The sequence below is a fragment of the Blastococcus tunisiensis genome (assembly GCF_900112815.1).
Classification (GTDB): Bacteria; Actinomycetota; Actinomycetes; order Mycobacteriales; family Geodermatophilaceae; genus Blastococcus_B; species Blastococcus_B tunisiensis.
In genome coordinates this window covers 1-56,630 of the sequence record NZ_FOND01000006.1, presented here as the reverse complement: position 1 = coordinate 56,630, position 56,630 = coordinate 1, and the positions used below count along the sequence as shown (strand labels likewise).

General features: G+C 72.7%; 58 protein-coding genes and 2 pseudogenes (1 of these 60 running past the window's edge). 39 read left to right on the top strand and 21 right to left on the bottom strand.

The genetic code is table 11. The features are described from left to right. The 11 genes from BM142_RS09425 to BM142_RS09380 form a co-directional block, all read left to right on the top strand. On the top strand, positions 1-932 hold the 3' portion of the coding sequence (locus BM142_RS09425) for an LLM class flavin-dependent oxidoreductase (RefSeq protein WP_254790747.1). 172 nt of this gene lie to the left of the window's left edge; only the last 932 of its 1,104 coding nucleotides appear in the window; the start codon falls outside the window, past its left edge; the stop codon is at positions 930-932. Continuing rightward, the gene (locus BM142_RS09420; RefSeq protein ID WP_254790720.1) at positions 925-1,815 is read left to right on the top strand and encodes an alpha/beta hydrolase; all 891 of its coding nucleotides are present in this window, start codon (positions 925-927) and stop codon (positions 1,813-1,815) included. Before BM142_RS09425 ends, BM142_RS09420 begins: the two co-directional genes overlap by 8 nt. 232 nt (positions 1,816-2,047) lie before the next feature. Beyond that, positions 2,048-2,674 carry a cytochrome c oxidase subunit II gene (gene coxB, locus BM142_RS09415; RefSeq protein ID WP_092196620.1) on the top strand — a complete coding sequence of 209 codons (627 nt, stop codon included), beginning with the start codon at positions 2,048-2,050 and terminating at the stop codon, positions 2,672-2,674. Between the two features lie 73 nt (positions 2,675-2,747). Beyond that, positions 2,748-5,303, top strand: coding sequence for a cbb3-type cytochrome c oxidase subunit I (locus BM142_RS09410; protein WP_092196617.1), 2,556 nt, complete (start codon positions 2,748-2,750; stop codon positions 5,301-5,303). Beyond that, the gene (locus BM142_RS24475; protein ID WP_175527188.1) at positions 5,300-5,770 is read left to right on the top strand and encodes a hypothetical protein; all 471 of its coding nucleotides are present in this window, start codon (positions 5,300-5,302) and stop codon (positions 5,768-5,770) included. The genes BM142_RS09410 and BM142_RS24475 overlap by 4 nt, the downstream gene beginning before the upstream one ends. Beyond that, positions 5,761-6,669, top strand: a complete 909-nt coding sequence (locus tag BM142_RS09405) for a cytochrome c oxidase assembly protein (protein ID WP_175527187.1) — start codon at positions 5,761-5,763, stop codon at positions 6,667-6,669. Before BM142_RS24475 ends, BM142_RS09405 begins: the two co-directional genes overlap by 10 nt. 128 nt (positions 6,670-6,797) lie before the next feature. Beyond that, positions 6,798-8,366, top strand: a complete 1,569-nt coding sequence (locus BM142_RS09400; RefSeq protein WP_175527186.1) for a DUF2252 domain-containing protein — start codon at positions 6,798-6,800, stop codon at positions 8,364-8,366. A gap of 66 nt (positions 8,367-8,432) precedes the next feature. After that, positions 8,433-8,765 (top strand): hypothetical protein, encoded by a 333-nt coding sequence (locus BM142_RS09395; protein WP_092196611.1) that lies wholly within the window; start codon positions 8,433-8,435, stop codon positions 8,763-8,765. Between the two features lie 224 nt (positions 8,766-8,989). Continuing rightward, positions 8,990-9,625, top strand: a complete 636-nt coding sequence (locus BM142_RS09390; protein ID WP_175527185.1) for a LysE family translocator — start codon at positions 8,990-8,992, stop codon at positions 9,623-9,625. A gap of 209 nt (positions 9,626-9,834) precedes the next feature. Further along, the gene (locus BM142_RS09385; RefSeq protein WP_092196607.1) at positions 9,835-10,179 is read left to right on the top strand and encodes a YciI family protein; all 345 of its coding nucleotides are present in this window, start codon (positions 9,835-9,837) and stop codon (positions 10,177-10,179) included. A 17-nt stretch (positions 10,180-10,196) separates the two neighbouring features. Then, positions 10,197-11,468, top strand: a complete 1,272-nt coding sequence (locus BM142_RS09380; RefSeq protein WP_092196604.1) for an RNA polymerase sigma factor — start codon at positions 10,197-10,199, stop codon at positions 11,466-11,468. A gap of 78 nt (positions 11,469-11,546) precedes the next feature. On the opposite strand, the gene BM142_RS09375 is transcribed toward BM142_RS09380, so the two are convergent. Then, positions 11,547-12,188 carry an isochorismatase family protein gene (locus tag BM142_RS09375; RefSeq protein WP_092196600.1) on the bottom strand — a complete coding sequence of 214 codons (642 nt, stop codon included), beginning with the start codon at positions 12,186-12,188 and terminating at the stop codon, positions 11,547-11,549. Between the two features lie 107 nt (positions 12,189-12,295). On the opposite strand from BM142_RS09375, the gene BM142_RS09370 reads away from it, so the two are divergent. Next, the gene (locus tag BM142_RS09370) at positions 12,296-13,252 is read left to right on the top strand and encodes a GlxA family transcriptional regulator (protein WP_092196597.1); all 957 of its coding nucleotides are present in this window, start codon (positions 12,296-12,298) and stop codon (positions 13,250-13,252) included. A gap of 256 nt (positions 13,253-13,508) precedes the next feature. Continuing rightward, positions 13,509-13,937 carry a DUF1801 domain-containing protein gene (locus BM142_RS09365; RefSeq protein ID WP_092196594.1) on the top strand — a complete coding sequence of 143 codons (429 nt, stop codon included), beginning with the start codon at positions 13,509-13,511 and terminating at the stop codon, positions 13,935-13,937. Positions 13,938-14,233: 296 nt separating this feature from the next. Here the strand turns inward: BM142_RS09365 and BM142_RS09360 are convergent, their stop codons facing one another. Together BM142_RS09360 and BM142_RS09355 are read right to left on the bottom strand one after the other, a co-directional pair. Further along, positions 14,234-15,268 carry an alpha/beta fold hydrolase gene (locus BM142_RS09360; protein WP_175527184.1) on the bottom strand — a complete coding sequence of 345 codons (1,035 nt, stop codon included), beginning with the start codon at positions 15,266-15,268 and terminating at the stop codon, positions 14,234-14,236. 92 nt (positions 15,269-15,360) lie between these two features. Continuing rightward, positions 15,361-15,789: a MarR family winged helix-turn-helix transcriptional regulator gene (locus BM142_RS09355; protein WP_092196587.1), complete on the bottom strand. Its 429-nt coding sequence runs from the start codon at positions 15,787-15,789 to the stop codon at positions 15,361-15,363. Between the two features lie 143 nt (positions 15,790-15,932). On the opposite strand from BM142_RS09355, the gene BM142_RS09350 reads away from it, so the two are divergent. The 5 genes from BM142_RS09350 (at position 15,933) to BM142_RS09330 (ending at position 20,527) form a co-directional block, all read left to right on the top strand. Next, positions 15,933-16,988: a substrate-binding domain-containing protein gene (locus BM142_RS09350; protein ID WP_217640654.1), complete on the top strand. Its 1,056-nt coding sequence runs from the start codon at positions 15,933-15,935 to the stop codon at positions 16,986-16,988. A gap of 93 nt (positions 16,989-17,081) precedes the next feature. Next, positions 17,082-17,411: an FmdB family zinc ribbon protein gene (locus BM142_RS09345; protein WP_175527183.1), complete on the top strand. Its 330-nt coding sequence runs from the start codon at positions 17,082-17,084 to the stop codon at positions 17,409-17,411. 3 nt (positions 17,412-17,414) lie between these two features. Next, positions 17,415-18,050 (top strand): AmiS/UreI family transporter, encoded by a 636-nt coding sequence (locus BM142_RS09340; RefSeq protein WP_092196580.1) that lies wholly within the window; start codon positions 17,415-17,417, stop codon positions 18,048-18,050. A gap of 12 nt (positions 18,051-18,062) precedes the next feature. Next, entirely contained in the window at positions 18,063-19,310 is a 1,248-nt protein-coding gene (fmdA, locus tag BM142_RS09335; protein WP_092196577.1) for a formamidase, read from the top strand. Positions 19,311-19,363: 53 nt separating this feature from the next. Further along, on the top strand, positions 19,364-20,527 hold the full coding sequence (locus tag BM142_RS09330; protein ID WP_092196573.1) for an MFS transporter: 1,164 nt from the start codon (positions 19,364-19,366) through the stop codon (positions 20,525-20,527). A gap of 4 nt (positions 20,528-20,531) precedes the next feature. On the opposite strand, the gene BM142_RS09325 is transcribed toward BM142_RS09330, so the two are convergent. The 7 genes from BM142_RS09325 to BM142_RS09295 form a co-directional block, all read right to left on the bottom strand. After that, complete coding sequence (locus BM142_RS09325; RefSeq protein ID WP_092196571.1) at positions 20,532-21,356, bottom strand: MOSC domain-containing protein; 825 nt, start codon at positions 21,354-21,356, stop codon at positions 20,532-20,534. Positions 21,357-21,417: 61 nt separating this feature from the next. Further along, on the bottom strand, positions 21,418-22,869 hold the full coding sequence (locus BM142_RS09320; RefSeq protein WP_092196568.1) for an NAD-dependent succinate-semialdehyde dehydrogenase: 1,452 nt from the start codon (positions 22,867-22,869) through the stop codon (positions 21,418-21,420). Between the two features lie 246 nt (positions 22,870-23,115). After that, complete coding sequence (locus tag BM142_RS09315) at positions 23,116-23,823, bottom strand: DUF4383 domain-containing protein (RefSeq protein ID WP_254790718.1); 708 nt, start codon at positions 23,821-23,823, stop codon at positions 23,116-23,118. 755 nt (positions 23,824-24,578) lie between these two features. Beyond that, entirely contained in the window at positions 24,579-25,010 is a 432-nt protein-coding gene (locus BM142_RS09310) for a hypothetical protein (RefSeq protein WP_092196562.1), read from the bottom strand. After that, positions 25,007-25,255 (bottom strand): hypothetical protein, encoded by a 249-nt coding sequence (locus BM142_RS09305; protein WP_217640653.1) that lies wholly within the window; start codon positions 25,253-25,255, stop codon positions 25,007-25,009. The genes BM142_RS09310 and BM142_RS09305 overlap by 4 nt, the downstream gene beginning before the upstream one ends. Positions 25,256-25,555: 300 nt before the next feature. Continuing rightward, complete coding sequence (locus tag BM142_RS09300) at positions 25,556-26,218, bottom strand: response regulator transcription factor (RefSeq protein WP_092196559.1); 663 nt, start codon at positions 26,216-26,218, stop codon at positions 25,556-25,558. Then, entirely contained in the window at positions 26,215-27,354 is a 1,140-nt protein-coding gene (locus tag BM142_RS09295; protein ID WP_092197058.1) for a sensor histidine kinase, read from the bottom strand. Before BM142_RS09295 ends, BM142_RS09300 begins: the two co-directional genes overlap by 4 nt. Positions 27,355-27,528: 174 nt before the next feature. Here BM142_RS09295 and BM142_RS09290 point away from each other — a divergent pair, with 174 nt between their 5' ends. The 3 genes from BM142_RS09290 (at position 27,529) to vapC (ending at position 30,776) form a co-directional block, all read left to right on the top strand. After that, positions 27,529-29,688, top strand: coding sequence for an MMPL family transporter (locus BM142_RS09290; RefSeq protein ID WP_092196557.1), 2,160 nt, complete (start codon positions 27,529-27,531; stop codon positions 29,686-29,688). Positions 29,689-30,159: 471 nt separating this feature from the next. Continuing rightward, positions 30,160-30,372, top strand: a complete 213-nt coding sequence (locus BM142_RS09285; RefSeq protein ID WP_092196554.1) for a type II toxin-antitoxin system VapB family antitoxin — start codon at positions 30,160-30,162, stop codon at positions 30,370-30,372. Further along, entirely contained in the window at positions 30,369-30,776 is a 408-nt protein-coding gene (gene vapC / locus BM142_RS09280) for a type II toxin-antitoxin system VapC family toxin (RefSeq protein WP_092196551.1), read from the top strand. The genes BM142_RS09285 and vapC overlap by 4 nt, the downstream gene beginning before the upstream one ends. A 143-nt stretch (positions 30,777-30,919) precedes the next feature. Here the strand turns inward: vapC and BM142_RS09275 are convergent, their stop codons facing one another. After that, a complete protein-coding gene (locus tag BM142_RS09275; protein WP_092196548.1) occupies positions 30,920-31,195 on the bottom strand; it encodes a type II toxin-antitoxin system RelE family toxin in 276 nt (91 codons plus the stop codon). Next, complete coding sequence (locus BM142_RS09270) at positions 31,192-31,467, bottom strand: type II toxin-antitoxin system Phd/YefM family antitoxin (protein WP_092197054.1); 276 nt, start codon at positions 31,465-31,467, stop codon at positions 31,192-31,194. Before BM142_RS09270 ends, BM142_RS09275 begins: the two co-directional genes overlap by 4 nt. Before the next feature lie 174 nt (positions 31,468-31,641). Between BM142_RS09270 and BM142_RS09265 the strand changes: the two genes are divergently transcribed. Beyond that, positions 31,642-31,902 (top strand): hypothetical protein, encoded by a 261-nt coding sequence (locus BM142_RS09265; RefSeq protein ID WP_092196545.1) that lies wholly within the window; start codon positions 31,642-31,644, stop codon positions 31,900-31,902. A 388-nt stretch (positions 31,903-32,290) separates the two neighbouring features. Here the strand turns inward: BM142_RS09265 and BM142_RS25650 are convergent, their stop codons facing one another. Continuing rightward, positions 32,291-32,527, bottom strand: a complete 237-nt coding sequence (locus BM142_RS25650; protein WP_217640652.1) for a helix-turn-helix domain-containing protein — start codon at positions 32,525-32,527, stop codon at positions 32,291-32,293. Positions 32,528-32,984: 457 nt separating this feature from the next. Between BM142_RS25650 and BM142_RS24470 the strand changes: the two genes are divergently transcribed. Both BM142_RS24470 and BM142_RS09255 read left to right on the top strand, forming a co-directional pair. Beyond that, a complete protein-coding gene (locus tag BM142_RS24470; RefSeq protein WP_175527182.1) occupies positions 32,985-33,158 on the top strand; it encodes a hypothetical protein in 174 nt (57 codons plus the stop codon). 88 nt (positions 33,159-33,246) lie between these two features. Then, positions 33,247-34,164, top strand: coding sequence for a potassium channel family protein (locus tag BM142_RS09255; RefSeq protein WP_139228816.1), 918 nt, complete (start codon positions 33,247-33,249; stop codon positions 34,162-34,164). A 207-nt stretch (positions 34,165-34,371) separates the two neighbouring features. Here the strand turns inward: BM142_RS09255 and BM142_RS09250 are convergent, their stop codons facing one another. The 5 genes and pseudogenes from BM142_RS09250 to BM142_RS25645 form a co-directional block, all read right to left on the bottom strand. Continuing rightward, the gene (locus tag BM142_RS09250; RefSeq protein WP_092196536.1) at positions 34,372-36,036 is read right to left on the bottom strand and encodes a cation:proton antiporter; all 1,665 of its coding nucleotides are present in this window, start codon (positions 36,034-36,036) and stop codon (positions 34,372-34,374) included. A gap of 98 nt (positions 36,037-36,134) precedes the next feature. Then, complete coding sequence (locus BM142_RS09245; RefSeq protein ID WP_092196533.1) at positions 36,135-36,632, bottom strand: cation:proton antiporter regulatory subunit; 498 nt, start codon at positions 36,630-36,632, stop codon at positions 36,135-36,137. Positions 36,633-36,720: 88 nt separating this feature from the next. Then, on the bottom strand, positions 36,721-37,668 hold the full coding sequence (gene secF / locus BM142_RS25390) for a protein translocase subunit SecF (RefSeq protein WP_335340775.1): 948 nt from the start codon (positions 37,666-37,668) through the stop codon (positions 36,721-36,723). Next, positions 37,657-38,328 (bottom strand): annotated as a pseudogene (locus BM142_RS25385) (SecD/SecF family protein translocase subunit); the annotation flags it as partial. The pseudogene BM142_RS25385 and the gene secF, both read right to left, overlap by 12 nt. Positions 38,329-38,371: 43 nt before the next feature. Further along, positions 38,372-39,184, bottom strand: a pseudogene (locus tag BM142_RS25645) (SecDF P1 head subdomain-containing protein); the annotation flags it as partial. A gap of 848 nt (positions 39,185-40,032) precedes the next feature. Between BM142_RS25645 and BM142_RS09230 the strand changes: the two are divergent. Continuing rightward, the gene (locus tag BM142_RS09230) at positions 40,033-41,625 is read left to right on the top strand and encodes a potassium/proton antiporter (protein ID WP_092196527.1); all 1,593 of its coding nucleotides are present in this window, start codon (positions 40,033-40,035) and stop codon (positions 41,623-41,625) included. 37 nt (positions 41,626-41,662) lie between these two features. Here the strand turns inward: BM142_RS09230 and BM142_RS24140 are convergent, their stop codons facing one another. Next, on the bottom strand, positions 41,663-42,259 hold the full coding sequence (locus tag BM142_RS24140) for a PP2C family serine/threonine-protein phosphatase (protein ID WP_139228815.1): 597 nt from the start codon (positions 42,257-42,259) through the stop codon (positions 41,663-41,665). A gap of 547 nt (positions 42,260-42,806) precedes the next feature. Next, entirely contained in the window at positions 42,807-43,760 is a 954-nt protein-coding gene (locus BM142_RS09220; RefSeq protein ID WP_139228814.1) for a hypothetical protein, read from the bottom strand. 490 nt (positions 43,761-44,250) lie between these two features. Here BM142_RS09220 and BM142_RS09215 point away from each other — a divergent pair, with 490 nt between their 5' ends. The 9 genes from BM142_RS09215 (at position 44,251) to BM142_RS09175 (ending at position 49,564) form a co-directional block, all read left to right on the top strand. Continuing rightward, the gene (locus BM142_RS09215; RefSeq protein WP_092196518.1) at positions 44,251-44,703 is read left to right on the top strand and encodes a helix-turn-helix domain-containing protein; all 453 of its coding nucleotides are present in this window, start codon (positions 44,251-44,253) and stop codon (positions 44,701-44,703) included. 345 nt (positions 44,704-45,048) lie between these two features. Continuing rightward, positions 45,049-45,492, top strand: a complete 444-nt coding sequence (locus BM142_RS24465; RefSeq protein WP_175527181.1) for a hypothetical protein — start codon at positions 45,049-45,051, stop codon at positions 45,490-45,492. A gap of 217 nt (positions 45,493-45,709) precedes the next feature. Beyond that, the gene (locus BM142_RS09205) at positions 45,710-46,426 is read left to right on the top strand and encodes an ATP/GTP-binding protein (protein ID WP_139228812.1); all 717 of its coding nucleotides are present in this window, start codon (positions 45,710-45,712) and stop codon (positions 46,424-46,426) included. Then, positions 46,426-47,031: an SAF domain-containing protein gene (locus tag BM142_RS09200; protein WP_254790716.1), complete on the top strand. Its 606-nt coding sequence runs from the start codon at positions 46,426-46,428 to the stop codon at positions 47,029-47,031. The genes BM142_RS09205 and BM142_RS09200 overlap by 1 nt, the downstream gene beginning before the upstream one ends. Positions 47,032-47,066: 35 nt before the next feature. Further along, the gene (locus BM142_RS09195) at positions 47,067-47,537 is read left to right on the top strand and encodes a type II secretion system F family protein (RefSeq protein WP_254790714.1); all 471 of its coding nucleotides are present in this window, start codon (positions 47,067-47,069) and stop codon (positions 47,535-47,537) included. Continuing rightward, positions 47,534-48,448, top strand: coding sequence for a type II secretion system F family protein (locus BM142_RS09190; RefSeq protein WP_092196511.1), 915 nt, complete (start codon positions 47,534-47,536; stop codon positions 48,446-48,448). The genes BM142_RS09195 and BM142_RS09190 overlap by 4 nt, the downstream gene beginning before the upstream one ends. Before the next feature lie 30 nt (positions 48,449-48,478). Further along, positions 48,479-48,673 (top strand): hypothetical protein, encoded by a 195-nt coding sequence (locus tag BM142_RS09185; RefSeq protein ID WP_092196509.1) that lies wholly within the window; start codon positions 48,479-48,481, stop codon positions 48,671-48,673. Between the two features lie 7 nt (positions 48,674-48,680). Next, the gene (locus BM142_RS09180) at positions 48,681-49,142 is read left to right on the top strand and encodes a TadE family protein (RefSeq protein ID WP_254790712.1); all 462 of its coding nucleotides are present in this window, start codon (positions 48,681-48,683) and stop codon (positions 49,140-49,142) included. Between the two features lie 26 nt (positions 49,143-49,168). Next, positions 49,169-49,564, top strand: coding sequence for a TadE/TadG family type IV pilus assembly protein (locus BM142_RS09175; protein ID WP_254790710.1), 396 nt, complete (start codon positions 49,169-49,171; stop codon positions 49,562-49,564). Here BM142_RS09175 and BM142_RS25765 read toward each other — a convergent pair. Next, positions 49,549-49,998, bottom strand: coding sequence for a hypothetical protein (locus BM142_RS25765; RefSeq protein ID WP_175527180.1), 450 nt, complete (start codon positions 49,996-49,998; stop codon positions 49,549-49,551). The two genes, BM142_RS09175 and BM142_RS25765, sit on opposite strands and share 16 nt — an antisense overlap. Here BM142_RS25765 and BM142_RS09165 point away from each other — a divergent pair. The 5 genes from BM142_RS09165 to BM142_RS09145 all read left to right on the top strand — a co-directional run. Further along, positions 49,997-53,224, top strand: coding sequence for a LysM peptidoglycan-binding domain-containing protein (locus BM142_RS09165; RefSeq protein ID WP_092196505.1), 3,228 nt, complete (start codon positions 49,997-49,999; stop codon positions 53,222-53,224). The genes BM142_RS25765 and BM142_RS09165 overlap by 2 nt on opposite strands. Before the next feature lie 133 nt (positions 53,225-53,357). Then, the gene (locus tag BM142_RS09160) at positions 53,358-53,843 is read left to right on the top strand and encodes a hypothetical protein (protein WP_092197045.1); all 486 of its coding nucleotides are present in this window, start codon (positions 53,358-53,360) and stop codon (positions 53,841-53,843) included. Positions 53,844-54,131: 288 nt separating this feature from the next. After that, on the top strand, positions 54,132-54,824 hold the full coding sequence (locus BM142_RS09155) for a hypothetical protein (RefSeq protein ID WP_217640650.1): 693 nt from the start codon (positions 54,132-54,134) through the stop codon (positions 54,822-54,824). A 102-nt stretch (positions 54,825-54,926) separates the two neighbouring features. Continuing rightward, a protein-coding gene (locus tag BM142_RS09150; RefSeq protein ID WP_417852088.1) for an IS5 family transposase occupies positions 54,927-55,809 on the top strand; the annotation gives its coding sequence in 2 pieces (ribosomal slippage) (positions 54,927-55,294 and positions 55,293-55,809; 885 coding nt in all). A 522-nt stretch (positions 55,810-56,331) separates the two neighbouring features. After that, on the top strand, positions 56,332-56,630 hold a 299-nt coding region (locus BM142_RS09145; RefSeq protein WP_417852089.1), incomplete at its 3' end, for a transposase.

The following is a 56,630-nucleotide window of genomic DNA, read 5'->3' as shown; positions in this document are numbered from 1 at the left end:
ACGGCACCCCGCTGGGGCTGGCGCCCTCGCCCGCGGTGTTCCTGGCCGCCGCCGCCCGGGAGACCACGCGGATCCGGCTCGCGCCGACCACGTTCATCGTGCCGCTCTACGACCCGCTGCGGCTGGTGCAGGAGATCGGCATGCTCGACCAGCTCAGCGGCGGGCGGCTGGAGATCGGGGTCGGCAAGGGGTCCTCCCCGCACGAGGCCGCGATGTTCGGCCTCACGCCACCGGGGACGGCGGAGCGCTTCGAGGCGCTGATGCCGGCCATCCTGGAGGCCCTGGAGACGGGGGCCTTCCGGCGCCCGGGTGGGAACGGCGACGCCGGCCCGATCCCGCTGCACGTCCCGGTGCGCCAGCGGCCGCACCCGCCGCTGTGGTACCCGACGTCCAACCCGGCCTCGATCCCGCGGCTGGGGGAGCAGGGCTACAACGTCATCTTCGGCTTCGGCTTCTTCTCCCCACCGACGGACGTCGTCCGGGAGCAGAGCCGGCTGTTCTTCGAGCGCTTCCGGGCCGCGAGCGAGCGCGGGGAGGTCCGCTACGGCCTCCCCGGGGTGACCCCGCGCTTCGGGCTGATGCGGCACGTGGTCGTCGCGCCGACCGACGAGGAGGCGCTGGCCCTGCTCCGGCCGGCCTTCGCCGACCACCACCGCAACTTCACCCACCTCTGGCGGCTGCACGGGGACGAGCAGCGCAGCCGGCCCGTGGACGTCGACCAGCTCCTCGCCGAGGGGAAGCTGTTCGCCGGTTCGCCGGAGACCGTCGCCGGCCAGGTGTCCGACGCCGTGTCGCTCGGCGAGGTCAACTACGTCGCCTGCTCCTTCGCCTGGGGCTCGCTGGCGCCGGAGACGGCGCAGCGCTCGGTGCAGCTGTTCCGCGACGAGGTGATCCCCGCCGTCCGCGGGGTCGCGGTGTCCGCGGGTGGCTGACATCCCCGCGGCGGACGCTCACCCGGGTGTCACGGTGCGGTCGGACCTGGTCTACGCCACCGAACGGGGGGTCGAGCTGCACCTGGACCTCTACCTGCCGGCGACGCGGCCGGCACCGCTGTGCCTCTGGTTGCACGGCGGTGGCTGGGTGCGCGGGTCGCGCACCGCCCGCGCCGCCGAACGGCTGGTGCCCATGGCCCGGAACGGGATGGCGGTCGCTGCCGTCCAGTACCGGTTCAGCGGTGAGGCGCCGTTCCCCGCCCAGCTGGACGACGTGCGGGCGGCGGTCCGGTGGCTGCGCCGCAACGCGGCGGACCTCGCCCTGGACGCCGAGCGGATCGGCGCGTGGGGGGCCTCGGCGGGCGGTCACCTGGCCGCGTTGCTGGCGCTGTGCCCGGACGAGCGCGACCGGGACCTGGGGGACAGCTCGGTGCAGGCCGCCGTGTGCTGGTATCCGATCACGGACCTGACCCGCCGGGAGACCGACGTGCCGGAGGGGCCGCTGCCCTCGTTCGCCACCGGGCCGCCCATGGTCCCGCCCCCCGAGGCACGCCTGCTCGGCGTCGAGTCCCTGCGACAGGCGGCGGCCGCCGCCGCGGCCAGTCCGATCACCCACGTGCACCCCGGGGCGCCGCCCTTCCTGCTCATGCACGGCGACCGGGACGGCTGGGTGCCCTCGGAGCAGAGCCGAGCTCTGCACCGGGCCCTGCAGGTGGACGGCGTCCCGACGTCGCTGCTGCTGCTGGCGGGGGCCAACCACGAGGACCCGGCGTTCGAGACGCCGTCGAGCCTCGCCGCGGTGGCCGCCTTCCTGCGCAGCGCCCTCCTCCCGGAACCCCACCGTCCCGGGGACGCGGCGGAGGCCGGCAGCACCGCGGGCTGACCCGCCACGCCGTCGCGCACGGCGGACGAGCCGCGGGGTGGGGCGCGACGCCCGTCCGGTGGTGGCGGTCCGGGCCCGGCACGGCCCTCGGCCCGGGTCGCTCCCGCGGCCCCGGGCCGATACCGTCGATCCGCCACGATCACGGTGGAGGGGCCATGATCCGCATCCGGTCGGTGAGATCACCGGGTGCCCGCTGCGTGCCCCGCGCCCGCGCCGCGGCAGCAGGCCGCCGATGAACGGCGAGGGGACCGGGAGCCTCGACCCGAAGGGGCCGAACGCGGAGTCCATCGCGGACACGTGGTGGCTCATGCTCGGCCTCGGTGTCGCCGTGTTCGTCCTCTTCGCCGTGCTCCTGGGGGTGGGCCTGTTCCGGCGCGGGCGTACCGGGGAGGCGGCACCGTCGGAGCGGCGATGGATCGTGGGTGGCGGCGTGCTGCTCCCGGTCGTCGTCCTGGTCGTGGTGTTCGGGTCCACGGTGGCCGCGATGAGGACGCTGTCGGAGGACGCTCCACCCGGGGCGCTGGTGGTCGAGGTCACCGGCCACCAGTGGTTCTTCGAGGTCGACTACCCGGCGGAAGGCGTCAGCACCGTCGGTGAGCTGCACCTCCCGGTCGGCCAGCCGGTCGAGTTCCACCTGACCTCCGCGGACGTGATCCACAGCTTCTGGGTGCCGGAACTGGGCGGCAAGATGGACATGCTGCCGGACGGGGTGAACGTGCTCGTGCTCGAGGCGGACGAGCCGGGGGAGTGGGGCACCCAGTGCGCCGAGTTCTGCGGGCTCGAGCACGCGACCATGCGGCTGACCGTCGTCGCGGAGACCCCGGCGGACTTCGCCGCCTGGATCGAGCGACAGCAGTGAAGGCGCCTGCGAGCCCCCCGGGGGAGCCGGCCACGCCCCGGACGCGGCCGACGGCCCCCGACCGGGACGACTCGTGACCGCCGACGCGGGCGCACCCCGCCCCGGCGGCGACACACCCGAGGTCACCGACCCGGGAACGGCCGAGGAACTGGACCGCATCTGGGACGACCCGCCCGGGCTGCGGGGACAGCTGACCGGCGTCCAGAACGACCTCGTCGGCAAGCGCCTGGTGCTGACCGGGTTCTTCTTCCTGCTGCTGGGCGGCAGCTTCGACTCGCTGCTCATGCGGCTGCAGCTCGCCTTCCCCGAGCAGGAGCTGGTCTCACCCCAGTTCTACAACGAGCTGTTCACCAACCACGGCTCGGTGACGATGTTCCTCGTCATCCTGCCGATCTTCGAGGGCTTCGCGATCCTCATCCTGCCCTCCATGCTGGGCAGCCGGGAGATGCCGTTCCCGCGCCTCGGCGCGTTCTCGTACTGGACGTTCCTGTTCGGTGGCCTGCTCTACTACAGCAGCGCCCTCTTCCAGCTGGTGCCCGACGTCGGCTGGTTCGCCTACGTACCGCTCTCCGGACCGGAGTACTCACCCGACCTGGCGGTCGACTTCTGGATCCTCGGCCTCGGCGTCGCGGAGGTCGGGGCCATCGCGGCCGGGGTGGAGATCATCATCGGCATCCTGAAGATGCGGGCCCCCGGGATGACGCTCACCCGGATGCCTCTCTTCGCCTGGGCGTTCCTGGTGATGGCGTTCATGATCGTCTTCGCCTTCACGCCGCTGATCGTCGGCAGCCTGCTGCTCGAGCTGGACCGCGGGTTCGGCACCCAGTTCTTCGACCCCCAGCTCGGCGGCAGCTCGCTCCTCTGGCAGCACCTGTTCTGGATCTTCGGCCACCCCGAGGTCTACATCCAGTTCATCCCCGCGGTGGGGGTCGTGGCCACCATCCTCCCGGTCTTCGTCCGGCACCGGCCCGTCGGCTACATCTGGTTCGTCGCCTCGCTGGTCTCGATCGGCTTCCTCTCCTTCGCGCTGTGGGCGCACCACATGTTCGCGGTCGGCCTGCCCCCGCTGGTGCTCAGCTTCTTCGCCGCGGCCAGCATGGCCATCTCCATCCCGGCGGGCGTCCAGTTCTTCTCCTGGCTGGCCACCATCTGGGTGGGGCGGCCGGTGTGGCGGACGCCCTTCCTGTTCGTCATCGGCTTCCTGATCATCTTCGTGATCGGCGGGATCACCGGCGTGATGGTCGCCTCCGTGCCCTTCGACCTGCAGGCCCACGACACCTACTTCGTCGTCGGGCACCTGCACTACGTGCTCATCGGCGGCGTCGCCTTTCCGATCTTCGCCGGTGTGTACTACTGGTTCCCGAAGTTCACCGGGAAGCTGCTGGACGAAAAGCTGGGCAAGTGGAACTTCTGGCTGCTGTTCGTCGGCGTCAACGTCGCCTTCTTCCCCATGCACCAGGTCGGCCTCATGGGGATGCCGCGGCGCGTCTACACCTACGAGGCCGGCCAGGGCTGGGAGATCTTCAACCTGATCTCGACCATCGGGGTGCTGATCATCGTCCCGGGGATCGGGGTGTTCGTCTGGAACGTCGTCCGCACCATCCGGCGCGGTGAGCGGGCCGACGCCAACCCGTGGGGCGCCGACACCCTGGAGTGGGCACTGCCGTCCCCACCCAAGCAGCACAGCTGGACACAACCGCCGATCGTGCGCAGCCGGCACCCGCTGTGGGACCAGACCGAACTCGACCGGGGGGAACCACAGCTCGAGCGGTTCGTGCGCGGGCTGGGGCAGTGGCCGCTGAAGTGGCGGGCGGCAGTGGTCGTCGGCACGGCGGACGGCCGGCCCGTGGAGGTCTTCCGGGTCTCGAACCCGTCCATCTGGCCGTTGATCACCGCGGGCGGCGTGGTCCTCATCTTCCTCAGCGAGCTGGTCAAGCTCCGGTGGGGAGCGGCGGTCGGGGCGGTGATCATCGTCCTGTCGGTGATCGCGTGGAACTGGCCGCAACCCCCGCCGATGACGGCGACGGAGGAGGACGAGTTCGAGCGCGAGTACGGCGTGCCGGTCAACGCGCACGGCAGCGTGATCGTCGCGCGGACCGGCACCCTGCTCGCCATCCTGTTCGTCGCGGTCGCCTTCTCGGCTCTGCTGCTCAGCTACTTCTACCTGCGCCTGGACAACCCGCAGTGGCCGCCGCCGGGCGTCGGCGACCCACCGCTGGGCCTGGCCTCGGTGGCCGCGGCGCTCGTGGCGATCAGTGCGGTGGGGGTGCCGTTCGCCCGACGGCAGATCTCGCAGGGCGACATGCGCGGCTTCCGCGTCGGCCTGTGGGCCGCGCTGGTGCCGGCCGGCGCGGGGGTGGCGGTCCAGGTCGTGGACCTGGTGCGGCTCGACGTGGCGTGGACGGCGCACGCCTACGGTTCGATCTTCTTCACCCTGGCGGGCTTCGTCCTCCTCGTCGCCGCTGCCGCCCTGATCATGCTGGCGATGGTCATGTACTGGGCGTCCCGGGGCACCTACACGTACCGGCGGCACGCCCCGATCGCGAACGTGGCGCGGTTCTGGGTGGCGATGGCGGTCATCTGGGTGCTGGGCTTCGCCACGCTCTACCTGGGACCGGTCCTGACATGACCGCCGGCCGCTCCTCCGAGAGCCGCGTTCCTCGCCCGGACGAGGCGGCCACGTCCAGCAGGGGCACGCCCGCCCCGGTCGACGTGTCGGTCGACACCCGGGCGGTGGTGGTCGTCGCCGTCCTGCTGGCCGGGCCGGTGATCAGCTCCGTGCACTTCATGCTGGTCTACCTGGTCGCCGAGGCCGGCTGCACCGGGGACGGTCCCGGGCTGGACGCGTTCGACCCTCCCGTCCCCACCGTCGTCACGCTCGTCGCCACCGCGGTGGCCGCCCTCGCCTGCGCGGCGACCGCATGGTGGGGCCTGGCCCGGTGGCGGGCGTTCCGCCGGTTCCGCGGGGAGGCGGGGAGCGAGGAGCTCGTCGACCGGCAGCCGCTGGCCTTCGGCGGTTTCGTGCTGTCCGTGCTGGGGCTGGTCACCGTGCTCTTCGTCGGCCTGCCGGCGCTGTTCCTGTCGGCATGCGCCTGATGGACGCCGGCCGGGGCGCCACGCTCGCGCACGACGGCTCGCACCTGACCCCGGAGACCCTGTGGACGGCCTGGAGCGCCGACCCTGTGGTGGTCGCCGGGTTGCTGCTGGCGCTCTGGGCCTACCTGCGCGGCCGCGGTCGTCGTGCCGTCGACGGCGAGAGGTGGCGGGCACGGTGCTTCGGTGGCGCGCTCGTCGCCATCGCCGTCGCCCTGCTCTCACCGCTGGACGCCGTGTCGGGGGCGCTGGCGTCCGCGCACATGGTCCAGCACCTGCTGCTCACCCTGATCGCGGCCCCGCTGCTCGTCCTGAGCGCCCCCGGAGCCAGGCTGGTGCGTGGCAGCCCCGCGGCCGTCCGCCGCGCGATCGGCCCGTTGCGACGGCGGTTGCGCCTGGGCCGGGTCGCGCACGCCCTGCGGCATCCGGGAACGGCCTGGCTGCTGCACGTGGGGACGTTCTGGGCCTGGCACGCGGCGGTCCTCTACGACGCCGCGGTGCGGAACACCGCCGTCCACGCCCTCGAGCACGCGACCTTCCTCCTCACCGGCGTGCTGTTCTGGCGCACCGTCATCGGGGTCCGCGCCGCCAGAGTTCCCGCCGGTCTGGGCGTGCTGCTGCTCTTCGGCCTGGCGATGTCGAGCGCGCTGCTGTCCCTGCTGCTCACCTTCGGCCGCAGCCCCTGGTACACCGCCTACGGGGAGACGACGCACGTCTGGGGGCTCGCGCCCCTCGCCGACCAGCAGTTGGCCGGCGCGATCATGTGGGTCCCGGCCGGCCTGGTGCACGTCGTCGTCGCAGTCGGCCTGCTCGTCGCGTGGATCCGCGGGACCGAGGACGGCACGGATTCCGCGGCCGCGGCTGCCGGCCTCGTTCCCACGCGGGTGGGCCCGGAGCCGTGAACGACCATCTCGCGGAGCACTCTGCAGCGGCTCACCGGCACCGCCGGGGGATCCCGCCGCGATGCGCCGTCACGAGCTCGTAACGGCCGTTCGCCGGACTTCGCGTCCGGCGTGGGTAGGGCCGGTCGATGACGTCGAACAGCCTGAGCACCGCCACCCGCGACGAGCTGATGGACCGTGCCCGCGCGGCCGGCATCCGTGGACGCTCGTCGATGAGCAAGACGCAGTTGGCCGCGAACCTGCGCGAGTCCGGTGCGGCCGGCCCTGGCGAGGGCAGTGGCGAAGGCGGTGCCGAGGGGGAGGACGGCGGCCGACGGGGCACACGCGACGGCCGGGTCCCGGTGGGCTCCCGGGTGGAGTCCTTCCGGCAGCTGGCCGAGGCCCGGGCGCGGGGCGAGATGGTGCTGTTGCCGCGGATGCTGCGTGGCAACGACCGGCGGATGCACGTCCGCGAGACGGTGCGCGAGGACCACGAGACCCGGATCGCCACCAGCGACGTGGAGGCGCGGGAGAAGTTCGACAAGCTCGCCGGCTCCGTCTTCCACTTCTTCCGCGGCACGAACCTGCTGTTCTACCGGGACATCCTCGGCGAGGACGCCCGGATGCCGACCGTGCTGGCCCTCGGCGACGTGCACCCGGGGAAGTTCGGCGTCATGCCGAGCTCGGACAACGTGCCCGTGTTCGGGGTCAACGACTTCGACGACGCCTTCTACGCGCCGTTCACCTGGGACCTGAAACGCGGCGTGGTCGGGTTCATGCTGGGGGCGGCCGAGAAATCCGGCCTCAAGCCCAAGAAGCAGCGCGCCGTGGCCGAGCGGTTCGTCCGCGGCTACATCGAGGGCATCGCCGCCTACGCCACGGACGGGAACGAGCAGGACGAGCAGCTGCGGCTGGACAACGCGCCGCCGATGATCGCCGAGCTCATCGGCGACGTCCTGGAGCGCGGCCGGGCGGAGTGGCTGGCCGAGACGCTGCTGGACGAGCAGGGCAGCGGCTTCCGCACCGACGGCGAGCTCGTCCCGGTCAGCAGCCGGCGACCGGAGTTCCAGGACCTGGTCGACCGCTACGTCCGCGAGAACGACGTCGCCGTCCCCGCCCGGGCGGGCGGCATGCGGGTGAAGGACGTCGCCGAGCGGAAGGGGGCGGGGACGGCGTCGCTCGGCCTGAGCCGGTACTTCGTGCTCATCGAGGGCCCCCGCGCCGACGGCACCGACGACCTGCTGCTGGAGTTCAAGCGGGCGCGCCGGTCGGCGCTGGCCGGTCTGGTGCCGCCCTCGGGGTTCGAGGTGGACCGGCAGGGCGACCGCATCCGGCACGCCCAGCGGGTGCACCTGGTCAACGGGGACGTCTTCTACGGCAGCGTCGACTTCGACGGCCACAGCTTCATGGTCCGCGAGCGGGCGCCGTTCCGCGACGACATGAGCCTGGGCTCGCTGTCGGCGGGGGAGTGGAAGGAGTACGCCGGCATCTGCGGCGGGGTCCTGGCCCACACCCATGCGATGTCCGACGAGAACGGGCTGATCGACTACGACATCGAGCCGGCGATCATGGACGCGATCGGGGGGCACGACCTGTTCGTCGACGACCTGCTGCGCTTCGCCGACGAGGCCGCCGCGCGCGTACGTCGCGACCACGAGCACTTCGTCGCCGACCACGAGCTCGGCGCCTTCCGCAGCGTCGACGTCGTCTACCGCTGATCCGGGTGCGCGCACCGGCGGGAGAATCCGCTTGCCGGGGCACCGGCGCACCGGGACAGTGCCGGCATGCCGCCAGGCACCGCGGGCCCGCCGTACGACCAGTTCCTGGCCGCCGCCGAGGCGGTGGCACGGGCGCGGCCCGAGGTGGACCTCGAGGCGGCGCGGGAGGTGTACCGCGAGGCGGCCATCCTGCTCCACGACGGCCTGGCCCTCGACGGCCTGGACGCGCACGACACCGGTGTCGTCGTCGCTGCGCTGTGCGCCGATCTCGCCGCGGCCGACCCCGGGGCCGCGGTGCGCGCGCGGTCGCGGGCGGCGTCGGTCGATCCGGGAGATCTGCACGATCCCGAGGCCGTGGCCGCGGCCTGCCTGATGGCCGCGTCCGTCCTGCAGCTGTGACATCACCACGGCCGGGTCGGGGGAGGGAGCGGCCAGCCGAGCTCGGTCCGCCAGGCCGACGGGTCTACGGTCCCCGGTGGCCCCCGTCCTGAGCGACGGTCCGCCCCTGTTGCCGCGGGCCGGACGACGTCGTGCCGCTCGGGACGTATCACCGCGATCCGCCGGCGTCTCCTCCCTGCGACGCCCTGGCTCAGCTCCGGGGTCGGCGTGGATCGAGGTTCCCGGTGGAGGGCATCTGGGGGTTCGTGGCGCTGACGCTCCTGCTGTCCGTCTCGCCCGGTCCGGACGACGTCCTCGTCCTGCGCAGTTCCGTGCGGGGTGGCGTGCGCCTCGGCATGGCCACGGTGGCCGGGGTCGCGCTCGGCACGCTCGCGTGGGGCGTGGCCGCCGCGGGCGGGCTCGCCGCGGCGATCGACCGGTCGGCGTCCCTGTACGCGGCGTTGCTCCTGGCCGGGGCCGGCTACCTTGTCCTGCTGGGGGCGCTACCCCTGGTCACCGAGCTGCGCAGCAGGTCCCGCCCGGGCGGTGGGCTCGATGCGGTCCCGCAGGTCCCTGCGCGAGGCGGCTGGTGGCGGGCCTTCTCCGCCGGGCTGGCGAGTGACCTGCTCAGTCCCAAGATCGGGGTGTTCTACCTCGCCGTCGTCCCGCAGTTCGTGCCGGACGGCGCGTCGGTGCTGCACTATTCGCTGCTGCTGTGCGCCGTCGACGTGGGTGTCGCAACGATGTGGCTCTCCGGCCTCGCCTGGCTCGCCCATGCTGCCGTCACGTGGCTGCTCCGGCCGGTCGTCGTCCGCTGGACCCAGCGGGTCTTCAGTGCATCGCTGATCGCGCTCGGCACAGCCTCGGCCGTCGGGCTGTGAGTCGTTGCCGCGCGGTGGCGGCCTGCCCCCATCGGTGGCGGTCCGCGCGCCGGACCGGCTACTGGGCGAGCTCCCGTCCTGGTAGAACGCGCGGAACCGGCATCGCGGACGGCGGCAGAGAATTCTCGGACGAGCTGTCGATCCGGGCCGGGGGTGCGTGTCGTAGGGGTGTGGGCTCGAACAGCGGGCCCGGAACCGGGAGTGAGCAGATGTCGAAGTACCTGATCCTGATCTACGAGGACGAGGCCGGCTACGCCACCGCGACGCCGGAGGTGATGAACGAGGTGATGCAGGAGCACGACACCTTCTCCTCCGGCGTCGAGCGGCTGGGCGCCAAGCTGCTGGGCGGCGAGGCGCTCGAACCGACGCCGACCGCCACCAGCGTGCGCGGCGGTTCCGAGGTCACCGACGGCCCGTTCGTCGAGACCAAGGAGGCCCTGGGCGGCTACTACGTGATCGACGCGCCGGACCTCGACACCGCGCTTGCCGTCGCCAGGTCGTGCCCGGCGCGGTTCGGTGGGGTCGAGGTCCGCCCGGTCATGACCTTCGACTGAGCCGGGGGAGCCGGCGCGTGACCGCCGTCGACAGCTCGGCCGTCGCCGCCGCGGTCGCCGACGCGCACCGTCGCGAGTGGGCCTTCGTGCTCGCCGCGACGGTGCGCGTGACGCGCGACCTCGACGTCGCCGAGGAGTGCGTCCAGGACGCCTTCGCCGGCGCGCTCGTCGACTGGCGCACCCGTGGCATCCCGTCGCGTCCGGGCGCCTGGCTCACCACCGCGGCCCGGCGGCGGGCGCTGAACGTGCTCCGCCACCGGAAGGTGGAGACCCGGCACCTGCCGCTGCTGGTCGAGGACGGCGTCGAGCCGGGTCCCGGTGACCTGGTCGACGACCGGCCCGCCGACCAGATCCCGGACGACCGGCTCAGGCTGGTCGCCACCTGCTGCCACCCCGCCCTCGACCGGCCAGCGCAGGTCGCGCTGACCCTGCGGCTCGTGTGCGGCCTGTCCACCGCCGAGGTCGCGCGCGCGTTCCTGGTGAGCGAGAGCACGATGGCCGCGCGGATCACGCGGGCGAAGAAGAAGATCGCCGTCGCACGGATCCCGTACCGGGTGCCGCCCGCCGCGGAGCTGCCCGATCGGGTGGACGCCGTCCTCGCCGTGGTGCACCTGCTCTTCACGACCGGGCACACCACCCCGGCCGGTGCCGATCTGGTCCGGCGGGACCTGGTGGAGCGCTCGGTCGGGCTGGCCCGCATGCTCCGGCGGCTGCTGCCGCACGACCCGGCGGTGGCGGGCCTGCTGGCGCTGCTGCTGCTCACCGACGCCCGCCGCGAGACCCGTACGGCACCCGGCGGCCGCCTGCTGCTGCTCGAGGAGCAGGACCGCTCCCGCTGGGACCGCACCGCCATCACCGAGGGTGCGGCGCTCGTCCGGGAGGCGCTGCGCGCCCGCCCGCCGACGAGGTACGCCCTCCAGGCCGCGATCGCGGCCGTCCACGCGGAGTCGCCGACGTGGGGGGACACCGACTGGCGCGAGATCGTCGCGCTCTACGACCTGCTCACCGCGGTGTGGCCGTCCCCGGTCGTCGCGCTCAACCGCGCCGTCGCCGTGGGGTTCGCCCAGGGGGCCGCGGCCGGGCTCGCCGCCCTCGACGTCCTGTCCGGGGAACCGCAGCTGGCCGGGTACGGATACTTCTCGGCGGCGCGGGCGGATCTCCTCCGCAAGCTGGGCCGGGTCGACGAGGCCCGCAGCGCCTACGAGGAGGCGGTGCTGCTGACCGGCAACGCGGTCGAGCGGGACTTCCTCGCCCGCCGCCTCCAGGCCCTGGGGCCCCGGCAGGGCTGAGGGACCCAGGCTTGGTGCAGGCGGGCCTCGCGACCCTGGGGGCGGCCGCCGGAGGACGCCCGGGCTGACAGAGGTCGCCTACTGCGTGGCGCCATGGGCAGCGCGGCCCTGGACGGCGGACGTCCCGAGGTCGCTGCCCGGCAGGGCCGCACCCTGCTCGACGGCACCGGTCCACGTCGCCGTGGTGGCGACGGCGGCGAAGTTGGAGTTCAGCAGCGCCATGAGCGTCTCGTGAACCTGCTGGGCGGAGGCGCTGCCGGCGTCGTTGACGATGCTGATGGCGCCGGTGGCGTCGGAGAGGACCTCCACGGCGATGCCCAGGTCCGCGGCGGCGGCCGCGGTGCCGATCACGCAGTTGTTGGTCATGTACCCGACCAGCGTGAGGCAGTCGACCTCGTTGGCCGTGATCCAGGAGGCGAGGTCGGTGCCGGAGAAGACGCTGGCCTTGTTCTTGGTCACCTGCTTGCACGCGTCCGTCGTGCGCTTCTCGACGTCCGGGTGCAGCCCCTGCCCGGTCGAGCCGGCTGCGAAGACCGGCGCCCCCTCGGGGAGCTCGTGCCGGACGACGACGACCGGCAGCCCGCGCTCGGCGGCGACGTCCATGGCGCTCACGATGCGGGCCAGGGAGTCCTCGCGCGGCGGGTACTGGATCTCCAGCGGCCCGTCGAAGTAGTCGTTCTGCACGTCGATGACGACGAGGGCGCGGCGGGGGGCGGACATGGCTGGTTCTCCCTGCGTGGGCGGCGGTGGCGGCCTCCAGGCTGCCGCGTGCTCCCGGCGTAGCGTGAGTGGCAGGCCGGACGATGGACGATGAGATCAGGACAAGCGTGGAGATCGCGGTGCATGCCTTCGACGGCATGACGATGTTCCACCTGGCCACGCCGCTGCTGGTGTTCGGCGAGGTGTCGCGGCTCGGCCTCGCATCCGGCTGGCGCACCCGCGTGTGGACGCAGGACGGGCGCGGCATCCGCACGGCCGAGGGCCTGCTCGTGGACGACGTCGCGGGGCCGGAGGTGGTGCCGGGCGCCGACATCCTGGTGCTGCCCTCCTGGCCCACCGATCTCCCGCCGGCCGGCGACGAGCTCGTGGACGTCGTCGGCCGTGCGCACGCCGCGGGGTCGACCGTCGTCGGCCTGTGCCTCGGCGCGTTCCCCATCTCGGACAGCGCGCTCCTCGACGGCCGGGGCGCCGTCACCCACTGGGCGGCGGCACCGCAGCTGCAGCAGCGTCGTGCCGCGGTGCAGGTCGACGCGTCTGCGCTGTACCTCGACCACGGCGACGTCCTCACCTCGGCCGGGACCGCATCCGGGTTGGACGCCTGCCTGCACGTGGTCCGCACCCGCCTCGGGAGCGCGGCGGCCACCACGCTGGCCCGGCACCTTGTGGTGGCCCCGCACCGTGACGGGGACCAGGCGCAGTTCGTCCAGCGGCCCGTGCCGGATCCGGGCGACGGGGGCCGGATCGGGGCGACGATGGAATGGGCGCTCGCCAACCTCGACCGTGACCTGTCCGTCGACCAGCTGGCCGGCCACGCCCGGATGAGCGGGCGGAACTTCACCCGCCGGTTCACCGAAGCGGTCGGGACCACGCCCGCCCGGTGGATCCTGACCCAGCGCCTCGAGGAGGTCCGGCGGCTGCTGGAGACCACGACCTGGTCGATCGAGCGGATCGCGCGCGCCTGTGGCTTCGGCAGCGCCGTGACCCTCCGCCAGAACTTCGCCGCGGCCTACGCCACCACGCCCACGTCCTACCGGCAGCGGTTCGGCGTCCCGGGCGGTGCCTGAGCCCCGTTCCATGGCCGGCGGCGGATCACAGGTGAGGGGGAACAGCCATCCTGCGTGCCCGGCATGCCCGAGTGCCGCCGCGGCCGCGCCGCCCGTAGGTCCTCGACCGCGTCGGGCGCTGCGTCCGCCGCGGCGCGCGACGCCCGCCGGCCAGGGAGATCGCGCCGTTGCGTCTCGCCGTATCCGACCTTGTCCGCCTGGCGCCACGCATGGCAGCTTTCCCCCGGTCGCTGAGTACGCGGAGGACGTGCGGATCATGACCGGTGACGAGAAGGACGCGCCCGGGCCACGGCTGCTCTCGGGAGGCAACCCCCAGGTTCCCAAGGGCGAGGGAGACGCCCCTGTGCAGCGCTACGTCGCCGCCATGCCGGGGTGGAAGCAGGCGATCGGGAAGCGCCTCGACGGTCTGGTCGAGCGCACCGTCCCGGGCGTGCACAAGGCCGTGAAGTGGAACCAGCCGTTCTACGGCCGGGACGCCGAAGGCTGGTTCCTGTCGTTCCGCTGCTACACGAAGTACGTGCAGGTCCAGTTCCTCCGCGGAACCTCCCTCGAGCCCATGCCCCCGAAGCCGTCGAAGCACGACGAGGTGCGCTACCTCGACCTCCACGAGGACGACGAGATGGACGAGGACCAGCTCCGTCGCTGGATCGAGCAGTCGAGCCGGTTGCCCGGCGCGAGGATGTGACCGTTCGCGACGTTCCCGCGTCGGTCCCGGTCGTCTGCTCGTCGCTCCGGCGGCGGGCAGCCTGGCCGCGTCGTCCGCCGGACACGATCGGGTGGGGGGATCCACGGCGCGTGAGACCGCAACCGGTCGTGGGCTGGCGGCCATGACGGCGGTCGCCGTGGGCGAGGGGGTGGCGGAGTTCGTGCCCGCCGGACCCGCTCGCCCTCCTCCACCCCGCCGGACCGAGCAAGGGGGCCGGTGCCGTCTCACGATCGTGGCGGTGCACCGGCGTCTGTCGCGCGCCGGCGCTCGGTAGCTCACACCTGCCGGTCCAGCAGCTCCCGGAGCGTCTCGTCGATGAACTGGTTGTCGGGCTCGTTGAGGCCGAGGCCACCGAAGTGACCCCAGATCGTGTCGATGACCCGGACCTCACCGTTCGGGATGAACCGGGAAGCCCACTGCTCGTCCTCCGGGGGGAAGTACAGATCGGTACGCGCCGGCATGGCCATCAACGGGCAGCGGATGGAGCGCAGGGCGGCCTCGGTGTCCCCGCCGAAGCCGGGCGTCTGCCCGACATCGCCGTGTTCCCAGGTCCACAGCATGGCCAGCAGGTTGTTCGGGTCGCGGTCGTCGAGCCAGAAGCCCTCCCAGAACCCGACGAGGAAGTCCTCGAGGGATGAGAACCCCATCTTCCGGTACTCGCGCTCCCAGTAGAACGCCTGCGAGAGGCCCCAACCGGCATAGATCCGGGCGAAGGCGCGCAACCCGGCCGTGGGCAGGGCACCGGGGGAGTAGTGGCCCGCCCGGAACGCCGGGTCGAGGGTCAGAGCTGCCCGCAGGCTCTTCAGGAACACCTGGTTGTGCTCGCTCGTGCGACTCGAGCCGACGATCGGCGCAGCACGTCGGACCATCTCGGGATGGCTGACCGCCCACTGGTAGGTCTGCCCTGCGCCCATCGAGGAGCCGACGACCAGCTCGACGGAGGTGATTCCCCATTTCTGCGTCAGCAGGCGATGTTGCGCCTCGATCTGGTCGTGGAAGGTGACGGACGGGAAGTGCGGCCCGTCGAACGGCTGCGGGGTGTTGCTCGGCGACGAGGACAGCCCGTTGTTGAGCTGATTGGGGACGACGATGAAGTACCTGTCCGGATCGCATGCCTTGCCCGCACCGATCGACCACTCGTTCGCGTCGTGCCAGGCGCTGAACCACGTCGGGTGGACGATGACGTTCGACCTGTCCTCGTTCAGCGTTCCGTAGGTCTTGTACGCCAGCCGCGCCCCACGGAGGATCGCGCCGCTCTGCAAGGGCAGGTCGCCGAGGTCGAACATCTCGTGATCAGTCGGTGCCGGCACGGCAGACTCCATCCACGTGGAAGTTTCTCCGCAGCCTGCCGCTCGCTCCGGATGACCGCAAGCCGGGATCGGGCGACCGACGCGCGCCCTGTTCAGGGTGTGGCGAGCCGTTCCAGGAGCCGGCGAAGGGTGAGCGCCTCGTCCTCGGACAAGGGCGCGAGCCCTTCGCGCTCCGCCGCCGCGATCCGCGGGGTCAGCGACCGGTGGAGGGTCCGACCGCGGTCGGCGACATGGACGAGCACGCGTCGCCGGTCCGCGGCGTCGACGTTGCGGTAGAGCAGCGCGCGCTCCACCAGCCGGTCGACGATGCGGGTGAGGGTCGGGCCGGTGATGCGGGTGCGGCTCGCGAGATCGCTCATCGACAGGGGCCCGCACTCGGCGAGGGCGTGCAGCACCCGCCAGTTGTCCAGCGTCAGATCGGCCGCGGTGACGATGCCCTCGACGCGCTGCGACAAGCCCGCGGTCGCACGGCGGAGGAGGTCGACGTGGGACACGCTCCGCCCCTGGTCCTCCTGCAGCATGCCCGTCTCTTCCCGCCCGAGCACGCTCTTCCCAAAACCAGGGAAGCTGAGCATAGTCATGCCCCACTCGGGCGTTCGATTGTGGCAGACGTCAGGGACCCCCGCCTTTCTCGCCGTGCACGTCACGCCAAGGAGGGAGAGCATTGGGTCGGGAAGCGAGCACCCTGCGGGTCGCGCTGGTCGTCCCGTTGCAGGGGCCTGCCGGCATCTTCGGCCCATCGTGCGAGGCCGTCGCGGCCACCGCACTGACACTCATCAACCAGACCGGCGTCCTCGGCCGGGACATGAGCGTCGAGGTCGTCGATGGCGGCGCGCCCCCCGCGCAGATCGCCGCGGAGATCGGCCGGCTGATCGATGCCGGAGGCATCGACGGCGTCACGGGCTGGCACATCTCGGCCGTGCGGCAGACGCTGGCGCCGATCACGGCCGGCCGGATCCCCTACGTCTACACGTCGCTGTACGAAGGCGGCGAGACCCGTCCCGGGGTGTTCTGCTCGGGGGAGACCCCGGCGCGGCAGGTCGCGCCCGCACTGCGCTGGCTGCGCGACGTCCGCGACGTGCGCCGGTGGTTCATCATCGGCGACGACTACGTCTGGCCGCGCGCCTCCGTCGACGTCACCCGGCTCTTCGCCCGCCGGTTGGACCTCCGGGTGGCCGGGACGGCGTTCGTCCCCCTGGGCACCCGCGACTTCGCCCAGGTCCTGGAGCGGATTCGCGGCAGCGACGCGCAGGGCGTCCTCATGTACCTGGTGGGACAGGACGCCGTGGAGTTCAACCGGGCCTTCACGCAGTGGGGGCTGCAGGACGACCTCGTCCGGTTCACCCCGCTGATGGAGGAGAACATGCTCATGGCCAGCGGCGCGGACGCGACCGAGGACCTCTTCGTCTGCGCGTCGTACTTCCGCTCGCTCGCCACCGCGTCGGCCCTCGACCTCGGTGCCGACTACGTCGCTCAGCACGGGCCGGACGCCCCTCCGCTGAACAATGCCGCGGAGTCCTGCTACGAGGGGCTGATGACGCTGGCCGCGCTGGCGCAGCACGCCGGCAGCGTGGACGTGCGCCGGATGCTCGAAGTCGCCGACGGCGTCGGCTACGACGGCCCGCGCGGAGCCGTGTCCTTCGTGGGCAACCACCTGCAGCAGCCGGTCCACCTCGCGGTCGCCGACGGTGTCGACTTCGACGTGCTCACCGACCTGTAGGTGGGCCGGGTCCCCGTCGCCGGCAGATCCTCGGCCCACCCCTTGACAGTTCCTTCCATCTGAATATGTTTCAGGTGACATGAAGGAGTGATCGTGGCCACATACGTCTTCCGGTGCCCGTCCTGCTCGGACTTCGACGTGATCCAGCCGATGTCCTCGCTGACCCCGACCCATCCGTGCCCGAGCTGCACGGCGGAGTCCCACCGCGTCTTCACCGCTCCGCACCTGGCGACCATCGCTCCGGGTCTGCACCGCGCGATCGGTGCCGCGGACGCCAGCGCAGAGGCGCCGCAGGTGGTCCGCTCGATCCCGGACGGCGCGCCACGACCACGCAGCCGGCGGTGGAACCCGATGACAGGAGCAGCTCCGGTCGATGCGGCGCAGCGCTCCGGAGGGCGCTACCCGTCCCTGCCCCGGTCGTGAGCCGTGAGCGCGGTCGGGCTCCTCTACGTCGGCGTCGTGCTCTTCGTCAACGGCGTCATGTTGCTGGGCCACGTGAGCCCACGAGGTGCGGCGCCGCTGAACCTCTTCGTCGGCGCCCTGCAGGTCTTCACGCCCACGTACCTCATCGTCGTCGCGGACGGTGATCCGGCGCGGATCGCGCTCGCTGCAGGTCTGTACTTCTTCGGCTTCACCTACCTGTGGGTAGGCATGAACGGGCTCACCGGCGCCCCCGCCGAAGGCCTCGGCTGGTTCTCGCTGACCGTGACCGTCGCGGCCGTCGGGTTCTCGATCCACTCCTGGACTGTCGTCGAGGACCGGACGTTCGCCGTCATCTGGCTGCTCTGGGCGGTCCTGTGGTTCACCTTCTTCCTGCTGATGGCGCTGCACAGGGAGCACCTGACCCCGGCCATCGGTGTGCTGGCCGCGGGGGAGGGCCTGCTCACGGCCGGCGTCCCTGCCTTCCTGATCATCACCGGCTGGTGGGAGGACACGTCGCTCACGACGGTCGTCGTCGCCGTCCTCGGCCTCCTGCTCCTCGCCGTCTGCGTGCCGCTGAGCCGGCCGCTCTCCGCTCCCACCGTCGCGTCCCGACCCGGTACCGCGCCGGGCGTCCACTGAGAGGAACCTGCCATGCCCGAAGTCGTGTTCACGGTCGACCAGAGCAAGTCCATGCGTGAGCAGGCGGTGCCCGGCCACAACCGCTGGCACCCCGACATCCCGCCCGCCGTGACGGTCAAGCCCGGCAGCACCTTCCGGGTCGAGTGCAAGGAGTGGACCGACGGCCAGATCGGCAACAACGACTCCGCCAACGACGTCCGCGACGTCAACCTGGACGTGGCCCACATGCTGTCCGGCCCCATCGCCGTGGAAGGGGCCGAGCCGGGCGATCTGCTCGTCGTGGACATCGTCGACCTCGGCCCCGTGCCGCAGACGGAGGGACCCAACTGCGGTGAGGGATGGGGGTACTCGGGGATCTTCGCCAAGGTCAACGGTGGTGGGTTCCTCACCGACTACTTCCCCGATGCGTACAAGGCCGTCTGGGACTTCCGGGGCCAGGAGTGCACGTCACGGCACGTCCCGGGCGTGAAGTACACCGGCATCACGCACCCCGGGCTGTTCGGCACCGCGCCGTCGCCCGATCTCCTGGCCCGCTGGAACGCCCGGGAACAGGCGCTCATCGACACCGATCCGGACCGGGTCCCCGCCCTGGGGCTGCCACCCCTGCTGGACGGCGTCCTCGGGGGGACCGCCGGCGGGGACCTGCTCGACAGGATCGGCCGCGAGGGCGCGCGGACGGTGCCCCCGCGGGAGAACGGTGGGAACCACGACATCAAGAACTTCACCCGTGGCAGCCGCGTCTTCTACCCGGTGTACGTCGACGGTGGCCTCCTCTCCGGCGGCGACCTGCACTTCAGCCAGGGTGACGGCGAGATCAACTTCTGCGGCGCGATCGAGATGGGCGGCTTCATCGACTTCCACGTCGACCTCATCAAGGGCGGCATGGAGACCTACGGCGTCACCACCAACCCGTTCTTCATCCCGGGGCGGGTGGAGCCGCGCTACTCGGAGTTCCTGACCTTCATCGGCGTGTCGGTCGATCACCGGGACGACACCAACTACTACATGGACGCGACCCTGGCGTACCGCAATGCGTGCCTCAACGCGATCCGCTACCTGGAGAAGTGGGGCTTCACCGGGGAGCAGGCATACCTGATCCTCGGCACCTCGCCGATCGAAGGGCGCATCGGCGGCGTCGTGGACATCCCGAACGCGTGCTGCTCGGTGTTCCTGCCGACCGAGATCTTCGACACCGACATCCGCCCCGGAGGGAACGGACCCCAGCGGAAGGACCGCGGCCAGGTGGCGGTCACCTCCTGACCGGTCGGACGTCTGCCGGTGCGGGCGGATCGAGAGCCGGACCGCCCGCACCGGTGCCGTCGACCGCCCGGCTCGTCGTCTCCGGGGCTGTCGCCAACCTGGCGGTCGGCACCCTCTTCGGCTGGAGTCTCGTCGCGCCAGCGCTCATGACGGATGTCGGGGCGTCGGACAGCAGCGGCTCGGGCGTGTTCGCGCTGGCCCTCGTCGCCTTCAGCGCGGCACTGCTGGGGGTGGGACGCGGGCTGAGGCGGCTGGGCGCCCGGCGTCTGCTCGGCGTGGCCGCCGTCCTGGCCGGGGTCGGTCTCGGGCTGACCGCCGCAGGCCGGTGGGCCGGCGTTCCGTGGATCGGGGTGGGGCTGCTCTTCGGCACCGCCAACGGGCTGGCGTACGGAACCGCGGTTGCGCTCGCTGCCCGCGTGCCGGGGGGACGCAGGGGGCTGGCCAGCGGCTTGGTCGTCGGCGCCTACGCCGCCGGGCCGGTGGTGCTCGGCCTGGTGGCGCCGCGCGTGCTGCCGGCGGTCGGTTGGCGCACCGGGCTGGCCGTCCTGGCCGTGCTCGTCACCGGGCTGGTCGGACTGGCCGCCGTGCTGGCGCCCGTCGACCGGGCTCCGGCACGCGGGAGCGAGCAGCCGGAGCGTCGGGTGCCGGTCCCCTTCCGGAGCGTGGTCGCCCTGTGGCTGCTGTTCGCCGGGGGCGCCCTTCCCGGGCTCGTCGTCTTCTCCGCAGCGGCACCCCTGGCGTCAGCCGCGGGTCTGGGTGCCGGAGCTGCGGGCGCCGCTGTCTCCCTGCTGGCCGCCGGGAACCTCGCAGGGCGGGTCGGGGCCGGCTGGTGGTCCGATCGTGTCGGCCGACCGGCCGCCGTGGCGAGCACGCTCGTCCTGTCCGCCGTCGCACTGGGCGGCCTGGCCGTGTCGACCGTCCCCGCCGTCGTGCTCACCGGCTTCGCCGGGATCGGCCTCGCCTACGGTGGCGTCTCCGCGCTGGTCCCGGCGGTCACGGCGGATCGGGTCGGACCACGCGCGTTCCCCACGGTGTACGGCCGGGTGTTCACCGCGTGGGGCTGTGCGGGGCTGGCAGCGCCGCTGCTCGTCAGCCAGGGTGCGGCCACCGCAAGCGCACGGCCGGAGGTGTTCCTCCTCCTCGCGGCCCCGCTGCTCGTGGCCGTCGCCGCGCTGATGTCGCTGACCGCCGAGGCGGGCTCACGCCCCGGCCGATGAGCAGCTATCGATCCGAACCCGCGGCGTCCAGGACCTCGACCTGATCACCCAGCGAGACGTCCCCCGGCTCTTCCACGGTCGCGTACATGCCGAAGATGACCGCTCCGTTGTCGGGCAGGTGTGCCACGGGTGTCGCGAGGCCGGTGGCGAGCTCACCGCGGTAGCGCACGATGGCCTTGAGGGTGTTGTAGTCGACCGCTCCGCTCTCGGGGTTCTCGTTCGTGACGACGCAGCGTGGGACGGGGCCGACGACGCGCACCGTGGCCCGGCCGACCTGCACGCGCCGGCCGGCCCACGTGTCCTCCTCGTGCACCTCGCACCCGTCCAGCTCGAGGAGCATCCGGAATCGACGGTGGTCCACCGCCTCACCACCGGGGGCGACCCGGCGCAGGTGCTCGATGGTCGCGGACGACACCACCGTCACCGGGTGGACGTAGACGGCGTCTCCGGGGCGGTCGGCGGCCACGAGCCGCACCGGCTCGCCGACGAAGTCGCTCAGTGCGGCCGACCACGGACCCTCGACCAGGTGACCGGCCACGTCGCGCCCGTAGAAGTCGGTGACCACGGCGTCACCCCGCTGGTCCGCCGGGCCTTCCACGGGCGCACGGTCCGGTATGCGCAGGGAGAGGCGCTGCTCGTTGGCGTCGTACTCGGCCGTGATCCGTACCAGCGGCCCGTGCTGCTTGCCGTTGACCAACCGTCCTCGGGCATCGACGAGGTGGAAGCGGCGGTTGGTCGTGACGCCGTTGCCGGTGATGACGACGCGGGTCGGCTGGTGGAGGGCAGTGCCCTTCACCGGTGTGACCGACAGGCGTGAGACGACAGGCATGGTGCTCCTCGTCGGAGGCGATGGACGTCCGCGACCATAGGCGGCCCCGGCCCGGCGGCCGCTAGACGGAGATGCCGACGAGCTTGGTGTCGAGGTACTCGTCGATGCCCTCGTACCCGCCCTCGCGTCCCAGACCGCTCGCCTTGACCCCGCCGAAGGGGGCAGCCGCGGACGTCGGATTGATGTCGTTGACGCCGATCATCCCGAAGCGCAGCTTCTCGGTCACCCGGATCGCCGTCGACAGGTCGTTGGTGTACACGTAGGCGGCGAGGCCGTACTCGGTGTCGTTCGCCCGGGCGATGACCTCCTCCTCGTCGTCGAACGGCGTGACCGCGGCGATGGGCCCGAACGTCTCCTCGGACGAGATGAGCATGTCCGGCGTCACGTCGGCCAGGAGCGTCGGCGCGAAGAAGGTCGTGCCGTCGAGCCCGTCCACCTGCACGCGCTCGCCGCCCGCCACGACCCGGGCGCCCTTGGTGCGGGCGTCCAGCACCTGGGCCTCCATCTTGGCCACGGCACGATCGTCGATCAACGGACCGATGGAGACGCCGTCGGTGTCCCCCCTGCCCACGCGCAACGCCGCGATGCGCTGGTCGAGCGTGGCCACGAAGGTCTCGTAGACGGAGCGGTGGACGTAGATGCGGTTCGGGCTGATGCACGCCTGCCCGGTGTTGAGGAACTTCACCAGCGCGGCACCCTTGGCGGCACGCACGGGATCGGCGTCGGCGAAGACGATGAACGGTGCGTGGCCGCCCAGTTCCACCGACACCCGCTTCAGGGTGGCGCCGGCCTTCGCCACCAGCATCTTCCCGACCGCGGTCGAACCGGTGAAGGTCAGCTTCCGGACCACGGGGGACTCCAGCAGCGCGTCGCCGACCTCGGCCGCGCGCGTGGTGGTGACCAGGTTGACCACCCCGGCGGGGACACCTGCGTCGGCGAGCAGCTGCACCGTGGCGACCGCGCACAGCGGGGTCTGGTCGGCGGGCTTGAGCACCGACGTGCACCCGGACGCGATGGCCGGCGCGAGCTTGCGGGTCAGCATGGAGATCGGGTAGTTCCACGGTGTGATGGCGGCGACCACGCCGACCGGCTGGCGCATCGTCACGAACCGCTGGTCGGCGCGTGCCGAGGGGATCGTGACGCCGCCGATGCGCTTGGCCTCCTCGGCGAACCACGCGAGGAAGTCCGCGGCGTACGCGACCTCGTTCATCGAGGCCTTGAGCGGCTTGCCCTGTTCGCGGGTCATCAGCGCGGCCAGGTCCTTGCGGCGCTCGCGCATCAGGGCGTCCGCCTTGGCGAGGACGGCCGCGCGCTCGTAGGCCGTCGCGCCCGACCAGGCCGGCAGCGCCCGACCGGCAGCGGCGATCGCCGCCTCGGTGTCGGCCCGGCCACCGTCGGCGGCCTGCCCGATGACCTCGCCCGTGGCCGGATCCGTGACGGCGAAGCTCGCACCCTCGTCGGCCGGACGCCACTGCCCGTCGATGTAGATGGTGCGTCCTGGGTCCTGCGTCATGGCGCTGTCCTCACTGACTGACCGGATTCGTGGGGCCGAGGAGTCGGGTCTGCCGAACCGTTGACCCCGGGGAGATCGTGTCATCCGTGGACGACGCGGAACGCACCGCCGACGTCGGCCATCCCCGGGGACGGGTCGATGCCGGGCGCTCGAGTGCCGCGTCCCGCCGCCGTCCACCCGGACGTCCTCGGCCCGGACCGGCCCGCGAACGAGGTGGCCAGGCGGAGCAGCGCCGAGGCGTCGTCGTCAGCCGCGGCGTCGGGGCACGCGCCGGCCGGCTCGCGGGTGGAGGAGAGTCGTTCTGCGAGCCGGCGAGGTCCCGTCGTGACGAGCTCTGTCCCGAGCCGTCGCGTCCAGCTCCATCCAGACACGCCGTCGATCCGCGCGGTGGTGCACGTGCGCCATCGCCTCGACACGGGCGCGCTGGTCGGGAGTGGCGGTGTGCTGGACGACGGCGATCTCGGCCTCGCGCATCGCCTCCTCGGCGGCGACCTCCTCCGGTGTGCTGGGGCGTTCGTCGACGACCTCTGCGTCGTCGGTGTCCGGGTGTGCGTACGGACTGTCCGGGGGGAGGTGACTACCGATCCGGCCGTAGGCACCGATCAGCAGCATGGGGAGCCCGACGACGACGGAGAAGATCACGTTGCTCACCTCGAACGCGAGCCAGTTGAGGCGGGTTCCGATCACGATCGCGTTGACGAACGCCGACAGCAGGAACAGCGGGCCCAGGACGAGCATGACCGTGGACGCCGTCCGCGGACTGCGGACAGCGGCGGCGAGGAGCACGACCGCGACGACCACCGACAGGGTCGACAGCAGGCCGTTGGAGGACATCCCCAGGACCGATTGCCCGCGGGTCGAGAAGAACGCCTGGCCGCTGGCGAAGCCCAGCACGGCGAACAGCAGGAGGAACAGCGCCACGGCCACGGCGCCGGTGCGCTGCACCACGTACACGCGGGCTCCGAGGCCTGGCCGGTCCTCGGGACCCTTCGCGATGGACGTCCGACGGTGGGGGAGGTGCAGTCGCTGGGTCATGGGGAGCTCCGGTGGGCGGGGACGCTCCGGGGTGTGGATGCTCCGGGGTGCCGGGACGCATCCCATTCTCCGCTCGCTCGTCGCCGGTGAGAACTGCGGATCACGTTCTTCCGGACTTCGTCACACGCCGCCAGGAGACGTCCTGATGTGGTCAGGACGTGCCGGGCCGTCCTGCACGCGCAGCACGGATCGGCGCGGGACCACCACGACGTCGTAGGCGGGTTCCTGCGACCGCACCCCGTGCCGCACGGAGCTGCACGCTCCGTCCTGCTGGAAGCAGGCAGAACGGCATACCCACACGCCGCTGTGGCGTGCCCTGGAGCCGGCCGATCTGCCCCCCGTTCCGGCCTGTCGCGTCCCAGCGACTAGCGTCCGGTGGCGTGGGACACGGGAGCAGGGACGGCGAGGAGTCCGCACCCGCCCCGCAGATCCCGTCGTTCGCCTCGCTCCGGCGTGGAGGACGGCGTTCCCCGGCTGACCTTCTGGTGTCGCGGCCGCCCGAGACCGCCCCGCCCGTACCTCCGTCGCCGCGATCCGGGGCCGCCCGGCCCCCGGAGTGGGCCGATCTCTGGCGCCTGGGCCTGCGAGTCGCTCGCTGGTGCGCGCAGCAGCCGATCACGGCGGTGCGGCGCCTCACCGGCTGAGAGGCTCCGCACGTGAGCTCGATGACGCCCTCAGCGGCGGAAGCGGGCGAGGACGGCGGCCAGGACCACCGCTACGGCGCCCGCGGCGAGCAACCGGCGGCCGCCACCGGCGGCGATGAGCACCACGGCCGCGCGGGGCCGTACCCGCCGGGTGCCCAGCAGCAGCCCCCCGGCCGGCGAGTCGACGCCGGCACCGGCGACGACCACCGGGCGCGTGGGGGAGTCGAGGTGCGCGGTGATCCCCGAGGCGGCCAGGGCCTCGGCGAGCCCGCCCAGGTCCCGGCGGCCGGGCGCCACCCCACTGCGGGCGGTCGCCGCCTCCCGGACCCGCGCCACGAAGGCGCCGCCGTCCTCGGCGACGATTCGCACGTCCGCGCCGTCGGCGTGCACCTGCACGCCCGCCCCGTCCACTTCCAGCGAGAGCTCGCCGGCCAGGTGGACGGGGCCGCGTGGGTCGGTCATCCCCGGCTGGCGTTCTCGGCGGTGGTGATGCGCAGGGTGCCGTTCAGCCGCCAGACGGCGCGGGGTGCGCCCGGTCCGGTCTCCCGGGGGACCTCGACGGTCATGTCGACGAACTCGTAGTTGATCGCCGCGCCCTTGCCGGTCAGGTAGGCCCACATCTCCTTGCCGAGGTCGGCGAAGCTGGTCTTCTCGTGGCTCTTGATGTCCCGCGAGCCGGATGCGGCGTCGGTGCTGGTCATGCTCATGGTGCGATCTCCTTGCACGTCATGGTGGCCGCCGGCGCTCCGACGATCCCTTCGGTGGGTTGCCTGATGACCTCTCTTCCGGCCGACCGGCGCCCAGGGATGCGGACAGTGGGTCGTTCCTTCCGCTGGTGCTTCGACAGCGGGCGCCACCGTCACGCCCGGACAGGATGGACGGCAGGGCTCCCTCCGCTCCCTGCGTCGTGGCCGGGGCGGACGGGTGGGGCCCCGCACCGACGAGGCGTGGCCGGGCCCACCCAGCCCCCGGCGCGCCCGGACGGGCCGACTGACGTCGCCCGGCGTTCAGGCGCCCGGCTCGACGAGCCCCGCCTCGTACGCGAACACCACCACCTGGGCGCGGTCGCGCAGCCCGAGCTTGGCGAGCACGCTCGACACGTGCGATTTCACCGTCGCCGCGCCGATGTACAGCTCGCGCGCGATCTCGGCGTTGCTCCGCCCCCTCGCGACGGCGGTGACGACGTCGCGCTCGCGGGCGGTCAGGCTCTCCAGCTGTCCGGCGAGGACGGTGTCGGGCGTGCGCTGCGCCGCGAACCGCCCGATCAGCCGCCGGGTGATGGACGACGCCAGCAGCGCGCCGCCGTCGGCCACCGTGCGGACGGCTACGACCAGCTGCTCGGGCGGCAGGTCCTTGAGGACGAAGCCGCTCGCGCCCGCGCGCAGCGCCCGGTAGACGTACTCGTCCGGCTCGAACGTCGTGAGGATGAGCACCCGCACCGCGTCGCCCAGCTCGGCGACGATGCGCGCCGTGGCCTCCAGGCCGTCCATCCCCGGCATGCGGATGTCCATCAGCACGACGTCGGGGCGGTGCCGGCGGGCGGCGTCGACCGCCTCGTCGCCGGTGCCGGCCTCCGCGACGACCTCGATGTCCGGCTGGTGGTTCAGCACCATCGCGAACGCGCCACGCACGAGCGCCTGGTCGTCGACGACGGCCACCCGGATCGTCATGCCGCCCCGCCGGCGAGCGGCAGGCGGGCCAGCGCGGCGAACCCGCCGTCCGGACGCGGGCCGACGTCGAGGGAGCCGCCGAGCAGCTGCGCGCGCTCGCGCATGCCGACGATGCCGTGCCCGGCGCCGGGCAGCGACGTCGCTCCGCTGCCGTCGTCGCGCACCTCGACGACGAGTTCCTGTCCCTCGGTCGTGAGCCGGATGCCGGTGCGCGCGCCCGGGCCCGCGTGCTTCACCACGTTCGTCAGGGACTCCTGCACGATGCGGTACGCCGACAGCTCCACCCGCGCGGGCAGCGCGCAGGTCACGCCGTCGATGTCCAGGTCGACGTCCAGGCCCGCCTCGCGCATCCGCGCCACCAGCGCGGGGAGGTCGGCCAGGCCCGGCTGGGGGGCGGTGTCGTCCGCGACGGCGGACGGGCGCAGCACGCCGAGCAGGTACCGCAGCTCGTCCAGCGCCTGCCGGCCGGCCTCCTCGACCGCGCCCATCGCACGCGCGGCTGCCACGGGGTCGTCCGCCGCGACGGTCTTGGCCGCCCCGGCCTGCACGGTCATCAGGCTCACCCGGTGCGCGACGACGTCGTGCAGCTCGCGCGCGATGCGGGAGCGCTCCTCGGTCACGATGCGACGCTCCCGCTCCCTCAGCTCACGCTCCTGCAGCACGGCGCGCTCGGCGCGCAGCCGCAGCCGACGTCCGGAGTACCAGACGGCGAAGAACACGACGACGCCGAACGCGACCCCGCTCCACGGGACGTCGCCGGTGAACCCGTCGAGCACGAGCACGACGAGCGCGACGTCGACCCCGACGTGTCCCCACCGCTCGACCGACCCGTAGCGCCCGAGTGCGTAGAGGGCGAAGAGCGCATGGCCGCCGAGGTCGGCGTGGCCGCTGCCGAGGGTCAGCGCCCACGCGGCGAGGACGACGGCGAGGACCACCACAGGTGCGGAGCGGCGCCAGTACAGCGCGCCGCTGCCGACGGCGAACAGCAGCACGACCCAGGGCGGGACGTCGCCGAGGTCGCGCAGCACCCACGAGTCCTCCGGCCCGGTCGTGAAGAGGAGCGTGAGCACGAACAGCACTGCGGCCAGGGCGGCGTCGGCCGCTCGCGGCCAGCGCGTGAACGGGCCGGGTCGCATGCGCTGAACGTAGGCGCGCCCGGCGCTGCTGTCGCCGGTCCGGAGGCGGGCACCGGTCTCCTCCTCCAGGGGGAGACCGGTGCCACATCGAGCCCGTCCCGCGCCGGGCGACAGCACCGGGGCTCGACGCCGACAGTCCGAGGTGCCCGTTCCCCACGACTCCTTGGAGCAACCGTGAACAGCTGGATCCGGCGCCTCGGCACCGCGAGTGCTCGTCGCCCGAAGCAGACGATCGGCGCCTGGGCCCTGCTCGCCGCGCTCGTCGTCGCGCTCTCGAGCGCGCTCGGCGGTGCCTATCTCGACGACCTCACCGTGCGTGGCAGCGACAGCGCCGCCGCCACCGAGCTGCTCGAGCAGGGCTTCCCCGAGGCGGCCGTCGGGTCCGCCGTCGCGGTGTTCGCGGCGCCCGAGGGCGAGCTCCTCGCCGACTACCGGGACGACGTCGAGGCGACGCTCGTCCAGCTGCGCGCGGTGGAGCGCGTCACCGCGGTGACCGAGCCCTCGGCGAGCGGCGCCGTCTCGCCCGACGGGCGGATCGGCTTCGCCGACATCGTCCTGGACGCGCCGTCCGGAGAGCTCGGGCCGGAGCCGGCCGAGGCGCTCGCCGCGGCCCTCGCCCCGGCCCGCGACGCCGGGCTCACCGCTGAGGTCGGCGGTGAGGCGGTGTTGCTCACCACCGAGCCCGAGCCGTCGGGCGCCGAGGCGGTCGGCGTCCTCGTCGCGCTGGTCGTCCTCGTCGTCGCGTTCGGCACAGTGGTGGCCGCGCTCGTGCCGATCGCGCTGGCGCTGATCGCGGTGGCTGCCGGACTCAGCGGCATCACCTTGCTCGCCGGCGCGATGGACGTCTCCAGCTCCGGGCCCGTGATCGCGGCGATGGTCGGGCTGGGCGTGGGCATCGACTACGCGCTGTTCCTGGTGTCCCGCTACCGCGAGAACCGGATCGCCGGCCAGGACAACGCGACGGCCCTGTCGGCCGCGATGGGCACCTCCGGTACCGCGGTGTTCTTCGCCGGCGTCACCGTGGTGCTCGCCATGGCCGCCCTCGTGCTCACCGGCATGGGCGTGCTCGCGTCGATCGGCCTCGCGACGTCGCTCGTCGTGCTGTTCGCCGTGGCCACGGCGCTCACCCTGCTTCCCGCGCTGCTGTCCCTGCTCGGCGACCGCATCGACGCCGGTCGGGTGGTCGGCCGGCGGCGTCCTGCGCGTCCCGTCGAGGCGACCGTCTGGTGGCGGCTGTCCCACCGCATCTCCGCGCGGCCCTGGCGGTACCTGGTCGTGGCGTCGGTGCTGCTGGTGACGCTGGCCGCGCCTGCGCTGTCGATGGAGACCGGCTTCCCCGACGCCGGCGACGCGCCGGTGGGCGCCACGCACCGGCAGGCGCACGACCTGCTCGCCGAGGGTTTCGGGCCCGGCATGAACGCGCCGCTGCTCGTCGTCGCCGACCTCTCGGGCTCCGGCCTGGGCGTGGACGACATCCCGCTGCTCGCCGAGCGCATCGGGGCCGACCCCGGCATCGGCTCGGTCGCCGAGGCGAGGCTCTCGACGGACGGCGACACCGCCGTGCTGAGGGCGCTGCCGACTACCGCGCCGGCCGACCCGGCCACGGCGCAGACGCTGGATCGGATCCGGTCCGGCGCGCCCGACGGCGTGCACGTGACCGGTCAGGCCGCCCTGGCGATCGACCTGGACACCTCGCTCAGCTCGACCCTGCCGCTGCTCCTGGGAGCGGTCCTGGCCGCGTCGTTCCTGCTGCTGGTCGTGGTGTTCAGGTCCGTCACGGTCGCCCTCAAGGCCGTGGTCATGAACCTGCTGTCGATCGGCGCGGCCTACGGCGTCGTCGTCGCGGTCTTCCAGTGGGGCTGGCTCGGCGACCTGATCGGGCTCGAGGGCACCTACCTCATCGCCTCGCCACTGCCGGCCATCTTCTTCGCCGTGCTGTTCGGCCTGTCGATGGACTACGAGGTCTTCCTCGTCTCGCGAATCCGAGAGGCCTACGACGCCACCGGGGACAACGTCGAGGCGGTCGCGCGCGGGCTGGCGTCCAGCGCCCGCGTCATCACCTCCGGAGCGCTCATCATGACGGCGGTGTTCCTGTCGTTCGTCGCGACCCCTGACCCGTTCGTCAAGATGATCGGCCTGGGGCTCGCCGTCGCGATCGCGCTCGACGCGACACTGGTGCGCATGGTGCTCGTGCCGGCGACGATGGCGCTGCTGGGCAAGGCCAACTGGTGGCTGCCGGGGTGGCTCGACCGGCTGCTCCCCGTGGTGCGGGTGGAGGGCGAGGTCGAGGCCGCTCCCGCGACTCCCGCGCGGGTGCCGGCGCCGATCGGCTGAGCCGGCTCGACATCACTCCGGACCACGTCAGACGGAGGCGCGCCCGCCGTGACGTGGTCCGGCGTCGCCTGGGACGTCGCCGGGGGAGCGACCTGCGCCTGCCCGTCGTTCCCGCCCACGATCGCTCGAGGTTCGGGGCACCAACGCCTCCATCGCCCGCCGGTAGGACTCTCGGAGAGTCGTGCCATGCGGTCCGCGGCCTCGCCGCGCGCGGGGCCGTCGTCCCGTGACCGGCCTCGAGGCATCCGCGGACGGGCCGACGCCGGAGAACAGCAGAAGCCCCCGCCGGCCTGACGGCCGTGGGGGTTCGCCCCGGTTGCCGAGGGGACGACACGCCACATGCGCACCCGGCTGTTCGTCGACGATCGAGTGACCCGCCGTGATCCTGTCCTCCGGGCTCGGACACGGGTGGCCCGTCGGTGGACCGGCTACCCATACACCTACTATACACCCAAGGTGTATAGTAGGTGTATGGCGAGGCTGCGGACAAACATCGAGATCGAGGACGAGCTGGTTCAGGTCGTGATGACCCGCTACGCGGTGAGGACCAAGACGGAGGCGGTCGACCTCGCCCTGCGCCACCTGGCCGGCCAGCCGATGGGTCGCGATGAGGCGTTGGCCATGCGCGGCGCCCGAGCCATGGAGGACGTTCCGGAGGACCGTGCGCCGCGCGGTGCGGCGTGATCCTGGCCGACACTTCTGCCTGGGTGGAGTTCGACCGGGCGACGGGCAGCCCCGTGGACCGGCGGATGACCGAGTTGATCGCCTCCGACGGGCCTCTCGCGGTTACCGAGCCGGTGCTGATGGAGGTGCTTGCCGGCGCACGCGATGATCGACGGGCGGACGATCTCCGTCGGTTGTTGCTGCGATGTCACCTCCTGGCGATCGATCCTGTCGCCGACTTCGATGCGGCCGCCCGCGTCTACCGGCGATGTCGCCGCGTCGGGGTCACCCCTCGCGGCCTGCTGGACTGCCTGGTCGTCGCTGTCGCTTGGCGCCGTGGAGCCACCGTGATCGCACAGGACGCCGACGTCGATCGCATCTGTGACGTCCTGGGTGTGTCCGTGGAGCCGCGGGCCGCGGACTGACCACGGTCCCGTTTCCTCGCGGCGTACGAGAACAGGGGAGAAGTTCTCGCTGAGCGGACCGACGTCCTGCGGTATGTCGATCTCCACCCGTCCGACGTCCTCGTGTACTTCTACACACGCCTGGGCCTGTGCACCCGAACCGGTCAGCGGTAGGCGTCGGCGCGATGCGAGATGCGCACGACCCGGACCAGGATCTCGTCCTCGCGAATGGAGTAGACGACGCGGTACTGGCCTCGTCGCGCGGACCAGTAGCCCTCGAGCTCGAAGCGCAGCGGCTTGCCGACGCGGTATGGGTCCGCGGCGAGGGGGCCGTAGAGGAAGTCGACGACCGCCACGGCGACCGGCTCGGGGAGGTCGAGTTCGATGGCACGCTTGGCCGCGGCCGACAGGACGACGGTGTAGGTCCGCGGGTCGCTCACCGCCGGCGGGCTGCCAGTGCGGCCCGCACCTGGGCCTCGTCGTAGATCTCACCGCCGGCCATCTCGGTCTCGGCTCGACGGATGGCGGATCTGGCTTCGGGATCCGCGAGGATGTCCAGCGTCTCCATCAGGGACTCGAAGTCCTCCACCGCGAGGAGGACGGCAACCGGGCTGCCGTTCTTGGTGATCGTCACCCGCTCATGGGTGCCGGACACCTCGTCGATCACCTGGCTGAAGTGGGCCTTGACCGCGGCGAGAGACTGCGTCGTCATGACCATTATTGTGGTCAGAAGAGCGGGTGTCGGTCAAGGAGGCTCCGCGATCGGCCCACATCCACCAACTGCTCACCGGCCCTGCGCGCGCGGGTGCGGTTCGCGGGTGGCGATGACGCACCCGAGGTCGGCCGACGACGATGGCAGGCCGCGTTCGCCACTACGGTGTGGCGGGTGTCCACATCGGTCGTGCTGACCGTTACGCCTGCCGTGCCGATCGATCCCGATCGCCGCACTGTCGAGGTCCCGGACGACGTCGCGGCTGCCCTGGCGGCCGCTGGGCAACCTCGAGCCCCGGGGTTGTGGGTTCCGCGGAGCGGCCCGGCGCGACTGCTGTTCCAGCTCAGCGGGCGGGACCGCGTGAGCGCGGGTCAGCGGCTGCTGGACGAGCTCCGGCGCATGGGCTACGAGGCCGACATCTCGTTCTCGCCGTAGTGACCAGGTAGAGACCGGAAACGGAAGAACCCCCGCCAGTCTGTTGACTGCGAGGGTTCGACGCTGTGTCCGAGGGGGGACTTGAACTCCTGTCCGCAGATAAGCATCTAGATACGTCATGATGCCTTGACCTGCCCTTTTGCCTTGCGTCAGAGACGCCGAGACAACCCAGATTCGCATTCAGATACCCCCGAATGCGCGGGCGGCAGTATCACGCGGAGTATCACGCGGCGATCCTTCGCAGACCCGACTCCCGACCGGTCGGCCAGCTCAGTCACGGGTACGCCACCCCACGCAGACGACGCGTTGTCGGCTGGGCGGCGACTTGTCGGTACGGGGCCGCTGGGTGTCCTCGTTGCGATCAGCTGGATCGTTATGGAGTGCGTGGCTAACGGCCACCAGCAGGGGTGTCGTTCAGGCCTCCGACAGCGTCGTCGACTGCCACGCCCAGGACGGCCAACAGGGGTAGGCGTGGAATTAGCAATCGTCGACCCAACCGGACCACCGGCAGCTCGCCGTTCTCGATGGCCCGGGTCACCGTGCGGACGTCGACACCGAATACCGAGGCCGCCTGCGCGATGGTTACAACGGCGGAGCCGCTGGCCCTGAGGTCCTCAAGGTTCACCGCGATCCCTCCCAACCAGCGATGACGTCGGGCTGGATCGGAAGCGCCCGAGAACCGGCATCCGCCCGTGCCGGAGGCTTCTGACGGATGGTCGTCTTACAGCCGGCCCGGGGCAGGCGCACCGTCTCCTCGGCGTCATCAGCAGGGGATCGGCGCCCAGCACGTCGTGGAGCAGTTGCGCATCGCCCATGTCGCTATCCTCCGGAACTGTCCCGCTCCCCTGCCACGGGCCCGAACCCGGCTGGAGCGGCTGCTGCCTGCTGCCTGCCGTCCGACGGTCGCGAACTAGGCTCCAGAAGTTCTCTCGTTCCAGTGAACGGGAGCACCGCCCGCCCGCCGTCATCAGACAGGCCGGCGGCCTCGGATTCGTCTTCGGCTACTGGAGGATCCCCGGAGAAGTGCCGGAGGTCAGCCTCAAGTTCGGGTTCTCGGCGAGGACATCAGGTGGATCGGCCGGATGCGGCCCGAGCTGATGGCTGTTAAGCGCGGTGGCAGCGGGACGGCCGCGCCGGAGGAACAGCGGGCGGCCGCGGTTTCGGCTCCCCAGAAGCTGACGGCAGAGGTCATCGCCGGCTGGGCGCAGCTGACCGGGCACCGGCCGAGCCCCCGGGCGCCCAAGCCGGCGCGCTGAAGAACAGCAGCCACAGCGCCGCTGCGTGCAGCAGCGATCACCGTTTCTGCACGGGCGGGACGGGACGTCCTCTGGCAGGCTCGGGGTGATGGCGGAGTGGGTGGGTTGGCTGGTGACGACGGCCGGAGCGGTGGTGACGGTCCTGACGTTGCGGGACATCTTCCGCACGCTGTGGTACCCCAGCGGGCAGGGCTGGCTGAGCTCCCGCGTCATGCGGCTGGTCTGGCGCCTGGGCCGCCGAGGGCGGCGAGCCGGTGCCTCGGGCGTCTTGACCGGTCCGCTGGCGCTGGCGGGAGTCATCCTCACCTGGCTGCTGCTCCTGGTCTTCGGCGGTGCGTTGCTCTACGCGCCGCACATGCCGGAGGGCTTTGCCCTCAGCTCCTCGTTGGACCGGGGGGAGCGCGGGGGTCTCCTGGACGCCGTCTACGTCTCAATCGTCACCGTGGCCACCCTCGGGTTCGGTGACGTGCTGCCGACCGCGCCCTGGCTGAGAATCGCGGTGCCGCTGCAGGCGTTGTTGGGCTTCGCGCTGCTCACGGCAGCCGTGACGTGGGTGCTCCAGGTCTACCCAGCGCTCATCCGCCGGCGGAGCCTCGCCGCCCGGCTGTCCCTGCTGGGTCGCTCGCACGCCACCGGACTGATCGACGACCCCGACTCCACGTTGGCTGCACCCTTGCTCGACGGCCTCGCAGCTCAGGTGGCTCAGGCCCGCGTCGACATCACTGAGTACGCCGAGACCTACTACTTCCGCGAGGGCAGCGCCGAGGCAGCGCTGCCGGCGCAGCTGGGAGTTGCGGTCGATCTGGTCGCTGCCGGGCGACGTGCGCCGCGGCAGGACGTCCGGATCGCAGCCGATGTCCTCGGTACTGCACTCGATGACTTCGCCCGCGTGATCGACGACCAGTTCCTCGGCACGGGGGGTCCGGCGCTCGAGGTGCTGCAGCGGTACGCGGAGGACCAACATCACGACCAGCGGCACTGGGGTCCGCCGGACCGCCAGCGGTGACTCGACCCCGTCGTCGCGGGGCGGAGGAGTGCAGGTTCGGCGGCGCTGCGAGAGTCGGCCAGCCACCTGGCGACCGACCGTGCCGGGCGGCTGGTGCCACGCGCGGGACGTGGCGGGCAGATCGGCGCGGAGGGTGACGAGCCCGGGGCGCCCCCAGCTGTCGACGCGGCCCAGTGACGGGATCGCCGTGCGGCGGACCGGCTGACTTCACCCGAGAGCCGGACCGTCGCGACCGGTCCGCGGCCGCGCGTCATCGAGGAGGAGCGCGGCTCCGCTGTCGGCCGCGGCGTGGAAGGGCCGCAGGACGAGGTCGACACCCGCGGCCTCGAGCCGCTCCGCGTCGTGGTCGTTGTGGGCGGTGAGGGCGACCTTGCCGGCGAAGTCGGTCTGGTCGAGCCCGTGCAGCAGTGCCAGGTTGACCGATCGGTCGGGCACGGTGCTGACGACCCAGGACGCTCCCCGCAAGGGCAGGGCGTCGATCAGCTCGGGCTCCTCGGCGTCGCCGTACAGGGTCTCGGCGCCGTCCTGGCTGATGTTCTCCAGCGCCTGCGGGTCACTGTCGATCACGAGCACGCGGGCCTCCTGGGTGAGCAGCTGCCGCACGAGCCGGCCGCCGTAGCGGCCGGCGCCGATGACGACCATGTCTACGGAGGGGTCCGCGGCGCCTTCCTCCTCGCCGTGGGTAGGTCGGCTGCGCTCGAAAACCGACAGCAGTGGTGCCAGCCGGGCGTAGAGCGGCGCGGAGTACAGGATCATGTAGGTCGACAGGGCGATGGTGACGATCCCGACCGCGGTGATCAGGCCGACGGTGTCGGCGGTGATGTGTCCCAGGCCCAGCCCGAGTGCGGCGAGCACCAGCGAGAACTCGCTGATCTGCGCGACGGTCAGGCCAGCGAGGAAGCTCGTCCGCTTCCGGTAGCCCATCAACCCCATGATCACCAGCACGATCAGCGGATTGCCGATCAGCACGAAGGCCGACAGCACCGCGGCAGACACCAGCTGGCTGGCGGCGTCGGCGAAGTCCAGCCGGGAACCCAGGTCGATGAAGAAGAACAGCAGCAGGAAGTCCCGGAGGCTGATCAGCCGGGACCCGATCGCCTCCCGGTAGGGGGTGGCAGCAAGGGAGATGCCGCCGAGGAACGCGCCGACCTCGATGCTGAAGCCCAGCCAGTCCCCGAGGCCGGCCAGCGCGATGCCCCAGGCCAGTGCGAAGAGCACGAGGAGTTCCTTCGACCGGGACATCCAGCCCAGCGCCGGCCGCAGCAGGAACCGCATCGCCACGAAGACGCCGCCGACGAACAGCACGCCCTTGCCGAGGACCAGCGCCATGTCCACGGCCAGGTCATCGCCCTCGCCCGCGGTGCCGAACGCGGTGAGCACGATCATCACGAGCACGACGACGATGTCCTGGACGATGAGGAAGCCGACCGCGATGCGGCCGTGCAGCTGGTCGATCTCCCGCTTGTCCGACAACAGCTTGACGATGATGATCGTGCTGGAGAAGGTCAGCGCGACCGCGACGTAGACGGCCTCGACCGGGGACAAGCCCAGCAGCAGCCCGAGCCCGAAGCCCACGACCGAGGTGAAGACGACCTGGCCGAGTCCGGTGGCGACGGCCACCGGCCCGGTGGTGCGGATCAGGTGGGGGTCGAGCTTCAGCCCGACCAGGAAAAGCAGCAGCGCGATGCCCAGCTCGGCCAGGAGGGCTACCTGGTTGTTCTCCTCGACCCAGCCCAGTCCGATGGGGCCGACCACGATGCCCACGGCGATGAAGCTGATGATCAGCGGCTGGCGGAGCTTGACCGCCGCCGCGGCGATCACGGCGGCGACCGCCAGCAGGGCGGCGATGGTGTGGAACTCGTGCTCGAACACGTCGGGATCCTCCGATGGTCGACCGCGACGGCGTGCGGAGATGGCGAGCGGGTCCCGAACCGGATGCGGGTAGCGGTGTCACAGTGACGCGTCGCCGCTCACACGGTGTTGCGCAGCTGCTCCAGTTCACTGCGGCGGGCGGCGAGGACGAGCTTGTCGCCGACCTGCACGCGACGCCGTTCGTCGGTCTCGATCAGTTCGGGGGTCGCGTCGCAGATCACCCCGAGGAGGCAGGCGTCGGACCCGAGCCGACCGGTGACCTGCTGCGGGGCGAGGCCCACGGCCGGTGATCCGTCCGGGATGCGCACCGTCTCGACGACGACCTCCCGCGGGTCGGCGTGCGCCGCCGTCCGTGCGTCCTGGACCACCTCCAGCGTGAACTGTGCCCCGGTCAGCAAGGCGGCGAGCACGGCCGCGTGCTCGGCTGAGAGCCGGACCGTGGTCAGGGGCTCGTCCAGCCGGGGGTCGACGAGGACCAGGTGGGCGGAGCCGGAGTCCTCGGCCACGACCACGACCTGGCGTCCCACGTCTGCCGGCAGGGTGTAGCGCCAGCCGATCCCCGGCAGTCGTTCGGCCTGGACCCGTACATCTGGCATGGCATCGCTCCTTCGTCCTCGGCACCGACCCTCCCATCGGTGCCCACCGGGGCCAAGCGGGGCGGGAGGGCCCCGTGCATGCCGGCGGCTAAACCACCGCGCCGTCCTCCCGACGGACCCCTGTGCCCCGGCGTGCGGCGGAGGCCGGTGGTCCGGGCGGGGGTGGCGGCCACCGCCGGTCCAGCGCGACGGTGAGGGGGACGGCGACCGAAGCGGTGGAGAACGTTCCGGCGAGGATGCCCAGGACCAGCGCGAAGGCGAAGTCGGCCAACGAATCCCCGCCGAGGACCAGCAGCGCGAGGAGGACGAGCAGCGTGGACGCCCCGGTGTTCACCGTGCGGGGCAGGGTCTGCAGGACCGCGTCGCCGGCGACGTCCGCGAAGGCCCGTCCCCGTCGAGCGACCCGGGTCTCGCGGATCCGGTCGAAGACGACCACGGAGTCGTTGACCGAGTACCCGATGACGGTGAGGACAGCGGCGAGGAAAAGGCCGTCGGCGGTCCGTCCGGTCCAGGCGAACATGCCGACGACGACGGCGACGTTGCCGATCAGCGCACCCACGGCTCCGGCGCTGTAGGTCCAGCGGAACCGCACCGCCAGGTAGGTCAGCTGCGCCAGGAGCGCCACCCCGAGCGCGATGAGGGCGTTGCGCCGCAACTCCTCGCCGAGGGTCGGGCCGATCAGTTCATCGCTGACCACCTCGGCACCTCCGGCCTCCGCCGCGAGGGCATCTCGGATCGCCTCCTGCGCGGTGTCGTCGATCGGCCCGGTGCGGATCCGGATGTCACCGTCGTCGGCTTCCTGCACCACCGCGTTCGGGAAGCCGGCGGTGCTCACAGCCTGACGGGCCGTCTCCGGGTCCAGGGCAGTGGTGGTCGCGTACTGGATGCTGCGCCCGCCGGTGAACTCCACGCCGAGTTGCAGGCCGCGTACGGCGATTCCCGACGCGGCCAGCAGGACGACGAGGAGCGAGGCGGCCAGCCAGCGGCGGGGCCGTCCGTAGAGTCGCCAGTTCCGGCCGGCCAGCCAGGTCCGCACCCGGCCGAGGGTGTGCAGGCCGGTGAGGTGTGGCCGACGGGCGAGCGCCGGTCGGGTCGCCGCGAGCTCGGCCAGCGACCGGGTGATCACCAGGGCCGAGAACATCGAGGCGAGCACGCCGACGGTGAGGGTGACCCCGAAGCCACGGACGGGCCCGGAGGCCAGGAGGAAGAGCAGTCCGGCGGCCAGCAGGGTCGTGACGTTGGAGTCGGCGATCGCCGACAACGCGCGGCGGAATCCGGCGGTGACCGCACTGCGCAGCGACCGTCCGCGGCCGGCGAACTCTTCCCGAGCGCGCTCGTAGACCAGCACGTTGGCGTCGACGGCCATCCCGACGGCGAGCACGAACCCGGCCAGGCCGGGCAGGGTGATCGTGGCGCCGAGCGTGAGCAGGGCTGCGTAGGCGATCAGCGCGTAGCAGAGGAGGGCGACCACAGCCAGCAAACCCATGAGCCGGTAGACCGCCACGATGAACACCGCGGTCGCGGCGATGCCGATGAGCACCGCCTGCACGCTGGCTTCGATCGCCGCCGCGCCCAGCGTGGGCCCGACGGTGCGCTGCTCGATCACCTCGACGGGCACGGGCAGCGCACCGCCCTGGATGAGTGCAGCGAGGTCCTCCGCCTCCTCCTGGGCGAAGTCCCCGGTGATCTGGGTGGTGCCCCCCGGTGATGCCCACTCCGCAGGGGACTCCTGGGTTGACCTGGGGGGAGGAGATGACTTCCTCGTCCAGGACGATGGCGATCCGACGCGTGGGGTCCCCGGGAGCCGCGCATGCGGCCTGCCCGGTCAGCTCCTCCCACGCGGTCTGGCCTGGGCCTGTGAAGTCCACGGTGACGAACCAGCCGCCGGCGGCCTGCGCGTCGAACCCGGCCGTGGCCTCGTCGATGCCCTCACCGGTCAGCGCCGCGGGGCCCAGCCGTAGCGGAGTGCCGGTCTCGTCCGGCTGTACCGACTCGGCCGGGTCGGTGCCGTCGGCCTCCGGTGTCGTCTCGGCGGCGGCGATGCCCAGGACCGGGTGGAAGGTCAGCTGGGCGGTTCGACCGATCACCTCCACGGCCTCCCGCGGCTCGGTCAGCCCCGGAAGCTCGACCACGATGCGTCGTTCGCCGGCCCGGACGAGGGTGGGCTCGGCCACCCCGAGCGCGTCCACCCGGCGGCGGAGAACCTCCAGCGCCCGGTCGGTGGCCTCCGTGTCGGCGGTCACCGTCGGGGAATCCTGCGCCTCCAGCACGATCTGGGTGCCGCCGCGCAGATCCAGACCCAGGGTGGGTGCCGAGGTCAGCACGGCCGCGGTGGCCGCCACCAGCACCGCCAGCGAGAGCAGGGCGCGCACCAACAGGGGGCGGCCGTGGGGCGCCGATGACTTCTCGCTGCGCCGGGAAGGGGAGGACACGCAACGTCTCCAAAGTGCAGGGCCCCGCGGGCACGTGCCGACGAGGCGGCGCGCGGGGTGATGACGGAGGGGTACGACCACCGGCGCCGGGAGCGGGCAGCCGTCGCGGGGGAGGGGCATGCCGGGCACGGGCGCCAGGTGGGATGGTGATCCGGCTGGCGTGCAGGCCGGTCCTCGAGCAGGGCCGGTCGGGTCGGAACCGGACGCGCCTGCTCCCGATCAGACTGCCGGCGGACCCCGGGCGGGGACCGTGTCCTGCGCGGCGCTGACGGCACTCGCGACCACCCACCCGGAGCGAGCCGGGCCGGACGGGAAGCTCGAGAGCATGCTGACGGCCGGCACGACCACCGGATGGTCGCCGGGACCACCGCACGGAGTGCGGTCGGCGAGAGACGCCACCCGTTCGGCGGACACGACCAGCCCGCCGGCCCCGAGGGGCGCGAGGCGGTGACCGGCGACGGACGTCGTACGTCCGGCCATCCGGGCCCCGTACGAGGCGGGATGGATCGCCGTCGTCCGGACCACCGCGATCGGGTCGCCGGCGACCGTCGGGTTTGAGCGCGCCGTACCGGGCGCCGCGGCGCCGTGATGCTGGGAGGCGAACCCGGCGAGGAGCAGCAGCAAGCAGCTGAGCACCAGAATCCGCAAGAAGTCGCGGCGGGGAGTTCGTGCGGGCATGCGCTCCTCCTCCCGGTACGCACCGTGGTGACGGGCCGCTGCGCGCACGCTACCCGGCCCCCGCAGGCTGTCGTGAAAGGATCGGGCCGCACCGCCCCCACTGGCTGAGATGGTTCGCGCCCACCGTGGCGAACCGGCGTCCGGACCGTTCCGCGCAGGCCGTTGGGCGTGCACCAGGACGGCCGGCCGCACGGCCACGGCTCCAACACGTAGCACCGCCGGTCGACGGCAGAGACGCGGCCGGTGGCCTGGCCGAGGAGGCGCCGAAGAGCACCAGGAGGGAGGGGATCGTGTCGGTCGCCGACCTGAACCTCGTGGTGCTCGCGGTGACCGGATTGCTGCTCGTCGCTGTCGCGGCCGTCCGGCTGTCGACCCGAGCGGGGTTGCCGACGCTGCTCATCTACCTCGGTATGGGGCTCCTCGTCGGCGAGGCCGGGCTGGGCATCGAGTTCGAGGACGCACAGCTCACGCAGGTCGTCGGACTGGTGCTGCTCGGGATCATCCTGGCCGAAGGTGGCCTGACCACCCGCTGGTCGGTCATCCGCCCGGTCCTGGGACCGTCCCTGGTGCTGGCGACCCTGGGCGTGGCGGTCAGCGTGGCGGTCACCGCCGCAGTGAGCTACCTGATCCTGCCGATCGACCTGCGCACCGCCGTCCTACTCGGGGCAGTGGTGTCTTCCACCGACGCTGCGGCGGTGTTCTCCGTGCTGCGCCGGCTGCCGCTACGGCGACGGCTGGGCGCGACCCTGGAGGCGGAGTCCGGCTTCAACGACCCGCTCGTGATCATCCTCGTCACCCTGGTGGTCTCCGACGGATGGGAGCAGGCCGACCCGCTGCTGGCTTTCGGCCAGGTCCTCTACCAGCTGGCCGCCGGTGCGGCCATCGGTCTCCTGGTCGCCCGGGTCGGCGAGGTCGTGCAGCGCCGCAGCGCGCTGCCGTCGGTGGGGCTGTACCCCATCGCCACCATGGCGATCGCCCTGTTCGCCTTCGCCGCCGCCGGTGTGGCCGGCGCGTCCTCATTCATGGCCATCTACGTGGCCGGCCTGTGGCTGGGCAACGCGCGCCTGCCGCACCGCAACGCCACCCTCGGGTTCGCCGAGGGCCTGGCCTGGCTCGCCCAGATCGCGCTGTTCGTGATGCTCGGGCTGCTGGCCAGCCCCGCGCGGCTGCCGGACGCCCTCGTGCCCGCGCTCATCGTCGGGAGCGCGCTGTTGCTGCTCGCCCGTCCCATCTCGGTGATCCTCAGCGTCACGCCGTTCCGCATCCCCTGGCGGGAGCAGGCCTTCATGTCCTGGGCCGGCCTGCGCGGCGCGGTGCCGATCGTCCTCACGACCATCCCGTTGAGCGCCGGCATGCCGGCGGCCGGCCAGATCTTCGACGTGGTCTTCGTGCTGGTGGTCGTCTTCACGCTCCTGCAGGCGCCCACGCTGCCGCCGCTGGCCCGGTGGCTGCGGACCGGGGCGGACGGCGACGCCACCGACGTCGCGATCGAGTCCGCTCCGCTGGAGTCCATCGACGCCGACCTGGTGGAGTTCACCGTGCCGCCGGGCTCGAAGCTGCACGGGGTGGCGATGTGGGAGCTGCGCCTGCCTCCGAAAGCGGTGGTGTCGCTCGTCGTGCGGGACGGGCACACGGTGGTGCCCGACCGGGACACGACCCTTCGCGTCGGTGACCAACTCCTGCTGATCGTCCCCACCCGGGCGCGGCGCGAGGTAGAGCGCCGTCTCCAAGCGGTCCACCGGGCCGGTCGCCTCGCGCGCTGGCTCGGGGCGGACGAGCCGGCCGCCCGTCAAGCCGGGGACTCGCAGCCTCCTGGCGCGGGAAATCGGTGGCGGCGTGTTCTCCGGCGGCTGCGCGGGGCCACGTCGGAGCGCTCGCGGTGACCCACTCTCCGGCGCTGTCCCGGTCAGATTGCCGGCGCTACTGCCGGGGGCCGATGACCAGCGCCGGGCCCACAACCCGCGCCGTCTCCACTCCGTCGAACCGGGGGCTGGGGTCCGTCGGTCCCCGGAGAAGGAGCACCGCCGCATGTTCCGGGGTGGCCGGGCGCAGGCTCTCGGCTGCGGCGCTGGCGTAGTCGTCGTAGTGGGCGAGTGCGTAGGCGTTCGTCACCACGGCGATGCGACAGTCGTCGGGCAAGGGCTCGATCAGGCCCACAGGGTCCCCGTCCAGTCCCAGCGGCGGCCCTCCCGGGTTGCCGCTGAGCGCCCGGAGGCCGTCGTCACCGCTCGGCTCTTCTCCGGCGGGCAGGACCAGCGCACTTGGGCTGCCGCACGACAGCAGGCGGGCAACGCCCTCCCGATCGATCTCCACCAGCGTCGCGGCGACGTAGCCTTCCGGCCCTGAGCGACGCACGAGCCGGCCCAGCTCGGCCGCCGACTGCGTCAGGTCCCAGGAGCCGTGGACGGCTCGGTCGCAGAACGTCGTCTCCAGCCGGTCCCGCAGCAGCTCCGGCGCGGGCACGTGCCCGGCGACGACACCGAGCAGGATCCGGACGGCCCCGTCCGGGAGCTGCACGCCTGCGGCTACCTCGGTGGGTAGGCCCGATCGGGCCAGCGCAGCCCGTCGGGTACCGCTGCCGCCGGTGAGTGGTGTGACGCCGGGGACCCCCCTGCGGGTGTAGGCGACCTGACGGACGTGACCACGCACCCGGACCCACGCCATGCCAGGCAGCACGGCCAGGGAGACCAGCGAGGCACCCAGTGCCCAAGGATCGGCGTCGTGTCCTGGGATGACGGGGAGGATCACGGACAGCCAGATCAGCGCCAAGCCCCACAGCGAAACCAGCGCCGCTGACCGAGGCCGGCAGACCACCGACATCAGCGCAGGCACGAACAGCCAGGCCATCGGCGCGACCGCTCCGGCCGCGCCCATCACGACCGCATTCGCCGTGACCGCTCCGAGCGCTAGCGGCGTGGAAACGGTCGGCGGCCCCGCCGCCGGCCTGGTCACGGCGTCACCGGGTGATCACCCGCTCCGTCCACGGCCAGCACTATGGCATGACCGTGACACGGCCGCGTCCGACGAGACGGCCCCATTCTGGTGACCGCACCCCCGCCTGCGCTCAGTCAGTGACGGGCTCGATGACGAGGGCCGGGCCCACCACCGGCGCGGACGCTCCGGTGGCGTGGCCGAGCATGAGTCGGATGGCCGCGAGCTCCGGCGTCCTTGCAGCCAGCGACTCCTGGACCTGCCCGACGTAGTCGTCGTAGTGCTCGGCCGAGAAAGCGTGGGTCACCACGGCCAGCCGCGCACCGGCGGGGGCCTCCACGAGTTCCTCCCCGGCCGGGGCCCCGAGCCCGAGCGGTAGCCCTCCGGGCCCCTCCCCGACGACGGCGCCCGTTCCGACGACCTGACGGGCAGCGAGTACCGCCGGCCCGCCGCACCGGAGGAACCACACCTGCCCGGACGCAGAGATCTCCACCAGGGACGCAGCCACGTGGACATCGGGGCCCATGCCCTCGACCAGCTGGTCGAGGGCACCGGCGATCTCGGCAAGCGACGCCGTCCTGCGGGCGGCGATCGCCTCGAACGCCTGCTCAAGGGTCCAGGCCACGCGTGCCGGGCCAGCCGTCTTTCCCTGTACGACGCCGAGGAGCACCCGGGTGCCGAGGCCCCGGACCTTCGTACTGGCCGCCACCTCGGCTTCCGCCCGCGACAGGGCGAGAACAGCCGGTCGCGGGGCCCCCTCTGGGGTCAGCCGCCTGATGTTCGGGGTGACCTCGGCGGCCATTCGCCGCCGATGCAACCGCGCGAACACGGGCAGGGAGGCGAGGCTCAGCCCCGAGACCGCCAGCCACAGCGGGTCGCTCTGGTGCCCGGGAACAACGGGCACCGCGATTGACAAGGCGATCAGGACGGCCGACCAGGCGGCAACCACTGCCGCCACAGCTGGCGTGGTGGAGACCGCCAGCAGAATGGGCACCAGCATCCAGCCCAGCGGTGCCCTGATCCCGGCGGCAGCGACGACGACCGCGTTCGCGGTGACCAGGAGCAGCCGGTGAGACAGGGGCATCATCAGCAGGTGGTTGGCCGCCCATGCGAGCCCCGCTGAAACCCTGCCCGCTCCGGTCACCTGGTCCTCAGCGATCCCGCCCGATCCTCCGTCGCCCGTTACCGGGGCCAGCATTCCCGGAGCCTACAGGCGCCGGCCAGGGGTCCGTCGCCGCGGCGATGCAGACGCCCTCGGCGGCCGCGCGGGGACTCCGGGGTCGCAGAGCCCGCCCTCCTCCGGGTTTCCTCCAGCCCTGCACGGAGGGGGCTACGCACTCTGCCGTGAACCTGCAGAACTTCTCCAGTGGACCCAAAGGCGGTCAAGGGACCGGACGCACCCCGGTGCCACGGTCTTGTGAGGTCGTTCGGTCTTCGGCCCTGGCGCACGGACGCTCGTCGGCCTCGCACCCCGCGCTGCACCGGACGACGAGGTGTCGTACGACCGGGGTGCACGGTGAGCGCTAGGGTTCTACGCCACGAACGGGTGTCCACCGAACGGGTGATGGGGGGCTGCCGTGGCGCGGCCGCTGCTTCGAGGCGACCGCCTGCAGGCCGCCCGGGAGGCCGCCGGATTGAGCCGGGACGACCTCGCCGAACGCCTCGAGCTGTCGAGCCCGGCAAGAGTCCGCGTGTGGGAGCTGGGCCTCGAGCGTCCGCGGCCCCGGTTCGTGCCCCGACTGGCCGCCGCTGTGGGGATCGAGCCGCTGCACCTGCTCGACGTCGATCCCGACGATCCACCGCTGGCGGCGCTCCGGCTGGCGGCCGGCCTGGCGACAAACGAGATGGGCGCACCGGGTGTGTCCGTCATGACGTACGTGCGACTGGAGGACGGCAGGCCCGGTACCGAGCCGACGGTGGACGCCGTCCACGCCGTGGCCGGACTGCTGGGTGTGGACGAGGCCCGCGTCCAGGCCGCGATCCGTCGCTCGCGCCGTGACCACGCGCCATTGGCGCCCTCTGGGGGCTGACCGGAGAATTACTGGAGATTCGGGCTTCCCTTCGTGACGGTCCTCGGTGGTAATTTCCCGCAACCTGTTGCCCCCCGGGAGGCGCCCGTGATCCGCAGGTCAGAGCCGCGCTGTGTGATGGCGGCTGGCCTCGCCCGGGCCCTGGAGACCGGACCGGCGAGCTCGCCGGGCTCGCCAACCAAGACCGTGCCGCGGGCGATCGGTCGGGCGCGGCTCGGCATCGCCACTCTCGGGTCGGTGCTGACGCTCGGCGCATGCGGCACGGACGGGGACGCCACGGAGCAGACCCCGCCCGCGCCATCGACCTCGGAGACCAGTGCGGCACCCACGAGCGCGGGCCCATCGATGGACTCCGACGAGGCGGCGGCCGCCGACGCGGCGATGGCCGTCTACCGGGACGTGACCCGGCTGGCCCAGGACGCGCGCCGCGACCCGACGCAGGACTGGCTGCCGCCCTACGCGCAGCTGACCGCAGACCCCTATCGGTCCGCCGAGCTGCTCGAGATCTCGGCTCTCCGTGATCGCGGTATCGCCCACACCGGCGAGGTGGCCCACGATCCCCAGGTCGTCGCCGTCGACCTCGCCGGTGGCACCGACGGCACCCTCCGCACCGTCACGATCCAGGACTGCGTCGACACCCAAGATTTCCCCGCCACGGACCAGGCCACCGGTGACGTGGTGAGCGCCGAGCGGCCGCCGCACGTCGCCGTCGCCACGGTCGTCTTTTACCCACCGCCCGAGGACCGCTGGCTCGTCGCCACCGTCGACGTGCAGGACGAGACGTGCTGACCCATTCCTGGGCGCGCGCAGCCGCCGGCGTCCTGGCGGCCGTCCTCCTCCAGGGCCCGACCGCGGTCGCCACCGCCGCGCCCAACGAGATCTGCCTGCCCTCCGGCTTCTGCTACATCGAGGACATCCGGCCGGCCGTGCCGAGTTCCCCCGTGACCGTTCCGGCCCGGGCCGCGACACCGGCACCGGCACCGGCACCTCGCCGACCGGCGCCGCGGTGCCCTGCTACCAGGACAACCTCGGTTGGTACGAGTCGTCCAGCGGCTGCTACCTCAAGCTGATGGACCCCCAGCCCCCTCCCGGCTCGCCGTTGTGGGATGGGCGCAGTCCCGAGGAGGGAGGTGCCCTCTACGCCGCCAACTGTGCTGTGGGCCCGGGCGGATCGCTCAGTTCCACGGCCACCGGGATCGTCTGGCGTCGCGGGCCACCGGCCGACGTCATCGACCCCGAGGTCCTCGCACAGCGCGCCATCGCCGCCATGCAACTGCAGCCGCCGCTGCTGCGCACCGCACCCCCGCAGGGGTCGGCCAGCGGACTGGTCGGCCTCCCGGTGTGGATGTGGACCGACCGCGCGGAGAACGTCTCGGGACCCATCACCCGCTCCGCTACCGAAGGACCGGTCGCCGTCGAAGCGACCGGCGTGGTCTCCCGCATCGCGTGGGACATGGGCGACGGGACCACCGTCACCTGCGGCCTCGGAACGCCATACGCAGCCGGCGCCGACGGCTCCTCCCCGGACTGCGGCCACCTCTACGAGCGCGCGTCGGCCAACCACGTCCCCGGCGGCGGACCGTGGCCGATCACTGCTACGACCACGTGGACGGTCACCTGGTCCGGTGGCGGTCGCACCGGCACGGAGGTGGTGCAGCTTTCCTCGACCGGCGAGCTCTTCGTCGGCGAGCTCCACGTGCTCAATCAGGCCGAGGAGCGCTGATGGCCAGGATGCGGACAGCCCCCACCGACGACGTCATCGAGAGCAACGGCTGGGTGCCCCCGCCACTGCCCCAGGCTCCCGTGCTGCCGCCACCACGACGCCGCCGGCGCCCCGCCCTGCTGGCCCTGGCGGTCGCGATGGTGGTGCTCGGCGCGCTCGGTGCCGCCTACCTCGCCACTTTGCTCGGCCAGACGACGTCGGTGATCGCCGTCGCTCGGCCGGTCGCCTGGGGGCAGACGATTACCGCTGACGATCTCGTAGAGGCGCGCATCGCCGCCGACCCGGCGCTGACCCCGGTTCCGTACACCGACCGCGACCAGGTCATCGGCCGAACCGCAGCAACCGACCTTCTGCCCGGGACACTCCTCACCCGGGACGCGACCACCGAGCAGCGGCTCCCTCCGCCCGGTCGACAACTCGTCGGCATCGGACTGCCGGCCGTGCAGTTGCCGGTCACGCCGCTGCGACCCGGGGACGACGTGCTGCTGGTGCCCCTGTCGACGGACGGTCAGGCGGCACCCACGGCTCCTTCGGTCACCGTTCCGGCCACCGTCGTCCGCGCGGGGGAGCCGGGCACGGACGGGCGGCGCGTCGTCGACGTCTAACCGCACCGGAGCCGATCGGGGTCGAGGTCGCGACGTTGGCCGCCCGGCTGCAGGCGCGCTGGCCCACGTCCCGTGCGCTGCTGGCCTTCGCCGACGACCTGGACGACGCCGCCGGTGATCTGGTGGTCGCCGCCCTGCTGCTCGGTGCGGAGCTGCGCGGTCCGGGGCTGGCCCGGGTCCTGACCGAGCTGGCGCACAGCCTCACCGAGGAGGTCACCATGCGCCGCAAGGTGGAGGCCGACCGCGCCAAGCCCCGGGCCAACGCGCGCTGGCTGCTGCTCATCACCGTCGCCGCCGCCGGGCTGGCGGCCCTGAACGGGGACTACCTGGCTCCCTACGGCACCGCGCTCGGGCAGCTGGTGTTGGCCGTCATCGCCGCCTTGATGGTCGGTTGCCTGCTGTGGATGCGCCGGCTCACGGCGGCGGCGCCGACGGTCCGCTTCCTTGTCGACCCGACGACGCGCGGCGGGGCGGCACGGGATCCGGAGGAGGTGCCGGCCCGGTGAGCGCGGCGCAGGCGCTCCTGATTGGTTGCGGCGCGGCCGTCGGGCTGGGGCTGTTCCTGTTACTGCGGACCGCGCTCGTCACCGAGCAGCCGCGGCTGCCCGACGCGCTGGCCCGCCTGGACGGGCGCGCCCTGATCGGTTCCGTGCGGCCGGTCGAGGAGACGGGGGACCGGTGGGCGCAGGCGGCGGGGCGGGCCGGGGCATGGGCCGCCGCCCGGCTGCCCACGATCGGTCTGCAGGCGCCGGGATCGGCGTTGGCGCTGATCGGGTGGACGCCGGCGGGGTACGCCGTCCGCAAGATCGGCATGGCCCTGTTCGGCGCGGCGTTCGTGCCGCTGCTCACGGCCGTCCTCGGCGTCGCCGGCGTCCGCCTGCCGGTCGTGGTCCCGGTGGCCGGGTCACTCGCGCTGGCCGCCGGCCTGTTCCTCGTCGTCAACCTGATCGTGCGGGACCAGGCCGCCGAGGCGCGCGGCCAGATGCGCCGGGCGCTCTGCTCCTACCTGGACCTGGTCAGCCTTCGCCGGGACGCCAGCGAGGGCCCCACCATGGCGCTGGAGCGTGCCGCCGCGCTCGGTGACGGCTGGGTGTTCGGCCGCATCAGCGATGCGCTGGTCACGGCCCGGCTCGCGGGAGACCCGCCGTGGGAGGGGCTGCGCCGGCTGGCCGCGGACTCCGGCGTCGGGGAGCTGGCCGACGTCGCCGACATCGCGGCGGTCGCCGCTCAGGAGGGCGCGTCGATCGCCCCGACGCTCCGGGCACGTGCCCAGTCGCTGCGCGTCCAGCTGCTGGCCGAGGAGGAGGCGCGGGCCAACACCGACAGCGAGAAGCTCACCGCTCCGGTGGCGCTGCTGTCTATCGCCTTCCTCCTGCTCTTCCTCTATCCCGCCCTCGCCCGACTCATGGCCAGCTGACCGGCTGGCCCCACCCCGAAGGGAAACCCGATGCCCCTCATCCCCACCCTGATGGCCCTCGCCGGCGCCCTGCGCGACCGGCTCCGGGAGCTCCGCGAGGAGCCCGAGCGCGGTGCGCTCTCCGTCGAGCAGGTGATCATCACCCTCGCGCTGCTGGGCATCGCCATCGCGCTCGTGGCGGTGATCGCCAACGCGGTCACCTCCCGGTCGAGCCAGATCCAGTAGCCCACCCGTGCGCCCCGCCGCCCGGCCCCGCACCTCCGCCGCCTCCCGGAGCCGCGACACCCGCGGCCACCAGGTGGGCCGCGGGGTGGGCCGGTGGCTGTCCGGGGACCGCGGCGCGGCGTCGGTCGAGCTGGCGGTCGCCTTCCCGGTGGTGCTGTTGCTCGTGATGACACTGATCCAGGCCGCGCTGTGGTTCTACGCCCGCTCGGTCGCCCTCGGGGCGGCGCAGGAAGGCGCCCGCGAGGGGCGCGTCCAACCCGTCTCCCTCGCGCGTGCCGAGTCCGCGGCCGAGGGCTTCCTCGACCAGACGGCGCAGGACCTCCTCACCGGACGCGATGTGCTGGTGACCGGCTCACCGACCACTATCGAGGTGACCGTGACGGGCACCTCGCTGAGCCTCTTCCCCGGCCTGTCCGGATGGTCGGTGACCCAGACGGCCGTCGGCCCGGTGGAACGGACGGACCCGTGAAACCGCCACGCGCCGAGCAGGGATCGGTGTCAGTCGAGCTGGCGCTGCTCGCCCCGGTACTGCTGTTGCTGCTGTCGTTCGCGATCGTCGCCGGGCGCGCCCAGATCGCCGAGGGCGCCGTCGCCGAAGCAGCTCGCGCCGCCGCCCGGGAGGCCTCCCTCGCCCGGGACGACCTCACCGCCGCCGCACTGGCCGGGGCTCAGGCGGACCGCACCCTGGCCGCCCAGGACCTGCGCTGCCAGAGCACCGGCGTCGACATCGACACCACCGGCTTCCAGGCCCCGCCCGGCCAGCCCGGCGACGTCACCGTGTCGATCACCTGCGTGGTCGGCATGGCCGACCTGCTGGCCCCGGGCCTGCCCGGATCGGTCACCGTCGAGGCGTCCTTCACCAGCCCCGTCGATGCCTACCGCGAACGATGAGCACCCATCAGCGGCTCCGGTACGCCGATGCCGAGCACGGCGCGATCAGCGTCTTCCTCGCCGTCCTCGTCCCCGGGCTGCTGCTCATCATCGGCCTGGCCGTCGACGCTGGCGCCAAGGTGGCCGCCACCCAGCGCGCCAACGCCATCGCCGACGAAGCCGCCCGCGCCGGCGGGCAGGCCCTCGACGTCGCCGCTGCCCTCACCGGGCAGGTCCGCGTGGATCCGGCCGCTGCGGTCGCCGCCGCGCAGGACTACCTGGACCGCAACGACGTGGCCGGGTCGGTGACCGTCGTCGACGGCGACACCCTGCAGGTGACCACCACGATCTCCGAGCCCACGACCTTCCTCGGCCTGATCGGGATCTCCACCCTCACCGTGGAGGGCTCCGGGACCGCCGACCTGATCACCGACCAGCGCGGGGAGAGGGCCCATGACCACACCACCGCAAGTGCAGGAGCTGCTGCGCCGGCTGATCGCCGGAGTACTGCTGGCGGCCGCGGTCGCCGGCGTCCCGGTCGCACTCTGGGAGTTCGGCGGCGCCTACCTGCTCGACGAGCTGCCCTCCTGGGAACAGGTGACCACCGCGCTGAGCCGCCCGGACACCGGCGCGCTCTTCCTCGGCCTGCTCGTGGTCATCGGCTGGGTCGCGTGGGCCTGCTTCGCCCTCTCGGTGGCCGTCGAGCTCGCCAGCCAGCTGCGCGGCCTGCCACCGATGCGACTGCCCGGCCTGGCGGCGCCGCAGCAGATGGCCGGCCTGCTCGTGGCTGCCGTCCTCGGTGTCGGCAGCGGACCGCTGCTGGCCGCTCCGGCCCTGGCCGGCCCCCCGATCGTGGCCGACCAGCCGGTCGGCCACGAGGAGCCGTCGCCAGCCCCTGCACCGCCCGTGGACACCCGGCCGACCGGGCCTACAGCGGCCGGTCCCACGTACACCGTGGCCCCGCGCGATACCCTGGGCCGCATCGCCGCCCGCTACCTGGGCGACTGGACCCGGTTCCAGGAGATTCTCGAGCTCAACCGCGGCCGGCCCCAGCCCGACGGCGCGCTCCTCACCGACCCGGGGCTGATCCGCCCTGGCTGGACGCTGGTCCTTCCACCGGACGCACGCCTTCCCGAAGCCGGCGCGACCGCCGGCGAGGTGACGGTGCAGCCCGGCGACACCTTGGCCGACCTCGCCGAGCAGCACGGCCTGGAGCACTGGCAGCCGATCTTCGATCTCAATGCCGGCGAACCGCTGCCCGGCGGCGGTCGATTCACCGACCCCGACCTGATCCGCCCCGGGCAGGTTCTCGACCTCCCGCCGGCCGACCCCGCGGCCGCCGACCCTTCGCCGCCGACCGGTCCGGAACCCCCGGCCGACGAGCCGGCGCCGGACGAGGACGAGCCGGCCGCCCCAGCGGAGCCCGTCCGGACCCCGGCCGCCTCGCCGACACCGGAAGGCCTGCCCGAGCAATCGGAGCAGGCGGCGGTCGACGCCGACGCCGACGGCGGGGATGCCGCCGAGAGTTCGTCGGAGCTGGCGGCCGTGCTCGCCGGCAGCGGGGCGCTGCTCGCGGCAGGTGTGGGCGCCGCCTGGCTGACGCATCGCCGCCAGCGGCTACGCCGCCGCCGTCCCGGCCGACGGCTGGCCCCCCTTCCGAGGACGCAGTCGGCCACACAGACGGTCGTGGCATCGGCGGCCGACGAGGGCACGGCCGACTACGCCTCATTGGACCTGGCGCTGCGCGGCCTCGCCGTGCGGATCTCCGCCGATCCGGACGGGCGGCTCCCTGACGTCGTCGCCGCCCGACTCCAGGGCGGCCGGCTCGAGCTGCGGCTGCACGCTCCGGCTGACCGTCCTCCGCCGGAACCGTGGATCGCGGACGACACCGGCCTCCAGTGGTCGGCACGGCTCGACCAGGACACCGGCGTCGATCCCCAGGTGGCCCGCACCCGCCTGGCGCCGTACCCGACTCTGGTCACCATCGGCACCGACACCGCAGGCCGCTGGCTGCTGGACGTGGAACGGCTCGGCGGGGTGTACGTGACCGGACCGGCCGACCGTCGCGAGGATTTCGCCCGGCATGTGGCCGCCGAGCTGGCCGTCAACGGCTGGTCGGACCTGCTCACCGTTACGCCCGTCGGCTTCGGCGACGAACTGGTCGACCTGGCCCCCGGGAGGATCCGCCCGGTCGACAGCGCCGATGATGCCGGCCTGCACGCCGGTCTGGCGGAAGCCGCCGAGTCCGACGACGACGTGCTGGACGGGCGGCTGCGGGCCGGAGCCGGAGACGGCTGGATGCCGCAGGTCGTGCTCGCCCCATCCCCGCCGGATCGGGACGGCGCACTGGCCGAGGCCGTCGCCGTCCTGCGGGCCCGCGAGCGACGCGGAACGGTCGCCCTGGTGCTCGGCGCCGAGCCGGAGCAGGTCAGCGACGAGTGGCTGCTCACGCTGACCGACGACGGGGCGCTGCTCGTCCCCGCACTCGGGCTGCGGCTGCCGGCGCCACAGCTCACCGTCCAGCAGGCCCGCGACATCGCCACGCTGCTGGCCTTCGAGCGCGACTCCGAGGACGCCCCGATTCCCGCCGCCGACGGCGACCGCCCCTGGCAGGTGCACACCGACGCCGCCGGCGCGCTCCACGGCGACCTGACCGGTCCGGACACCGCTGCACCACCGACCTCCGCCCCGTCCCCACGGCTCCGACGGGGCTCCACCACCGAGGCCGTCCCGCACTCGACCCCACCCACGCCGACCGGCGCTCCTACGAGCGCGCGGACGTCGTGGACGACCAGCGGTGCTTCCGACGTTCCGGGGTCTGCAGCGCCGGCCGACGTACGCAGGGAGGTCGAGGACGACCTCACCCAACTCGACCGCGATCTCGCCGACTGGTGGTCGCCGGACTGCGCGCGGCCGCGGCTGACCCTGCTCGGACCGGTCGCCCTGCGCGCGCACGGTGACGAGGCGGCCGTCGCCAGGTCCGGGTTGCGGCGCCGCTACGAGGAGACGGTCGCCTACCTCGCCACCCGCCCGCACGGAGCCACCGCCGACGAGGCCGCCACCGCGCTGCAGCCGGCCCGCGGCGGCAGGACCGACCCCGTCAGCGCCCGCGCCTACGTCCACCGGGTCGCCGCCGGCGCTCGCGCCTGGCTGGGCACCGACCCCGCCACCGGTCAGAAGCACCTCAGCTCCGGTCACCGGGGCCGCTACACGCTGACCGGCGTGCTTGTCGACGCGGACCTGTTCCGCCAGCTGCGCGCCCGGGCCGCAGTGCGCGGCGACGGCGGCGTGCCCGACCTGCTGGCCGCTCTACGGCTGGTGTCCGGCCCGCCGTTCGCCCAACGTCCAGCCGGCTACGAGTGGCTGGACGGCCTGGACCTGACGCTCACCGCAGCCGTCTGCGACGTCGCCCACCAGGTCGTCTCCACGGCACTCGCCGACGGCGACCTGGCCGCTGCCGCAACCGCCTCGGCCACCGCCCTGCTCGTCGCGCCGGACGACGAGCAGGTACTGATCGACGCAATGTGGGTGGCCTTCCACCAGGGCTACCGCGCCGAGGCCGAGACCTACGTCGGGCGCATCGTGGCCCTCCACGACGGTGAGGACGAGATGGACCTGCCCATGAGCACGTCGGAGACCATCAACCGCGCCCGCCGGCAGTTCCTCGACCGCGCGTCATGAGGCCGCCGCACGTACCCCACGACCAGGCTGCGTCCCGCCCACACGGGGCCGCAGCGTGGACCGCCTCTGGAGATGTCGTACCGGCTGGCCACACTCGCGAGCGCGGGACCTGGGGAGGAAAGGAGTGACGCTGGTGAGCGTGGAGCCGATCGCCGCCGACCTCGATCTCGATGATGTGGAGGCGGCGCTGCTGCAGGCCGCGGTCGGGGACTACTCGGCCGAGGCTGCCGTGCTGCTGCTGACCAACGACGGGTACTGGCTGGCTCGGCTGCGCGCCGCCGGCTTGGTCACGATCGAAGCCGAACCGGTCGGCGGTCAGCTGTGGGCGCGCATCGAATGGCCCGAGCTCGACCCCACTCTCGCTCAGGGACGCCTGCACGGCAGCCAGGAGGAGCTGGCGGTGCTCCGGGTGGCGGTCAGCCTCGCCGACGGGCGACCGGTCGACCTCGCCGACGTGGCGGTGGCGCTGGACCGCCGTGCGCTCGAGCTGGTGTTGGCCGCGCTGGCCCACGCCGCCGGCAGCCAAGATCACCGTGACGCCTCTCGCTCCGGCTCCGGCTCCGGCGCCGGTGCCGGCGTGCGGCTCGGACCGCTGGTCGCCTGGCCGGTGCGGGACTGACCAGCCATGCCCTATCCGTTCCGGCGCGCCGTCGGCGCTGCGCGGCACATGGACGGCAGGTGACCCCGCCCCATCAGGGGGCCCGACGTGATCCCGCACCCGGACGCCGTTCCGCGCGCGGGTCGACGCGCGTGGCGATGACGGGGCGGACCCGCGTCATCGGTTGGACGTGGCACGGTCGCCGGGCGTCGAAGAAGCGGCCCGAGCAAGACGAAACCCCGGCGATGTGGCCGAGGCCAGGGATCGCTCCGGGGTCTTCACCGCCGAGTCTACGAGCGCGGGACTGACATGTCCACGTCCCCGCCGGGTGGCGGATCCGCGCCGGAGCCGATCGGCCATCCCTCACCCACCGCGCTGCTCGTCCAACGGCACCTGTCCGCGCCCCGGCTGGCAACCTATGCGCGCGCCGTTGGTGGCGACCTGGACCGCGCGGTCGAGCTCTACCTCTGGAACGCGGCGGTCGCCGGCGCGCTGTGGGAGGTGCTCGGCCACGTCGAGGTCGTACTGCGCAACGTCCTGCACGATGCCCTGACCGCCCGTCACCAGCGGCTGGGTCGAGCCGGACAGTGGTACGACGACCCAGCTCGAGAGCTCGCCCAGCACGCCCGCGACGACATCACCCGAGCCAAGCAGCGGCTGCAGCGGGCCGGCGCCCCGCTCTTGCCCGGCAAGATCGTCGCCGAGCTCAACTTCGGCTTCTGGCGGTTCCTGCTCGCCCGCCGCTACACGGCCACCCTGTGGCCGGCCTTGCGGCCCGCGTTCCACTACCTGCCCGGATCTGACCGGCGCCTACTGGAGGCCCCGGTCGCCCGGTTGCACGTGCTGCGCAACCGGGTGGCCCACCACGAGCCGCTGTTCTCCGAGCCCCTCATCGACCGCTACATCGACCTGCTCGACGTCGTGGGGTACGTGCACCCGCAGCTGCGCACCTGGCTGGACAGCCACAACCGCGTCCGTACCGCACTCGACGCGCGCCCCTGACCGGCAGCGGAACGAGCGGCAGCACCCGCCGGCCCACGGCACGGGTTCTCCACTAGGGCGTGTCTCCCAATCCCTTGCGCCGGTGAGCGTGATGGTGGGGGCATGTCGCGTCGAGTGGTGCTGACCGATGCCCAGTGGGAGCGGATCTCGGAGGTTCTGCCGTCGTCGGAGGGCTGTGTGGGGCGGCCGTTCCGTGACCACCGGCAGGTGGTCGAAGGGATCGTCTACCGGTATCGGACCGGGATCGCCTGGCGCGACCTGCCCGAGGAGTTCGGTCCGTGGCAGACCGTGTGGAAGCGGCACCGCAGGTTCAGTCTCGATGGAACCTGGGACAAGCTGCTGACCAGGCTTCTTGCCGACGCGGACGCCGCGGGTGAGATCGACTGGTCGGTGTCGGTGGACTCCACGATCAACCGCGCTCACCAGCACGCCGCGACCCTGTCGCGGAACACAGGGGGCATCGACGAACTACACGAATCCGCTGGTCGAGCCGGCTGACCACGCCCTGGGCCGCTCCCGCGGCGGGCTGTCGACCAAGGTGCACCATGCTTGTGACGGTCGCGGTCGGCTGCTCGTTGTCCTGGTCGGCCCCGGCCAGGCCGGCGACGCCCCCATGCTGCCGTTCATCCTCGGTGCCATCCGCGTTCCCCGGCACGGCGTCGGCCGCGCCCGAACGCGACCGGATCGGGTGCTGGCCGACAAGGCCTACTCCTCCCGCGCGATCCGCCGCCTGCTACGTTCCCGCGGCATCCAGGCAGTCATTCCCGAGCCACGTGACCAGCAGGCACACCGCAAACGCCGAGGTCGCAGAGGCGGCAGGCCGGTCGGCTACGACACCGAGGCCTACAAGCACCGCAACGTCGTCGAGCGCTCCTTCAACGCACTCAAGAACTGGCGCGGCCTGGCAACCCGCTACGACAAGCTCGCCGTCATCTACCGCGGAGGCGCTGTCCTCGCCGCCATCCTTGCCTGGCTACGTGGATAAGGAGACGCGCCCTAGTCGTAATCGCCGCAGCGCCTCCGCCACCCCCCGGATGGCCCCACGGTCACCCGCCCCTGCCGACCGTCGGCAGTGCGAGCGGGCACAACCTGACCGGCACGTGCCCTGGTGTACCTGCCACCTGCACCGGCATGGTCGATCCAACAGGGGAGGTGGCTCGTGCTCAGTCATCACGAACGGCAGGGCTGGACGGACCCGGTGCAGTGCTTCGACGCCGAGGCCGAGGAACCCGTTCGAGGCAACCGGCACCGGACCCACCGGCGGGCGCGACAATTCCGCGGACAGCATGACTTGGTCGCCGGCGCCTGTATCGCGATCATGCTGGTCTTCGTCGGTGCGCCAGTCGTCGGCCTGGCCGTCGGCGGTGCCACGGCACTCGGATGGCTGCTTTGGCGCTATTGGCCGCAGGGGACCACCCCAGCGACGGTGTGTGCCTTGCCGGCGGGGGAGACGTCAGGGAACCGTGTCTCGCCCCGGGTTTGATGGAGGCTCTCAATCCACGTGAGGATGAGAGTCATGGCGGCACCGAGGAAGTACCCCGACGAGCTGCGTGAGCGGGCGATCCGGCTGGCGGTCGACGCCCGGCGTGACCCGGCCACTCGGACTGGAGCGTTGAAGCGGATCGCCGAGCAGCTGGGCATCAACCCCGAGACGCTGCGCAACTGGGTCATCCAGGCCGAGGTCGACGAGGGGCACCGGCCCGGGACAACGACCGATGACGCCACTCGGCTGGCCGAGCTCGAACGGGAGAACCGGGAGCTGCGCCGGGCGAACGCGATCCTGAAGAGCGCGTCGGCTTTCTTCGC

Excerpts from the sequence above, each read along its gene's own strand:
- BM142_RS24470 (WP_175527182.1), top strand. The coding sequence starts at position 32,985 with ATGCGGCCCGAGCTGATGGCTGTTAAGCGCGGTGGCAGCGGGACGGCC.
- BM142_RS09375 (WP_092196600.1), bottom strand. The coding sequence starts at position 12,188 with ATGTCCGCCCCCCGCCGCGCCCTCGTCGTCATCGACGTGCAGAACGAC.
- BM142_RS09255 (WP_139228816.1), top strand. The coding sequence starts at position 33,247 with ATGGCGGAGTGGGTGGGTTGGCTGGTGACGACGGCCGGAGCGGTGGTG.
- BM142_RS09165 (WP_092196505.1), top strand. The coding sequence starts at position 49,997 with ATGACCACACCACCGCAAGTGCAGGAGCTGCTGCGCCGGCTGATCGCC.
- BM142_RS09405 (WP_175527187.1), top strand. The coding sequence starts at position 5,761 with ATGCGCCTGATGGACGCCGGCCGGGGCGCCACGCTCGCGCACGACGGC.
- BM142_RS09365 (WP_092196594.1), top strand. The coding sequence starts at position 13,509 with ATGACCGGTGACGAGAAGGACGCGCCCGGGCCACGGCTGCTCTCGGGA.
- BM142_RS09185 (WP_092196509.1), top strand. The coding sequence starts at position 48,479 with ATGCCCCTCATCCCCACCCTGATGGCCCTCGCCGGCGCCCTGCGCGAC.
- BM142_RS09155 (WP_217640650.1), top strand. The coding sequence starts at position 54,132 with ATGTCCACGTCCCCGCCGGGTGGCGGATCCGCGCCGGAGCCGATCGGC.
- coxB (WP_092196620.1), top strand. The coding sequence starts at position 2,048 with ATGAACGGCGAGGGGACCGGGAGCCTCGACCCGAAGGGGCCGAACGCG.
- BM142_RS25765 (WP_175527180.1), bottom strand. The coding sequence starts at position 49,998 with ATGGGCCCTCTCCCCGCGCTGGTCGGTGATCAGGTCGGCGGTCCCGGA.
- BM142_RS09295 (WP_092197058.1), bottom strand. The coding sequence starts at position 27,354 with ATGCGACCCGGCCCGTTCACGCGCTGGCCGCGAGCGGCCGACGCCGCC.
- BM142_RS09395 (WP_092196611.1), top strand. The coding sequence starts at position 8,433 with ATGCCGCCAGGCACCGCGGGCCCGCCGTACGACCAGTTCCTGGCCGCC.
- BM142_RS24465 (WP_175527181.1), top strand. The coding sequence starts at position 45,049 with ATGGACTCCGACGAGGCGGCGGCCGCCGACGCGGCGATGGCCGTCTAC.
- BM142_RS09310 (WP_092196562.1), bottom strand. The coding sequence starts at position 25,010 with ATGACCGACCCACGCGGCCCCGTCCACCTGGCCGGCGAGCTCTCGCTG.
- BM142_RS09200 (WP_254790716.1), top strand. The coding sequence starts at position 46,426 with ATGGCCAGGATGCGGACAGCCCCCACCGACGACGTCATCGAGAGCAAC.
- BM142_RS09320 (WP_092196568.1), bottom strand. The coding sequence starts at position 22,869 with ATGACGCAGGACCCAGGACGCACCATCTACATCGACGGGCAGTGGCGT.
- BM142_RS09220 (WP_139228814.1), bottom strand. The coding sequence starts at position 43,760 with ATGATGCCCCTGTCTCACCGGCTGCTCCTGGTCACCGCGAACGCGGTC.
- BM142_RS09305 (WP_217640653.1), bottom strand. The coding sequence starts at position 25,255 with ATGAGCATGACCAGCACCGACGCCGCATCCGGCTCGCGGGACATCAAG.
- BM142_RS09285 (WP_092196554.1), top strand. The coding sequence starts at position 30,160 with ATGGCGAGGCTGCGGACAAACATCGAGATCGAGGACGAGCTGGTTCAG.
- BM142_RS24475 (WP_175527188.1), top strand. The coding sequence starts at position 5,300 with ATGACCGCCGGCCGCTCCTCCGAGAGCCGCGTTCCTCGCCCGGACGAG.
- BM142_RS09355 (WP_092196587.1), bottom strand. The coding sequence starts at position 15,789 with ATGCTGCAGGAGGACCAGGGGCGGAGCGTGTCCCACGTCGACCTCCTC.
- fmdA (WP_092196577.1), top strand. The coding sequence starts at position 18,063 with ATGCCCGAAGTCGTGTTCACGGTCGACCAGAGCAAGTCCATGCGTGAG.
- BM142_RS09270 (WP_092197054.1), bottom strand. The coding sequence starts at position 31,467 with ATGACGACGCAGTCTCTCGCCGCGGTCAAGGCCCACTTCAGCCAGGTG.
- BM142_RS09400 (WP_175527186.1), top strand. The coding sequence starts at position 6,798 with ATGACGTCGAACAGCCTGAGCACCGCCACCCGCGACGAGCTGATGGAC.
- BM142_RS09300 (WP_092196559.1), bottom strand. The coding sequence starts at position 26,218 with ATGACGATCCGGGTGGCCGTCGTCGACGACCAGGCGCTCGTGCGTGGC.
- BM142_RS09325 (WP_092196571.1), bottom strand. The coding sequence starts at position 21,356 with ATGCCTGTCGTCTCACGCCTGTCGGTCACACCGGTGAAGGGCACTGCC.
- BM142_RS09385 (WP_092196607.1), top strand. The coding sequence starts at position 9,835 with ATGTCGAAGTACCTGATCCTGATCTACGAGGACGAGGCCGGCTACGCC.
- BM142_RS09245 (WP_092196533.1), bottom strand. The coding sequence starts at position 36,632 with ATGCCAGATGTACGGGTCCAGGCCGAACGACTGCCGGGGATCGGCTGG.